The sequence below is a fragment of the Clostridium beijerinckii genome, assembly GCF_008705175.1.
Taxonomy (GTDB): Bacteria; Bacillota; Clostridia; order Clostridiales; family Clostridiaceae; genus Clostridium; species Clostridium beijerinckii.
Genome location: NZ_CP043998.1, coordinates 3,230,758 through 3,288,428, shown reverse-complemented (window position 1 = coordinate 3,288,428; position 57,671 = coordinate 3,230,758). Strand labels below are relative to the sequence as shown.

General features: G+C 30.9%; 42 protein-coding genes and 2 pseudogenes (2 of these 44 only partly in view). 34 read left to right on the top strand and 10 right to left on the bottom strand.

What is annotated here, in order from left to right:
- Positions 1-926 carry the 3' portion of a sugar ABC transporter substrate-binding protein gene (locus F3K33_RS14680; protein WP_023975410.1) on the top strand. The gene continues 328 nt to the left of window position 1, outside the view, so 926 of the gene's 1,254 nt are visible here — the last part of the coding sequence; the start codon falls outside the window, past its left edge; the stop codon is at positions 924-926.
- A 57-nt stretch (positions 927-983) separates the two neighbouring features.
- Here F3K33_RS14680 and F3K33_RS14675 read toward each other — a convergent pair whose 3' ends face one another.
- Complete coding sequence (locus F3K33_RS14675) at positions 984-1,184, bottom strand: hypothetical protein (protein ID WP_023975409.1); 201 nt, start codon at positions 1,182-1,184, stop codon at positions 984-986.
- 261 nt (positions 1,185-1,445) lie between these two features.
- On the opposite strand from F3K33_RS14675, the gene F3K33_RS14670 reads away from it, so the two are divergent.
- The 5 genes from F3K33_RS14670 (at position 1,446) to F3K33_RS14650 (ending at position 7,936) form a co-directional block, all read left to right on the top strand.
- Entirely contained in the window at positions 1,446-2,354 is a 909-nt protein-coding gene (locus F3K33_RS14670; protein ID WP_023975408.1) for a carbohydrate ABC transporter permease, read from the top strand.
- Positions 2,354-3,199, top strand: coding sequence for a carbohydrate ABC transporter permease (locus F3K33_RS14665; protein WP_039768783.1), 846 nt, complete (start codon positions 2,354-2,356; stop codon positions 3,197-3,199). Before F3K33_RS14670 ends, F3K33_RS14665 begins: the two co-directional genes overlap by 1 nt.
- Before the next feature lie 39 nt (positions 3,200-3,238).
- Positions 3,239-5,266: a glycoside hydrolase family 31 protein gene (locus F3K33_RS14660; RefSeq protein WP_039768781.1), complete on the top strand. Its 2,028-nt coding sequence runs from the start codon at positions 3,239-3,241 to the stop codon at positions 5,264-5,266.
- Positions 5,267-5,468: 202 nt separating this feature from the next.
- Entirely contained in the window at positions 5,469-6,173 is a 705-nt protein-coding gene (locus F3K33_RS14655) for a transporter substrate-binding domain-containing protein (protein ID WP_238893100.1), read from the top strand.
- 383 nt (positions 6,174-6,556) lie between these two features.
- Positions 6,557-7,936, top strand: a complete 1,380-nt coding sequence (locus tag F3K33_RS14650) for an amino acid permease (protein WP_039768779.1) — start codon at positions 6,557-6,559, stop codon at positions 7,934-7,936.
- A gap of 84 nt (positions 7,937-8,020) precedes the next feature.
- On the opposite strand, the pseudogene F3K33_RS14645 reads toward F3K33_RS14650, so the two are convergent.
- Positions 8,021-8,601, bottom strand: a pseudogene (locus F3K33_RS14645) (nitroreductase family protein).
- A gap of 418 nt (positions 8,602-9,019) precedes the next feature.
- On the opposite strand from F3K33_RS14645, the gene F3K33_RS14640 reads away from it, so the two are divergent.
- The 5 genes from F3K33_RS14640 to F3K33_RS14620 all read left to right on the top strand — a co-directional run bounded on the left by F3K33_RS14640 (position 9,020) and on the right by F3K33_RS14620 (position 15,457).
- Positions 9,020-9,805: an electron transfer flavoprotein subunit beta/FixA family protein gene (locus F3K33_RS14640; RefSeq protein WP_012059087.1), complete on the top strand. Its 786-nt coding sequence runs from the start codon at positions 9,020-9,022 to the stop codon at positions 9,803-9,805.
- A 19-nt stretch (positions 9,806-9,824) separates the two neighbouring features.
- Positions 9,825-10,763: an electron transfer flavoprotein subunit alpha/FixB family protein gene (locus tag F3K33_RS14635; RefSeq protein ID WP_039768777.1), complete on the top strand. Its 939-nt coding sequence runs from the start codon at positions 9,825-9,827 to the stop codon at positions 10,761-10,763.
- A gap of 300 nt (positions 10,764-11,063) precedes the next feature.
- The gene (locus tag F3K33_RS14630) at positions 11,064-12,599 is read left to right on the top strand and encodes an L-lactate permease (protein ID WP_038457654.1); all 1,536 of its coding nucleotides are present in this window, start codon (positions 11,064-11,066) and stop codon (positions 12,597-12,599) included.
- 204 nt (positions 12,600-12,803) lie between these two features.
- A complete protein-coding gene (locus tag F3K33_RS14625) occupies positions 12,804-14,231 on the top strand; it encodes a D-lactate dehydrogenase (RefSeq protein ID WP_012059084.1) in 1,428 nt (475 codons plus the stop codon).
- Positions 14,232-14,317: 86 nt separating this feature from the next.
- On the top strand, positions 14,318-15,457 hold the full coding sequence (locus F3K33_RS14620) for an acyl-CoA dehydrogenase (RefSeq protein ID WP_012059083.1): 1,140 nt from the start codon (positions 14,318-14,320) through the stop codon (positions 15,455-15,457).
- A gap of 748 nt (positions 15,458-16,205) precedes the next feature.
- On the opposite strand, the gene F3K33_RS14615 is transcribed toward F3K33_RS14620, so the two are convergent.
- The gene (locus tag F3K33_RS14615) at positions 16,206-16,853 is read right to left on the bottom strand and encodes a lactate utilization protein (protein WP_023975401.1); all 648 of its coding nucleotides are present in this window, start codon (positions 16,851-16,853) and stop codon (positions 16,206-16,208) included.
- A gap of 212 nt (positions 16,854-17,065) precedes the next feature.
- Here F3K33_RS14615 and F3K33_RS14610 point away from each other — a divergent pair, with 212 nt between their 5' ends.
- On the top strand, positions 17,066-17,278 hold the full coding sequence (locus tag F3K33_RS14610) for a hypothetical protein (RefSeq protein WP_017212936.1): 213 nt from the start codon (positions 17,066-17,068) through the stop codon (positions 17,276-17,278).
- A gap of 619 nt (positions 17,279-17,897) precedes the next feature.
- Positions 17,898-19,007 (top strand): aldo/keto reductase, encoded by a 1,110-nt coding sequence (locus F3K33_RS14605; RefSeq protein ID WP_039768772.1) that lies wholly within the window; start codon positions 17,898-17,900, stop codon positions 19,005-19,007.
- A 122-nt stretch (positions 19,008-19,129) separates the two neighbouring features.
- On the opposite strand, the gene F3K33_RS26790 is transcribed toward F3K33_RS14605, so the two are convergent.
- Positions 19,130-19,330 carry a Rossmann-fold NAD(P)-binding domain-containing protein gene (locus tag F3K33_RS26790; RefSeq protein WP_242986255.1) on the bottom strand — a complete coding sequence of 67 codons (201 nt, stop codon included), beginning with the start codon at positions 19,328-19,330 and terminating at the stop codon, positions 19,130-19,132.
- 300 nt (positions 19,331-19,630) lie between these two features.
- Here F3K33_RS26790 and F3K33_RS14595 point away from each other — a divergent pair, with 300 nt between their 5' ends.
- The 3 genes from F3K33_RS14595 (at position 19,631) to F3K33_RS14585 (ending at position 23,250) form a co-directional block, all read left to right on the top strand.
- Positions 19,631-20,272: a TetR/AcrR family transcriptional regulator gene (locus tag F3K33_RS14595; protein ID WP_039768770.1), complete on the top strand. Its 642-nt coding sequence runs from the start codon at positions 19,631-19,633 to the stop codon at positions 20,270-20,272.
- 1 nt (position 20,273) lies between these two features.
- Positions 20,274-21,482, top strand: a complete 1,209-nt coding sequence (locus tag F3K33_RS14590) for an alpha/beta hydrolase family protein (protein ID WP_039768767.1) — start codon at positions 20,274-20,276, stop codon at positions 21,480-21,482.
- 898 nt (positions 21,483-22,380) lie between these two features.
- Positions 22,381-23,250 (top strand): Tim44 domain-containing protein, encoded by an 870-nt coding sequence (locus F3K33_RS14585; protein WP_039768765.1) that lies wholly within the window; start codon positions 22,381-22,383, stop codon positions 23,248-23,250.
- 139 nt (positions 23,251-23,389) lie between these two features.
- On the opposite strand, the gene F3K33_RS14580 is transcribed toward F3K33_RS14585, so the two are convergent.
- Positions 23,390-23,953: a TetR/AcrR family transcriptional regulator gene (locus tag F3K33_RS14580; protein ID WP_039768763.1), complete on the bottom strand. Its 564-nt coding sequence runs from the start codon at positions 23,951-23,953 to the stop codon at positions 23,390-23,392.
- A gap of 161 nt (positions 23,954-24,114) precedes the next feature.
- On the opposite strand from F3K33_RS14580, the gene F3K33_RS14575 reads away from it, so the two are divergent.
- The 7 genes from F3K33_RS14575 (at position 24,115) to F3K33_RS14545 (ending at position 36,087) form a co-directional block, all read left to right on the top strand.
- On the top strand, positions 24,115-25,212 hold the full coding sequence (locus tag F3K33_RS14575) for an efflux RND transporter periplasmic adaptor subunit (protein ID WP_023975389.1): 1,098 nt from the start codon (positions 24,115-24,117) through the stop codon (positions 25,210-25,212).
- Positions 25,212-28,337: an efflux RND transporter permease subunit gene (locus F3K33_RS14570; RefSeq protein WP_039768761.1), complete on the top strand. Its 3,126-nt coding sequence runs from the start codon at positions 25,212-25,214 to the stop codon at positions 28,335-28,337. Before F3K33_RS14575 ends, F3K33_RS14570 begins: the two co-directional genes overlap by 1 nt.
- 505 nt (positions 28,338-28,842) lie before the next feature.
- A complete protein-coding gene (locus tag F3K33_RS14565; protein WP_039768759.1) occupies positions 28,843-30,180 on the top strand; it encodes a hypothetical protein in 1,338 nt (445 codons plus the stop codon).
- A 1,060-nt stretch (positions 30,181-31,240) separates the two neighbouring features.
- Positions 31,241-32,176: a polysaccharide deacetylase family protein gene (locus F3K33_RS14560; RefSeq protein WP_039768757.1), complete on the top strand. Its 936-nt coding sequence runs from the start codon at positions 31,241-31,243 to the stop codon at positions 32,174-32,176.
- A gap of 218 nt (positions 32,177-32,394) precedes the next feature.
- Positions 32,395-33,021, top strand: a complete 627-nt coding sequence (locus F3K33_RS14555; RefSeq protein WP_039768756.1) for a GntR family transcriptional regulator — start codon at positions 32,395-32,397, stop codon at positions 33,019-33,021.
- Positions 33,022-33,383: 362 nt separating this feature from the next.
- The gene (locus tag F3K33_RS14550) at positions 33,384-34,511 is read left to right on the top strand and encodes an ABC transporter ATP-binding protein (RefSeq protein ID WP_039768754.1); all 1,128 of its coding nucleotides are present in this window, start codon (positions 33,384-33,386) and stop codon (positions 34,509-34,511) included.
- Position 34,512: 1 nt separating this feature from the next.
- The gene (locus F3K33_RS14545; protein WP_039768752.1) at positions 34,513-36,087 is read left to right on the top strand and encodes an ABC transporter permease/substrate-binding protein; all 1,575 of its coding nucleotides are present in this window, start codon (positions 34,513-34,515) and stop codon (positions 36,085-36,087) included.
- 34 nt (positions 36,088-36,121) lie between these two features.
- Here F3K33_RS14545 and F3K33_RS14540 read toward each other — a convergent pair.
- Positions 36,122-36,325 (bottom strand): annotated as a pseudogene (locus tag F3K33_RS14540) (KipI antagonist); the annotation flags it as partial.
- A gap of 601 nt (positions 36,326-36,926) precedes the next feature.
- On the opposite strand from F3K33_RS14540, the gene F3K33_RS14535 reads away from it, so the two are divergent.
- On the top strand, positions 36,927-38,597 hold the full coding sequence (locus F3K33_RS14535; protein WP_039768750.1) for an acetolactate synthase large subunit: 1,671 nt from the start codon (positions 36,927-36,929) through the stop codon (positions 38,595-38,597).
- A gap of 392 nt (positions 38,598-38,989) precedes the next feature.
- Entirely contained in the window at positions 38,990-39,937 is a 948-nt protein-coding gene (locus F3K33_RS14530; protein ID WP_023975382.1) for a LysR family transcriptional regulator, read from the top strand.
- 337 nt (positions 39,938-40,274) lie between these two features.
- On the opposite strand, the gene F3K33_RS14525 is transcribed toward F3K33_RS14530, so the two are convergent.
- On the bottom strand, positions 40,275-40,856 hold the full coding sequence (locus F3K33_RS14525) for a TetR/AcrR family transcriptional regulator (RefSeq protein WP_012059068.1): 582 nt from the start codon (positions 40,854-40,856) through the stop codon (positions 40,275-40,277).
- Between the two features lie 189 nt (positions 40,857-41,045).
- On the opposite strand from F3K33_RS14525, the gene F3K33_RS14520 reads away from it, so the two are divergent.
- The 3 genes from F3K33_RS14520 to F3K33_RS14510 all read left to right on the top strand — a co-directional run bounded on the left by F3K33_RS14520 (position 41,046) and on the right by F3K33_RS14510 (position 46,795).
- Positions 41,046-42,395, top strand: a complete 1,350-nt coding sequence (locus F3K33_RS14520; RefSeq protein WP_039768747.1) for a TolC family protein — start codon at positions 41,046-41,048, stop codon at positions 42,393-42,395.
- A 91-nt stretch (positions 42,396-42,486) separates the two neighbouring features.
- Positions 42,487-43,695 carry an efflux RND transporter periplasmic adaptor subunit gene (locus tag F3K33_RS14515; protein WP_039768745.1) on the top strand — a complete coding sequence of 403 codons (1,209 nt, stop codon included), beginning with the start codon at positions 42,487-42,489 and terminating at the stop codon, positions 43,693-43,695.
- Between the two features lie 13 nt (positions 43,696-43,708).
- Positions 43,709-46,795, top strand: coding sequence for an efflux RND transporter permease subunit (locus tag F3K33_RS14510; RefSeq protein ID WP_039768743.1), 3,087 nt, complete (start codon positions 43,709-43,711; stop codon positions 46,793-46,795).
- Between the two features lie 448 nt (positions 46,796-47,243).
- Here the strand turns inward: F3K33_RS14510 and F3K33_RS14505 are convergent, their stop codons facing one another.
- A complete protein-coding gene (locus F3K33_RS14505) occupies positions 47,244-48,386 on the bottom strand; it encodes an epoxide hydrolase family protein (RefSeq protein WP_039768741.1) in 1,143 nt (380 codons plus the stop codon).
- Between the two features lie 304 nt (positions 48,387-48,690).
- Between F3K33_RS14505 and F3K33_RS14500 the strand changes: the two genes are divergently transcribed.
- Both F3K33_RS14500 and F3K33_RS14495 read left to right on the top strand, forming a co-directional pair.
- Positions 48,691-49,545 carry a helix-turn-helix domain-containing protein gene (locus F3K33_RS14500; RefSeq protein WP_039768739.1) on the top strand — a complete coding sequence of 285 codons (855 nt, stop codon included), beginning with the start codon at positions 48,691-48,693 and terminating at the stop codon, positions 49,543-49,545.
- A gap of 577 nt (positions 49,546-50,122) precedes the next feature.
- Complete coding sequence (locus F3K33_RS14495) at positions 50,123-52,453, top strand: EAL domain-containing protein (protein WP_243141302.1); 2,331 nt, start codon at positions 50,123-50,125, stop codon at positions 52,451-52,453.
- Positions 52,454-52,497: 44 nt separating this feature from the next.
- Here F3K33_RS14495 and F3K33_RS14490 read toward each other — a convergent pair whose 3' ends face one another.
- Complete coding sequence (locus F3K33_RS14490; RefSeq protein ID WP_039768734.1) at positions 52,498-53,043, bottom strand: DUF6512 family protein; 546 nt, start codon at positions 53,041-53,043, stop codon at positions 52,498-52,500.
- Between the two features lie 856 nt (positions 53,044-53,899).
- On the opposite strand from F3K33_RS14490, the gene F3K33_RS14485 reads away from it, so the two are divergent.
- From F3K33_RS14485 to F3K33_RS14475, 3 genes are all read left to right on the top strand, one after another.
- The gene (locus F3K33_RS14485) at positions 53,900-54,649 is read left to right on the top strand and encodes a class I SAM-dependent methyltransferase (RefSeq protein WP_039768732.1); all 750 of its coding nucleotides are present in this window, start codon (positions 53,900-53,902) and stop codon (positions 54,647-54,649) included.
- Positions 54,650-54,911: 262 nt separating this feature from the next.
- Complete coding sequence (locus tag F3K33_RS14480) at positions 54,912-55,520, top strand: uridine kinase family protein (protein ID WP_039768730.1); 609 nt, start codon at positions 54,912-54,914, stop codon at positions 55,518-55,520.
- Between the two features lie 84 nt (positions 55,521-55,604).
- Complete coding sequence (locus F3K33_RS14475; protein WP_039768728.1) at positions 55,605-55,913, top strand: nucleoside triphosphate pyrophosphohydrolase; 309 nt, start codon at positions 55,605-55,607, stop codon at positions 55,911-55,913.
- Positions 55,914-56,240: 327 nt separating this feature from the next.
- Here F3K33_RS14475 and F3K33_RS14470 read toward each other — a convergent pair whose 3' ends face one another.
- Positions 56,241-56,798 (bottom strand): TetR/AcrR family transcriptional regulator, encoded by a 558-nt coding sequence (locus tag F3K33_RS14470; RefSeq protein WP_023975371.1) that lies wholly within the window; start codon positions 56,796-56,798, stop codon positions 56,241-56,243.
- Between the two features lie 421 nt (positions 56,799-57,219).
- Between F3K33_RS14470 and F3K33_RS14465 the strand changes: the two genes are divergently transcribed.
- Positions 57,220-57,671 carry the start of a multidrug efflux MFS transporter gene (locus F3K33_RS14465; protein WP_039768725.1) on the top strand. 742 nt of this gene lie beyond the right edge of the window, so the window shows 452 of its 1,194 coding nt (coding positions 1-452); the start codon lies at positions 57,220-57,222; its stop codon lies off the right edge, out of view.

Below are 57,671 nucleotides of genomic sequence, written 5' to 3'. Positions count from 1 at the left end.
CTTCATTTTCGGCAATGGGATTATTTGCAGATATTACAGACAAGATGAATTCCTATGATGGTAAAGATCAATTTTACCAAGGTCCGATTTCATCATGTCAGTTAGATGGAAAGTATTATGGAATCCCACTTGGAAGCAATGATTTAGCTTTATTTTATAATAAGGACATGTTAAGTGCAGTAGGAGTTGAGCCACCTACAACTTTTGATGAATTAAAGACTGCAGCTAAGAAATTAACAAAAGGAGATACTTATGGTTTAGCTATAGCTGCACCAAAAAATGAAGAAGGAACATTTCAATATCTTCCATGGCTTATTTCAACAGGAGCTAAATTTAATGAAATTGGAAGTGAATCTGGAATAAGTTCGCTTCAATATCTCACTGATCTTATAAAAAATGGATCAATGAGTAAAGAAGTTATAAACTGGACACAAAATGATTTAGAAAAACAATTTGTAACTAATAAAGCAGCTATGATTACAGATGGTCCATGGATTATAGACACAGTTAAGAAGGATGCACCAAACCTAAATTGGGGAGTTGTAAAAATTCCTAAAGATAAAGTATTTGCATCAGATTTAGGTGGAGAAAACTGGGGCATCATTAAAGGTCATCATGAAGCTGAAGCTTGGGATTTTATTAAATATACTCAGCAAAAAGATAATATGACTGAATATTGTGCTGATTTTGGTTACATTCCATCTAGAAAAGATGTTGCTGAAAGTGATGATAAAATTACTAAAGACCAAGTTATGAGTGTATTCCTAGATGAATTGCAATATGCTATGCCAAGAGGACCACATCCAAAATGGCCTGAAATATCAGATGCAATGTCTACTGCAATGCAGGAAAGTTTTACAAATGCAAAGACACCAGAGCAAGCAGCAAAAGATGCACAGGTCAAGGTTGATGCAGTATTAAAATAAATTTATAGATACCCAACTAAGACCTAAACTTGTGCATATATCTCGCCGAAATGAGAATTATGCTGTTGTTCCAGTTTCTAAGGAAATTATGATGGATGATTCTAAGATTACAAGTTGCGCCCAAGATGCTAGCCTCAAAGGCGAGCTTTGAACTAGCATACTTGGAACAACTTTTAATCTAAGAATCAGAGCCATCAAATTCCTAATGAAACATTTCACAAAAGCATAATTCTTATTTCTAGTTGGGATATATTTCATAGTGTAAATCTCACTTATAGTTGGGGTATCTATATATAGATAAGCAATTTAAGAATTAGATTTGTTAGATGAATATATGTATAGAGTTGCTAAAACTTTAAGTTCATATCTTCACTAGAAATCATAAATATTTTTCTGGTATATCAATATATTCTAAGTGTAAGTCAAATTCTTTATATTGGAGATCTATAAAAAATCTAAAGGTGCCTAAAACTTAGTGAAGGAGACCTTTAAATTGAAGCAAGGTAGGTGAAAATAATTTTGAAAAATAAATATAGCAGTGAATTTATTAAGGAAGAAAGAAAAGGGTACATATTTGTGCTCCCAGCACTAATATTTATGCTGGCTTTTGTGGGATATCCGATTATATATAATTTTATTTTAAGTCTTCGTGATGTAAATGTAACGACTTTTAGTCAGCCTGTTAAACCATTTGTTGGTATTGAAAACTATATTGAAGTGTTTAAAGACCCAGCAATGCCAATAAGTATTTGGAATACTTTAGTTTTCACTATTGGAAGTATATCAATTCAATTTATTATAGGACTCGGACTAGCTTTGCTTTTCAATTTAAAATTTAAGCTTTCAGAACCTCTTAGAGGACTTATGGTAGTCAGTTATCTTGTACCGATGACAGTAACTGCATTATTGTTCAAATTTATGTATAGTACAAGCGGAGGTATAATAAACGAATTACTTATGAAATTTCATCTAATATCACAGCCAATAGGATGGATTATAGACAGTAAAACCTCAATGTTTTCAGTTATATTAACAAACTCATGGGTTGGAATTCCGTTTAATATGTTGTTATTAACAACTGGGTTAAGTAATATTCCGTATGATTTATATGAGGCAGCTAAAGTTGATGGGGCTAATGTAATTCAGAGATTCTTTAAAATAACTCTGCCATCATTAAGACCAGCGATTTTATCTGTATTAGTTCTTGGATTTATTTATACATTTAAAGTTTTTGATTTAGTATTTGTTATGACAAATGGAGGTCCAGTTAATAGTACCGAACTAATGTCAACTTTTGCATATAAACTTTCATTTACGCAATTTTCATTTAGTAAAGGTGCCACTGTTGCCAATGTATTATTTGCTATTTTATTCTGCGTAAGTTTAGGATACCTCAAATTGATAAAGGAAGATGAGGTGATTGGATAATGAAGAAGGTTATTCTTAAGGATAAACAAAAAAATATAATATTATGCTGTGTATCAATTTGCATAGCTTGTATTATGCTTTTTCCAATATATTGGATTATAGTAAGTTCATTTAAAACCAATGCTGAAATCTTTGCATCACCTCCAACTTTTATACCTAAAGATTTTACATTAAGTAGTTATACAGACCAATTTACAGGAAAGAACAGCATAATAGTAACACTAGGTAATAGCTGCAAGGTTGCATTCGCTTCAATGATCTTAGCATGTGTATTGGCTATTCCAGCTGCATATGGCTTGGCAAGATTTAGGATGAGAGGGAAAAAGGTATTTATATTGATCTTCTTAGTAACTCAGATGCTCCCAGTAGCACTATTACTTACACCAATGTTTTTAGTTTATAAAAATTTACATCTATTAGATACTCTTTGGGCTCCAATTTTATCAGATGCAACAATATCTGTTCCTTTTGTAGTTCTTATTCTTAGAACTTATTTTCTTGCTTTACCAAAAGAACTTGAAGATTCAGCAAAGATTGATGGATGCAATACATTTACGGCATTTACAAAAATAATGCTTCCAATATCTTATCCAGGGCTTATAATGACAGGAGCATTTTCCTTCTTATATGCTTGGGGAGATTTAGCTTATTCACTAACATTTTTAACCAGCCCTGAAAAGAGAACTATGACAGCTAGTATATATAATTTCATGGGCAAGTATGGAATACAGTGGAATTCCATAATGGCTTATGGAGTGCTTTTGGTTTTGCCTGTTGTTTTAATATTTATATTCCTTCAAAAATATATAATTGGAGGATTGACAAATGGTGCTGTTAAAGGCTAAGCATGAATTTAATTATTTAAAGATTGGAGAGTTCATATTATGGAATCTAATAAGGAAATTAATTTAGATGATAGTGTTTTTGAAGCTTACGGAAGTGTATTAATTCGCAAATATGACTGTGAAACGTTACGAATTGAGCCTTGGGGAAAAAATAGTTTACGTATACGTAGCACTAAGCAAGCAGAATTTATATATAATGATTGGGCCTTATTGCCACAAGAAAATTGTGAAATTAAGATTAAGATTGAAAATAATGAAGCATATATAGAGAATGGAAAAATTCGTGCAAGGATTGATAAGGAAGGAAAAATTACATTTTATAACGCTAAAGACGATGTTCTTTTAGAGGAGTATGTAAGAAATAGGAAAAATGTAAATAGATTTTGCAGTGCCTTAGAGATAGAAGCACGTGAATTTAAGCCTATTCTTGGTGGAGATTATACTTTAACTATGAGATTTGAATCAAATCTAAAGGAAAAGTTATTTGGAATGGGGCAATATCAGCAGCCAAATTTGGATTTAAAAAACTGCGTACTTGAACTTGCACATAGAAATTCTCAGGCTAGTGTTCCATTTGTATTATCCAGTTTAGGATATGGAATGCTCTGGAATAACCCAGCCATTGGAAAAGTTACTTTTGGAAAAAATATTACAGAGTGGGTAGCGAATTCTACTAAGCAATTAGATTATTTTATAACAGCAGGTGATACTCCAGCCGAAATAGAAGAAGCTTATGCAAAAGCAACTGGAACAGTGCCAATGATGCCGGATTATGCTATGGGTTTTTGGCAATGTAAATTGAGATACCAAACTCAAGAAGAGTTATTAAGAGTTGCTCGTGAATATAAGAAAAGGAACCTTCCAATTTCAGTTATAGTGGTTGACTTTTTTCATTGGCCAAAACAAGGAGAGTGGAAATTTGATTTAGATTATTGGCCTGATCCTGATGCTATGATTAAAGAACTTAAAGAAATGGGCATTGAATTAATGGTTTCTATCTGGCCAACCGTAGATAAGACAAGCGAAAATTATGATAAGATGCTTAAAAAAGGTTATTTAGTAAGAGTCGATAGGGGAATTAGAACAACTATGGACTTTTTAGGAGATACTGTTTTTTATGATCCAACAAATCCAGCGGCTCGTGACTTTGTATGGAAAACTGCTAAGAAAAACTACTATGATAAAGGCATAAAAATATTTTGGCTTGATGAAGCTGAACCAGAATACTCGATTTACGACTTCGAGAATTATAGGTATCACTTAGGTCCAAATGTACAAATAGGTAATATGTATCCTGCTATGTATGCAAAAACGTTTTTTGATGGCATGAAGAAAGAAGGCCAGGGAAATATAATTAATCTTCTTAGATGTGCATGGGCAGGAAGTCAACGTTATGGAGCACTTGTGTGGTCTGGAGACATTGATTCTAGTTTTGAATCTTTAAGAAATCAATTTGCAGCGGGTCTTAACATGGGAATTGCAGGTATACCATGGTGGACAACTGATATAGGAGGATTCCATGGTGGAAATCCAGATGATCCAGACTTTAGAGAATGCATAATTAGGTGGTTTGAATATGGAGCATTTTGTCCTGTATTTAGGTTACATGGCGATCGTGAACCACATTCAAAGCCACTTGGAACTAGCGGTGGAGGACTATGTGCAAGCGGTGCAGCTAATGAAGTATGGAGCTATGGTGACGAAGCATATGAAATATTTAAGAAATATATGTTTATCCGGGAAAGGATGAAACCTTATATTACTAAAATCATGAAGCAAGCACATGATAAGGGAACTCCAGTTATAAGGCCGTTATTTTATGACTTCTCAGAAGATGAGATTTGTTGGGATATTACAGATGAGTATATGTTTGGACCAAATGTTCTTGTTGCACCAGTACTCCATAAAGGAGATAGGTCAAGAAAAATATATTTACCAAAAGGTGCAAATTGGAAAGATGTAAATTCAGGGAAGATATTTAGCGGCGGACAAGTAATAGACTATAGTGCCCCATTAGAAATAATACCGTTATTCCTTAGGGATGAAACAGAAGTTTCAATTATTTAATGAGAAAGATAAGTAATAAGAGTTTATGCTAAGTAAACTCTTATTTTTGTTTAAAAAACGAATTCTATGTTTAAAATTTGCTATTTTATAACAAAATAGTAATAGTACATTAAACATAGAGGTTTCATTTTATTTGATACATCTTGTAGTATATGACTCAATAGTATTTTATAAATTTAAATGACATCTAAAGGAGGGCAACATGAAGAAATTATCGAAAAAAGTATTAATTTTGATTACTATTATAAATTTTTTTGGAATGATTTTTGAAGGCAGTGCTGGAAGATATGATAGTAGAGCTATAGTAACCAATGTATCAGAACAAAAGGATAGATTACAGTTGATAAAAGAAAAAGGAGAGATAACTGTTGCTTCACCACAAAATGATGTTTCATATTTTTATATAGATCCAAGTACAAAAAAGTTAGACAGAACTGAGGCTGATATAATAACCGAAATTGGAAGCAGACTTGGAATTAGTAAAATTGAAACCAGGAACTCACCATTTGTAAATTTATTAGATAAATTAAATACTGATGACAGTATAGATATCGCGTCAGGTGGAATATTTATAACTCCGGAACGGGAAAAGATAGTAGCCTTCACACAGCCAATATACAAAGCCACAGAAGCTGTTGTAGTTCCAACATTTTCAAATATAAATTTTAAAAGCGATCTAAAAAACGCAGTAGTTGGAGTTGAAAAGGGCACAGTATATGAGAGCATGGGTGAAAGATGGAAAAATGATAAAATAATAAAGGATATAACAATCTTTGAAAATTCAACTGAATTATTGGATGCTATATATAAAAGAAAGATAGATGCAGGGTTCGATAAATTAAATTTGGGGGACATATGTATTTTTTTTCGTAATAAATGGCTAAATGAAAGTATTATGACAAAATAATATTTATATTTATATAAATTTGCTATAAAAAGCAAGAAAACATTGCAACTTTGTCAAAAGTGTATTAGTATTTAACAGTGAAAATTAAATTTTTAGAGGAATATATTGGGGAAATAATAGCTACAAAAATTCGCATGATTATAAAATACTTAGAACAAAATCGCAGGCGACTGTGGAGCCGAAGATTTTTTCACGCATCTGCCTTTTCGAACGTATGTGAGAAAAATTTGGCAGGCGAATAAGATTTCTTTTTTATTCGTTTTAAAATATAAAAACTAATTAATCTACCTTTTTTAAGTTATCCACAGATTTTATTGGAATATAAATTTCTAAAGAATAAAAAAGCATTTATCTATGTGCTTTGATAAATATGGAGGAATAAAATGGATAAATCAACATCAGAAAATCAAAATTTATCGAGAGGGCTAAAAAATCGACATGTTCAATTACTTGCTATAGGAGGTGCAATTGGAACAGGACTATTCCTTGGTTCAGGAAGATCAATTCACTTAGCTGGTCCATCTATCTTATTTGCTTACATAATAACAGGAATAATATGCTTCTTTGTTATGCGTGCTCTCGGGGAATTATTACTATCGAATTTAAATTATCATTCATTTGTAGACTTTGTATATGATTATTTAGGGAACGGAGCAGCATTTATTACTGGATGGACATATTGGTTTTGCTGGATTTCAGTTGGAATGGCTGATTTGACTGCTGCGGGGTTATACATACAATACTGGCTTCCTAATATACCTCAATGGCTTCCAAGTCTTATTGTTCTTGTAATTTTACTAATTATGAATCTTACAGCAGTAAAATTATTTGGTGAAATGGAATTTTGGTTTGCTTTAATTAAAGTTGTTGCAATCTTAGCACTAATTGTAATTGGTATATTTATGATTATTACAGGATTTTCAACAGATGCTGGTGCATCTAGCTTTGCAAATCTTTGGAGCCACGGCGGGTTATTTCCAAATGGAATAAATGGTTTTATTCTTTCATTCCAAATGGTAGTGTTCGCTTTTGCTGGAATTGAATTGGTTGGCCTTACAGCTGGTGAAACCGAAAAACCAGAATATGTTATTCCAAAAGCTATTAACAATATTCCAATTAGAATTATTATTTTCTATATAGGCGCACTTATTGTTATTATGAGCATATATCCTTGGAACTCAATTAATCCAGATAAAAGTCCATTTGTTCAGGTGTTTGCAGCAGTAGGAATTGCAGCAGCAGCAAGTATTGTAAACTTCGTTGTATTAACATCAGCAGCATCTGCTTGTAATAGTGCTATCTTCAGTACAAGCCGTATGGTTTATTCGCTTGCTAAAGAAGAAAATGCACCTGAATCAATGAAAAAGCTGACTTCTAGTCAAGTACCTTCAAATGCTACAATGTTTTCAGCAATTGTCATTTTGATTTCAGTTATTTTAAATTTTGTTATGCCTGAAGGAGTATTTGTGCTTATAACAAGTATATCGACATTTTGTTTTATATATATTTGGGCAGTCATAGTTATTTGCCACATGAGATATCGCAAAACTAATCCTGAACTTGCTGCAAAGAGCAAATTCAAAATGCCACTTTATCCAATAATAAACTATATAATTCTAGCATTTTTTGCTTTCATTCTAGTTGTATTGGCACTTAATAATGAAACTCGTGTTGCTTTATTTGTAACACCTGTATGGTTTATAGTACTTGGTATTATTTACAATATACTTAAAGCAAAAAAGAAAAATGAAGAAAATACTTAGTAGCATTTATATATAGTTCTGAAATTTTAATAGAAAGAAAAAAGCTATCTTTTACAGGATAGCTTTTTTCAGTGTAATTATTAATTATTCTATAAAAGTAGCATCTAATGGATTTCTATCAACTAATCTATTATAACTATACTTTGAATATCCAACCATAACGGCACCTACGACTTTTTTATCTTTAGGAATATTGAATGATTTAAGCAGTGGTGAGTCTTCAATGGCTATGCAATGCTCGAAAATTCCAGCCCAGCATGATCCAAGTCCTAGGGAAGGGGCGAATAATTCAAGATAAGTTAACTTGACTATTACTTGCAGTAGGAGCCAATCTTGCAATATCAATTAATTTTGTCAATTTTTCTCTTGATACAGGTTCAGTTTTGTAATTTCTTATGGAACGGCGAGATCTTAAGAAATATTCTGCCTGCTTTTCGTTTAGTTTAGCAAAATCTTTTAAATCAATCTGATCTTCTAAAGGTGATTTTTTATTATCTATCGCACTATTAGGACATATAGCAGTGCAATGTCCACAGGGAAATACAATGATTGTTTTCAATTTCTTCTGGTCCATGTGAACCCATCTTTAGAAAAGCCACAGGACATTCTTTAATACATAATTCACATTTTATACATTTTGCTTCATTCACAGTAATAAGATTCATTTTATTCAAATTCAAAATCACCACATTTAAATAAATTATTTTGATTTTCCATTTCCATCACCAATATGCATATATCAAGAAATTTATTTATGCAAATTATCATTTAGTAATGATATGAATGCGCAGTAATCTTAGTTCTTGCAAGAAATATAGCTAATCAATCATGGTAATTTTATCATAATCCTAGGTTAATATAACCTAAAATATATTCATAAAAAAATTTTTATATTAGGGATTGAAATATCTGGTACCATGTGTTAGAATTTACTTGTGAATTGGTAAGACCAATTTACGATATCGTATACAAAAAATAAATTAGCGATAGTATTTATTTGATGGTGATTTTTACCACCAAGATACAGAATGGTTTTATCAAAAAACAATTTAGCAATTTAAAAGGATAAAGGAGAGGGAAAGTATGCAGATTCTGTTATGTGTAAAGCAGGTTCCAGATGATTCAATTGAAATCCATTTGGATAATGAAAAGAAAAAACCTAAATTAAATGGAGTCAGTTTGGTTGCAAATGCATTTGATACATATGCATTAGAACTAGCGGTTCGTTTTACTGAGGCTCATGGAGGAAAAGTTAGTGTATTAACAGTTGGAGCAGATGATTCTTTAAACACATTAAAAAATTGCCTTGCTGTAGGAGCTAAAGAAGCATTTTTTGTAAAAGATGACTTATATGCAGATTTAGATGCTATGGGAACAGCTGATGTTTTGGCAGATGCTATTCATAAGATTGAAGCAGATAAAGGTGAAAAATTTGATTTGATTCTTTGTGGAAAAGAATCTACAGATGAAATTACTGGTCAAGTTGGAGCTATGCTCGCAGAAAAATTAAAGACAGGCTATGTCAGCAGCGCTATTGAAATCGATTTAAAAGATAATTCTATGGAAATTCATCAAGAAACTGAAGAAGGATATAATTTAGTTTCACTAGAATGTCCAGCTGTAGTAACAGTAAGCAAGCCAGATTATGATCCACGTTATCCTACTATAAAAAGTAAGATGGCAAGCCGTAAGGCAGTAATCCCAACTTATTCAGCAGCAGAAATTGGAGAGGTAAAACAAGCAAAAGTACGTTGCATAGAATATGTTGCACCTCCTAAGAAAGAGGCTGGTATCAAGATTCAAGAGAAGGATGCTACTTTAGCAGTAAGTGCTGTTATGGAGCAAATGAAAAAAGATAAGGCAATCTAATTAAGGAGGAAACGAAAGTATGAAAGCATTATTATTCATTGAAACAGATGGAGAAAAGGCATTAGGTGGAAGTATTGAACTTATTAACGCAGCAAAAGCATTAGATGCAGAAGGAACAGCTCTTGTAGTAGGAAATAAAGCTATTGCAGATACAATAGCAGCATTTGGAATTCCAGTTATTTTTACTGATACAGCTACAGATTGTGATACTTTGACAGAATTATTATCAGAAACTGTTAAGGAAGAAAATCCAGATATTGTTTTATTAGCTAATACAACACTTGCTAAAGATGTTGCACCACGTATTGCAGGTCGTATGAATTTGGGATGCGTAAGTGACGTAATAGGAATGAGTAAAGCTGATGATAAAGTTATATATACTAGACCAGCTTATGGCGGTACAATCTTAGAACATATTGAAGTAGAGGGAACAGCTGTAGTAACAGTTAGAAATGGAAGTTTCCCTAAGCCAGAAGCCACTTCAAATGCAGACGTTACAGAAAAGAAAATAGAAATTCCAGCTGATGCTATTAAGGCAAAAATTATTAATACAGTAAAAGAAATTTCTGAATCTGTTAATTTGGAAGAAGCTGAAGTTATTGTTTCTGGTGGACGTGGAATGGGAAGTGCAGAAAACTTCAAACTAGTTGAAGAATTAGCACGTGTACTTGGAGGCGTAGTAGGCGCAACAAGACCAGCAATTGAAGACGGTTGGATTTCTCGTGCACACCAAGTTGGACAATCAGGAAAAATCGTAGCACCAAAACTTTATATTGCATGCGGTATTTCTGGAGCAACACAGCATACATCAGGAATGACAGGTTCCAATTATATTGTGGCAATTAATAAAGATGAAGAAGCTCCAATCTTTGAAGTTGCTAACGTAGCAATTGTTGGAAATGTAAATGAAATCCTTCCAATTATGATTGAAGAAATGAAAAAAGCAAAAGCAGAATAAATACTTTTTCCAGATAAGATAAATGGTTATCCCACCAAAAAGTTGGTGGGATAACCAAAAAAATAAATCTCAATTCACAAGAAAATGAAATTATGTATAAATTTCACACTTGTATACTTGGAGAATTATTAAAAAACATAATTGAATAAGAGACGCAGCATATAAAAAACAACTAAATCCGAATATATGTAAAAATAGTATTGAATCAACAAGTGGGAAGCTATGTAATTAAGACCAAAATAGTAATAACAATTTTTAAAAGGTTATACCATTTAAAAATTGTATGAGGAGGATAAAAGAATGTTGTTTTTTAAATTCTTAATGGCGATATTACCTATCATTTGGCTTATAGTTGCACTCAGTGGATTAAAAATGCCAGGTTATAAAGCTTGCTCTATTGCACTTGTTCTTACAATGTTTTTAGCTATTTTTTTCTGGAAATTAAATGTGGTTTATACTGTGACAGGAGTATTTGAAGGAGTACTCAACGCATTGTGGCCAATCTGTTTAGTTATCGTTGCAGCTTTGTTTACGTATAATTTAATTTTACGTACAGGTGCAATGGATTTCATAAAGGAAATGTTGGCCGGAGTTTCTATGGATAAAAGGGTTTTAACATTAATTATTGGATGGGGATTCGGTAATTTCATGGAAGGAATGGCTGGGTTTGGAACAGCAGTTGCTATTCCAGCATCTATGCTTGCTGGTGTTGGATTAAATCCATTTTCAGCAGTTCTAGCATGTTTGGTTGCTAACAGTACACCAACAGCATTTGGTTCAGTAGGAATACCACTCGTGACACTTTCAGCAGTAACCGGAGTTGGATCAAACACATTGGCAGTAAATACAGTAATAATTGAAGGAATTCTTTGTTTTATAAGTCCATTTATTATGGTATGCATCGTAGGTGGAGGAATAAAGGCATTGAAGGGGGCATTTCTTGTTACATTAGTCGCTGCATTATCATTTACAGTACCTGCTTATATTACAGCAACAGCAGTTGGAGCAGAACTTCCAGATATAGTAGGATCTATCTGTTGTATGGTATGTACGGTTGTAGCAGCAAAAATCTTTAATAAAAAGCCTCAAGACGAGTATTGCATTCAAATTAACAAGAAAAAAGAAGAAACAGCTTTATCATTTGGTAAAGCAGTACAAGCATGGTGTCCATTTATCTTAATATTCGTAATGTTAATGGCTACATCAACATTATGTGCACCAGTTCATGATGCAATTGCAGTATTTAAAACTAGTACAAGCGTATATGCTGGTAAAGGTGGAAATACTCTAACTTTCAGCTGGATTAATACACCAGGTGTTATCATTCTTGTTGCAGCAGTCATTGGCGGTCTCGTTCAAGGCGCAAAAATATCAACAATACTTGATGTACTGCGTAGCACATTAAAAGCAAACTGGAAAACAATCGTTACAATTTGTGCAGTTATGTCAACAGCAAAGGTAATGGGGTATAGTGGAATGATTTCAGATATTGCAAGTCTTTTAGTTGTAGTAACTGGAGGAGCATACCCATTAATTTCTCCATTAATTGGAGCAATTGGAGGATTTGTAACTGGATCAGGTACATCAACCAGTGTTTTATTTGGAGGATTACAAGTACAAACCGCACAAAACCTTGGACTTTCTGGTGCATGGATGGCAGCAGCAAATACTCTTGGAGCAGGTATAGGAAAGATGATTTGCCCTCAAAGTATTGCAATTGGTGCAAGTGCAATTAATCAATCAGGTTCGGAAAGTAAAATTTTAAAAAGCGTATTTAAATACTTTGTGTGTTATGTAGTTATAGCTGGAATAGTATGTTTTGTTGGAACACTTTAAGGCAGTTGATATATATTACAGGTGACCGTTTAAAGTTTACCAGGAAAATTCAGTAGTTTTTAGAAAATTAAAGAACTTTATTCAAAAGCCTACATTTTATACCCTTAGGGTATAAAATGTAAACTGAATTAGTTCGGCGTAGTAATTTGCTAAAGAAAGATAAAGTGAATTTTACATCTAATATCTTAGAAAGGAATGAATATTATGGCTGAGTATAATCAATTGACAGAGGAGATAATCTCAAAATTACAGGAGGCAGCACCAGGGCATATTTTAACAGGAGCTGATATAAACGATGACTATAGTCACGATGAAATGCCTATCTACGGAAAAGTAGCTCCACAAGTTGTGTTTATGGCACATTCTACAGAAGAAGTTGCTGCAGTGGTAAAAATATGTAATGAAAATAAAATACCAGTAACTCCAAGAGGAGCAGGAACAGGACTTACAGGTGGAGCAGTTCCACTACTTGGAGGAGTTTTAATCGATATTACAAAAATGAACAAAATAATTTCTTATGATTTAGAAAACTTTGTTGTTAATGTAGAAGCTGGAGTTCTATTAAATGACCTTGCAGAGGATTGTTTAAAACAAGGATTATTATATGCTCCAGATCCAGGTGAAAAATTTGCATGCCTCGGTGGAAATGTTGCAACAAATGCTGGTGGAATGAGAGCCGTTAAATACGGTGCGACACGTGATTATGTACGTGCAATGACAGTTGTTCTTCCAACAGGAGAAATTACTAAATTTGGTGCTACAGTATCAAAAACAAGCTCAGGTTATAGCCTTTTAAATCTAATGATTGGTTCAGAAGGTACACTTGGAATTATTACAGAACTAACATTGAAAGTAATGCCAGCGCCAAAGGTAGTAGCAAGTTTAATTATTCCTTTTGAAAATTTAGATGATTGTATTTCTACTGTTCCAAAATTTAGAATGGAACACATGAATCCACAAGCGATAGAATTCATGGAAAGAGAAATTGTTTTATCTAGTGAAAGATATATTGGAAAGAGTGTATTCCCACAAGTAATTGATGGAGTTACTGCAAATGCTTATTTACTCGTTACTATAGATGCAGGTAATGAAGATGAATTAAATAATCTTATTGAGCAAGCAAGTGAAATAGTATTAGAAGCAGGAGCAATTGATGTTCTTGTAGCTGATACACCTGCAAAAATAAAGGATGCATGGGCAGCGCGTTCAAGTTTCTTAGAAGCTATTATGGCAGAAACAAAATTATTAGATGAATGTGATGTTGTAGTTCCAGTAAATAAAATCGCTCCTTATCTTGCTTTTGTAAATAAAACCGGTGAAGAGTGTGGATTAACTATTAAGAGTTTTGGACATGCAGGAGATGGAAATCTTCACATATACCAATGTAGTAACGATTTAGAAGAAGAAGAATTCAAGACAAGAGTTGACAAATTCTTTAAGATTATTTACGAAGAAGCAATCAAATGCGGTGGACTTGTTTCAGGCGAACATGGAATTGGTAGTGGAAAGATGGCTTATTTAGCTGATAGCGTTGGAGAAATAAATATGGAATTAATGAAAGGTATTAAGGAAGTATTCGATCCAAATTCTATTATGAATCCAGGTAAGGTATGTTGTCCGATAGAAAATTAAGCTCATAATTAAAAAATTTATATATATATTAACATCCCATGAAATAAAAAAGGAAAAGATGAAAAAAAGAAAGGTAGGAAATTAAAATGGATTTTAAACAAGATGAAAATCACCAACAATTACTAGAAATGTATCGTGAATTTGCAGAAAATGAGGTAAAACCAATTGCAAAAGAAATCGATGAAAGTATGCGATTTCCAGAAGAAAATGTAGCAAAAATGGCTGAAATGGGCTTGCTTGGAATTCCATTTCCTGAAGAATACGGCGGAGCTGGAATGGACACATTAAGTTATATACAATGTGTAGAAGAATTATCTAAATGTTGTGGAACAACAGGTGTTATAGTTTCAGCACATACAAGCCTTTGTGCAACACCAATTTACACATTTGGTACAGATGCTCAAAAAGAAAAATATTTAAAACCACTTGCTTCAGGTGAAAAATTAGGTGCCTTTGGATTAACTGAACCAGTAGCTGGAACTGATGCTTCAATGCAAAAGACAACAGCAGTATTAGATGGAGACAATTATATATTAAATGGAAGCAAAATCTTCATTACTAATGCAGGATATGCAGACACATATATTGTATTTGCTATGACAGATAAGAGTAAAGGAACAAAAGGTATTTCAGCATTTATCGTTGAAAAAGACTTCCCAGGATTTTCAGTTGGAAGCCATGAATTAAAGATGGGAATTCGTGCATCTTCTACATGTGAATTATTCTTTGATAACTGTATAGTTCCAAAGGAAAATCTTTTAGGAGAAGAAGGAAAAGGATTTGGTATTGCAATGGCAACTCTTGATGGAGGCCGTATTGGTATCGCTGCACAAGCTCTTGGTATTGCAGAAGGTGCAATAGAAGAAACTGTAAAATATGTTAAAGAACGTGTTCAATTTGGAAAATCTATTGCTCAATTCCAAAATACACAATTTGAACTTGCTCAAATGCGTGCAAATACAGAAGCTGCAAAACTTTTAGTATATCAAGCTGCATGTGCAAAAGATGATCATCAAAAATTCACACATTTAGCTGCTATGGCAAAATTATTTGCTGCTAGAAATGCTACAGATGTAACAAATCGTTGTTTACAATTATTTGGTGGTTATGGATACACAAGTGATTATCCAATTGAAAGAATGATGCGTGATGCTAAGATAACAGAAATCTATGAAGGAACATCAGAAGTTCAAATGATGGTACTTTCAGGATGGATGCTTAGATAATATCATAAAAAACTAGTTAAAATGCCCTCACATTAGGCACATGAGAAAATAATAAATCAACCTGCATACTGATTTATTATTTTCAGATTGTGAATTAAACCTATTTAAATAAACTATATGAAAAAGACTAATTAAAATGCCCTCACATTAGGCACATGAGAAAATAATAAATCACCTGCATACTGATTTACTATTTTTGGATTGTGAATTAAACCTATTTAAATAAACTATATAAAGATAACAAGTTTTCTACAATTGTAGGGAACTTGTTATTTTTTATGCCTTTATATAGATAAGCTAACTGTAAACTTTCAACACTAATTTAAAATACAGACTAAAATATACATATAGTTCGAAGTACGACCACAGAATAATTGGAAAACATTATCGATTTCCGTATGCATAAAAAATTGTAACATAGTTAATAATTTCTTTAACAAAACAATTATCTATATCGTAACAAATAAATATTTTTGTAGCCACAATGGTCATAATATGGAGAATGGAATTTGAAAATGAGCTGCTAAAGATATTTAGCTTATGGTTGTTAAACTTTGACTTGTCACACCCAAGGCGGGAGCATGTTTAAGTGACCACAACCGTGAGTTCACTATCTTCAGCGATATTTTTATAGCCATTCCAAGCAAACATATTTATTGATCTCTAGAGAAATTTTAAAAGGAAACTCGACTTACATACGTTCGCTGAGTAAGCGATTCACACCGAATCACAGATTCGGGTTCTCTGCTTAAAAGCCAAGGTCTTCTCCAATTAGTATAACCTTTATCTTTTTTGCGGGCCTGCTAGTTCTTGTTGTTACCATTTGCGAACAAATACAATCTGGGCTTAGACAGTCTCCACAGCTGCCATTTATATAGCATGGAGTCTTCATATCTTGAAAATGCTGCATATTTGATGGTGCAGCAATTGTTCTAGCTCTTTGAATTGCATCATCAAGAGTTTTCACAACTTTATTCATTCCAGCTACAACTATGACGCTTTTAGGTCCAAAAATCATGGCTGCTACACGATTCCCATTTCCATCGATATTAAATAGCTGACCGTCTTCGCTTATAGCATTGCTGCTCATTAAAAATGTATCACATAAAAGTGCTTTTCTCATAAGTTCTGTTCGTTCTTCAGGACTCTTTCCAGTATCTCTATCTATAACTTGATAGCATTTTTCTTTTACAAGTTCTTTTATGCCAATTTCAGTTAAGGTTTCAGAGCCACCCCAAGACACAACATGGTTTTCTGGAATCAAATCCAAAATTTGCTGAACTGCTTCGTCCTTAGTCTTGCAATAAAAAGCATCAAAATGACGTTTTTTCAAAGCCTCAATTACCTTTGTGCTTAACTTATCATAACGTTTTATTAATAAAGATTGTCTTGTCATTTTAAAGGTCCCCCTTAATTCATATATTTTATTTTATTCCTTGCGGAGAAAGTTAAATTGATATTTCTATAATATATTTATAACATAATCAACCAGTTTATATAAGAGCGCACTTTTCTGTAACATAGTATAAAAAATGATACTAAAAGATAAGTGAATATAATAATTTATTAGGAATATAATTAAGTAATGAAATCAAAGGAGATATGGATTTGAAGCTTGATTTAGATAAAAAAGATTTAATTTCTTTAGTTAAAGGAACGGACCCAAATTTAAATGTAATGGAGCATCCTAAAATAAGTTGTTGTGGAAATTATAGAGTGCAAAATAGTAGATGGGATTGGAATCAACATGTTTTTGAAAAGTATACTGATGAAGAAATATATGAAATATATAAGATATGCAAAAATAGTTGGGGTGAATAGATATCCAAATTTAAAGCTAGATTTATGTGGTACTTACCGAAATCATAAATATTTTGTTCCGAAAAGCTATGAAAATATCACTTAAAATTCTAAGTTGTAGGTTTCACCACTTTAGCATGCTCCTACTTTCAGTATGACAAGCTAAAGTGGAACAACCAACAACTAAGAATATTAGCAGCTCATTTTCAAATGTTTTCTCCATATTATGACCCTTGTGGTTACAAATATATTTATGATTTCTAGTGAAGATATGAACTTAAAGTTTTGAAAACTTTATAAACATATTTATCTAATAAGTCAAATTCTTAAATTGGGTATCTATAAGCGTGGAGGAATACACCTCTAAATATAACGTTAAGTAAATAAGTAGGTTTTGATTCTTGGAAGTCTCTGAAAATGCGGCGTTAACTTCGCGTAAAATGAACTTAGTATTGCAATCAAGAAGTTACTTTTTCATTTTAGGGGTAGAGTGAAAAAATACTTGACTTAGAGTCCACTCAAAGTAGTAGAATTTAGTTTGTAATAAGAATTACTTAAATATTTAATTCAATTTATGAATGAGGGCATGAAAATTACAATTTAATTTACTATTTTAAAAGAGTTAAGGAGAAACGAAGAGATGGAAAAGAAAAAATTAGGATTTGGATTTATGCGTCTTCCGCTAAAAGATCAAGAAAATCAAGAAAGTATCGATTTTGAAATGTTAAATAAAATGGTAGATACTTTTTTGGAAAGGGGCTTTACTTATTTTGATACAGCGTATATGTATCATGCATTTAAGAGTGAAATTGCTTTGAGAGAATCTTTAGTAAAACGTCATAAGAGAGATAGTTTTACAGTAGCATCAAAACTACCAACTATGTTTTTGAAAAAAGAGGGAGATCAAGAAAGAATTTTTGACGAGCAATTAGAAAAATGCGGTGTGGATTATTTTGATTATTATCTCCTTCACAACTTAGGTGTATCAAATTATAAAAATGCTCAAAAGTTCGATAGCTTTGCATTTGTTCAAAAAAAGAAAGAAGAAGGAAGAGTAAAAAATATGGGCTTTTCTTTTCATGATAATGCAGATTTATTAGATGAAATCTTAACTGCTCATCCAGAAGTAGATTTTGTTCAATTACAAATTAATTATATTGATTGGGACAATGAAAGTATTCAATCTAGAAAATGCTATGAAGTTGCAAGAAAACATAATAAGCAAGTTGTTGTTATGGAACCAATTAAAGGCGGGACTCTTGCAAATGTACCAGAAGAAGCAGAGAAATTGTTTAAAGAATACCATAAAGATATGTCTGTGCCATCATGGGCAATAAGATTTGTAGCAAGTCATGAAGGAATAATGATGGTATTAAGTGGAATGTCAAATATGGAACAACTTCTTGATAATACAAGTTATATGCAGGATTTTGTGCCTTTAAATGATGAAGAAAAAGAAATTATTAAAAAAGCTACAGATATTATTAATAGTAGCATTGCAGTTCCATGTACTGCATGTCAGTATTGTGTAGATGGATGTCCAAAGAATATTCAAATACCAAAATATTTCTCTCTATATAATAACTATAAACAATTTGGACCTGGGATTTCACAGGTCTACTATAATAATTTAACTCAAGAGCATGGAAAGGCTTCTGATTGCATAGGATGTAAGCAATGTGAAGGACATTGTCCACAACATATAGAAATTACAAAATGCTTAAATGATGTAGCGGCTGTATTTGAATAAGAATTGGATTAAAATGAAATAAATTATTTAAGAGCCAAGCAAAAAACAATTTTAACTATTGTTTTTACTTGGCTCTTTATTTTATCTTTAATTGAGAGGATATTTAAAAAATATATAAAGAACTAAGCTCTATCAATGTCCTTAATTAGTCCTAAATGTTCTGGCTTCCATCCAAGTCTTTCTTGAGTTAAAGCATTGGATGCTGGAATATCTGCAGCAATAAGCTGCCCTAGAGCTCCAAAATGGTTAGTTGCCTCTTCTAGAGATATTGATTTGGTTGGTACACTAAGACGACGGCCGATAGCTTCTGCAATTTCGCGCATAGGTACACCTTCGTTAGCTACTGCATGAAATATTGATCCGGTTGATGCTTTTTCTAGTGCTAGTCTATAAAGTTTTGCAGCATCAAGTCTGTTAACAGCTGGCCAACGGCTAGAACCATCTCCTACATAAGCCGAGAAGCCTTTGCCATGGCTATCTGAATAAAGTGTACATTTAAGGATTCTTTTCTCTATTTAATTTTAATAGTTTCTTTATAAGGTAAATTTTGTATTGACTAATATTATTTGTAAGAATATAATAATATTAATGAATGACATCAGTCATTTGTAGGAGGATAAAAAATGGTTAGAGTAATTAAAGATCCAGAAGAGAGAAAAAATGATATATTAACAGCTGCAATGGAACTATTTAAAGAAAAAGGTTATGGGAAAACAGCTGTAAGTGACATTGTAAAAGCAGCTGGTATAGCTCAAGGAACTTTTTATATTTATTATAAAAATAAGGAAGATGTTTTTATATCAGTAATTGAAAATACAAGAGAAAAAATCATTCAACAGCTCATTGATGTACAAAAGAGAAATGATTTAAATGCAGTTGAGAAAATGAATTTAATCATAAAACATGAATTCGATATAAATCGTACAAAGGATGACTTGATTCTGCAGTTACACCTTGAAAAAAATTCAGGAATTCATTTGCAATTCATTATCAATACAATACACAAGCTTGTTCCAATTTATACTTCAGTTATTGAACAGGGAGTAAAAGAAGGATTATTTGATATCAAATATCCTAAAGAAGCTGCAGAATATATGTTAGTAGCTACTAAATTTTTGTTTGATCCAGGAATATTTAGCACCAATTTGGAAGAGTTACAGATAAAAGCTAAGGCAGTAGAAGATATAAGCGAAAGAATACTTGGATCTTCTAAAAATAGCTTAAAGTCGCCAAATATTATGCATTTATTGAAAGGAGAAATTTAATATGAAGGTAATTTTTAAAGACAATCAATTTTCATTTCAGATTTTGAGACTTCTTGGAGGTGCTACTTCTGGTAGCGCAGATATAGGTGAAGTTATTTCAACTGCTCAAAAAATCAAAGAAGGGGATTTTGAAAGCTGGTGTAAAGAGTGGACAGCACTTGCAAAAAGGATTGAAAATTTTGCTGAGGAATGTTATTCAAATGGGCATTTAACTAGTGCGAGACAGGCATATCTTAGAGCATCAAATTATTATAGAACCGCTGAATTTTATTTACATGAGAATCCAAATGACACAAGGATAAATGAACTATATAATAAAGGCATACATTGTTTTTCATATGTTATGAAGTTAAATAATCCTGTTATTGAGGCTGTTGAAATACCATATGAAAATACAAATCTTCCAGGTCACTTTTACCATACTGATAATAATCCAAGACCAACTTTAGTTCTAGTTAATGGGTATGATGGTACTAAAGAAGAATTTTATGGACTAGCGATGTCGGCACTTGAACGTGGGATGAACTTCTTTACTTTTGAAGGACCTGGACAGGGAGAAACAGTTCGTAAACAACATCTATTTTTTAGATATGACTATGAAAATGTCATATCTCCTGTTTTAGATTATCTTCTTTCAAGAAATGAAATAGATCCAAATGCAATAGTGTTGATGGGAGAAAGTTTTGGAGGATATTTGGCTCCTAGAGCAGCAGCTTTTGATAAACGTGTTGCTGCTTGTATTGCTAATGGAGGAGTATATGATTTTATGGGATTCAGGAGACCTTCTGATTTTTCAAGAGAAGAATTTTTTGCATACGTACGTAATAATCAAGAAGAAGTTAATGCTATTAATTATGAGGAAATGAAAAGGAATCCAGATATGAGATGGGCAATTTCACATGGAATGTACGTATCTGACGCAAAAACTCCTGCTGAATTCATTTTAAAAACTGAAAAATATTATCTTAAAGGAATAGCGGACAAAATTAAATGTCCTACACTTGTTATTGATACTGAAAATGAACACTTTTTTCCAGGACAAGCTAAAGCACTTTATCATGAACTAAAATGCAGAAAAGATTTTATGCTATTTACTAAAGATGAATGTGCTGAGGAACATTGTCAGGTTGGAGCTAAATTAATTGCAGGTGAACGCATTTTTAATTGGATTGAAGATACTATAAATAATCATATAAATGTCAGCTCATAATAAAGCGTGCTTATTTCAACTAAAAAACTATAAGGTATTAGCGCTTTATAGTTTTTTATACAATAAACAAACATTAAAAATTATATTTTCTGATACACTTAAAATATCAAGCATTGTTTTATAACCAGGAGCGGTACAAGCGTCGAAAATTCGATAAAGCAAGATCAAAGAGCGATTTAAGAATCATAAAATTTAACATAAGCTAGTGATATGTACTAATAATTGAATAGCTTTAAATAAACCACGTAGTTTAACTTGTATTACTTGCGAGTAAACTACGTGTTTTGTTTATGACATAGAACCTATAATGATATTCTTTATACAGCATAGAAGAACACCATCATATGAAATCTTATTTTCAAATAGCAAGAGATTTTTACAAAAGGAGGAAAAATTATTTGATTTTATTTAAAAAATAATGTTCAATTCCAATAAAACTTTTTAACAATGAAAAAAATTAAAAAGTTACAAATAAAGAAATTTAACAATATAATAATTTATATTAAACAAGAACCGCATTGCTTTATGAAATGTAGTATCTTTAGATTATAAGAAATAATAGATTTTAAATGAATATACCTATATTTGTTTATCTATATACATAATATTGGAATTAATATTATAATTATTATATGACAATAGTGTAATCGAGCATACGATAATGTGCTTACACAAATGTGAATTTGGAAGAAAAAAATGGATGAGCTTCGTCTAGTATTTATATTGGGTTTCCCCCAATAACAAAACTATATGAATTTATTATATTTTGAGAATAAAAAAACAGCTGAAGCAACATTTTTAGAAGCTAATAAAAAATGAATTTTATTCTAATAAGAAGTTCCTTAATGAAGACATCATTTTGAAATTCATAAACTTATATATATTCAGGGGGAATAATATGTGGGAAATATTTAAAGAGCCAAATAAGCGCAGTAAATATGTTAAGAAGATAGTTCAGATGTTAAATGACTCTGAGACTTTGTATTATTTAAATATGGCTACTGATAAGCGTAATAGATATGATAGAGAAGCTATGACGGATCTATTCTTTTTTAAGACTAAAATTCTTATTGTGATGATTACGTTAATAGCACTTTTAAATAAGTTAGGATTGCCTGATATTATTAAGTGGTATCATAATGGAGGAGAATTTCCAATAAAATCTGCTTTTTTAGTTGGTCTAAGTTTTGTAATAATTATTATTCATATTTTAAAGCTGGATGATTATTGCATTAATAATCTTATATACAATAACGAGATGAATAAGAAAAAGAAGAAAACAAATGAATTTATAAATACAATAAAGAAAGATCCTAAAAATATTTCTTATGCTTTTCTTAGAAGCACTGTAAAAGAAGCATTTTCTAAGGTAATTGAGTCATTGGAACGCATGAATTTTGAAATGTGCCAAAAATATATGAGTACCGAGTTTTATGATGGGCTGCGATCACAATGTAAAAGATACTCTTTTGAGAATATTGGAAGGATAATTGAAGAACTTGAATTTATAGAAGCAGAGCCAGTTGGACTTATTCATCATCATGATAGCTATAAAGATATAGTCTGGTTCGTCATTAAATATAATGCAAAGGATTATGTTGTAGATGAAACAGATGGAGAGATTCTCTTTGGAAATAATAAAGTTAAGGAGTTTGAACAATATTGGAAGTTTCAAAAAGCAGAGGAAAATACTTGGCTGCTAAGTGATGTGGTAGCAAAAGGAGAGCGTGATATAAAAAAATGCTTTAATATTGTTGAAGAGTTTTAATTTTGGCTACAATTTTAACACTCTATGTTTAAGAATAGGAATGATCAATGTAAAGTGAAAACTGTGCATAGTTTCTTTAGAAGTAGAAGAAATTATGCATAGTTTATTAAGTATAATGTTTTAGCTAAGTATGTCCGCGTTATATTAATTTTTTATATTCAAATAGTACACCTTTTGTAACCATTGTCCAAAGTATGTCGAACAATTCATCTATTTCAATTTCTTGATTGTCATACCAATGGATTATGGTTGATATTACAGCAGAAAAACAAAATTCACAAAGATATTCAGCGTGAATATTATCCTTAGGTAAGTTAAATGCATTAAAGGCAATTGGAATAATTATCTTTTTTAGTTTTCCTTTAAACTTAGGATCGCCATTTTCACTGAGCAAAATTTTCAAATGTTCACTTTTAGCAAAGAAATATAGATCAGAAGCTTTAGGTCTTAAACCTTTAATTAAGTGAGGAAACAATATTTTGCTCGCATTATCATGTATATAATGAAGTAAAATATTTTCTTCTTGTTCAAGTATATCACTTACACTTGTGAAATAAGCATAGAATGTACTTCGATTATAGCCGGCTACGTCGGCTATTTCTTTTACTGTTATCTTATCTAATCTTTTCTTTTTTAAAATCTTCCAAAACGCCTCTATAATATTTCTTTTTGTTTGTTCGGTAATTTCAGGTTGTTTATTCATATTATCTCCTTCTTTCCAACACTTGGGTATCTTTTGTTGATTGATGAAAGTTTCATATCAGTTATAATTTAATTATACAACACCGTGTTGTGTGATTAAAGATGTAATTTGATTGAAAAATTGAAGATGCAATCAAGAAAATTTAAAAGGGGTGCTTTACAATGAAAATTAAGATGATAAAAAAGTTTTTACTGGTTATTGGAATAGTGGCTATTTGTTTTTTTGTTTTTAAAGTAGTGAAAACAAATTCAAAGAAAGAGGAAACAGTTTTGCCACCTCCTGTGGTAAAAACTCTAACGATTTTAACATCCAATAAAGATTCAGAATATGTTTATTCAGGAGTAGTCCAACCTCATTATAAAAGTCAACTGGCATTCCAAGTAGGAGGAAAGATCATTAAAAAAAATGTGTCAGTTGGAGATAATGTAGAACAAGGTGCAGTTCTAATGGAACTTGATTCTAGAGATATTGAACAAGCAGTAAAAAATTCTGAAGCGGCAGTTTCACTAGCAGAAGCCAAATATAAACTGGCTGAAGATAATTTGAAACGATATGAGCCACTTTATCAATCTAAATTTATATCTCAGGCAGAATATAATAATTATGTAAATGCTGATGAAACAGCAAAGGATGCATTAGAACAGGCCAATGCATTGCATACTCAAAGTTTGAATCAACTGGATTATTGTAAATTATGTGCTGATAAATCTGGAGTAATCAGTGGTGTTGATGCTGAAGAAGGACAAGTTGTCACACCTGGGCAGAAGATTATAACACTAGTTCAGAATAATCAATTAGAAGTAGAAATTAATGTTCCTGAAAATAGAATTGATCAATTAAAAAGTGCTAAAGAAATCAATATAAGCTTTTCGGCTTTATCAGATGTTAAATTGAAAGGCTCTTTAGGAGAAATTTCTCCAGTAGCTAATGATGCATCACGTACTTACAGAGTTAGAATAAATCTTATAGATCCACCTCCTAGCATAAAAATAGGAATGTCTTCTAGTGTGTCTATTAATGAAAATAACTCATCAAGTCAAATATGGATACCGCTTGGAGCAGTATATCAGCCAGATTTATCTCCAGCCGTTTGGGTTGTTAAAGATAATGCAGTTACCCTAAAAAATATTACAGTAAAGGACTTCGGTAGTGATCAGGTTACAGTAAGTGATGGCTTAAGCGAAGGAGATGTAGTGGTGACAGCCGGCATTACCAAACTACGCGAAGGTCAGGAAGTAAGAGTAGGGGGTGATAATTAATGAAGGGTTTCAATCTGACAGAGTGGTGTCTTAATAGAAAACAACTGGTTTATTTTTTAGCTATTACAATAATTGTGTCTGGGATTTTTGTTTATCCTAAACTTGGAAGAAATGAAGATCCTGAATTTACTATTCGTGAGATGTACATAACTGTCGTTTGGCCAGGTTCAACTGCAAGTCAGGTTGAGGAGCAGGTTACAGATAAAATAGAGAGAAGACTTCAAGATATACCTAATAAGGACTATATAAAAAGTTACTCTTTTCCTGGTAGATCAGTTATTTTCATTGATTTAAAAGATGACGTGGCTTCAGATAAAATTAGAGACACTTGGGTTGAAGTTCGTAATGACATTAATGATATGAAAGGTAGTTTACCATCAAATATAGTTGGCCCTAATTTCAATGATAGATATGATGACGTGTATGGTTGTGTTTATGCATTAACATCTGATGGCTATACTTATGAAGAAATGAGAGAAAAAGCAGAGAATATTCGTAGGACTTTATTAAATGTAAAAGATGTTAAAAAAGTTGACTTAATAGGTGTTCAAACAGAAAAAATATCTATTCAGATAGAAAATACTAAAATGGCGCAGCTTGGTATTAGTCCGAATACAATCAGCAGTGCTCTACAGACACAGAATTCTGTTATACCATCTGGAATGATTCAGACATCGACAGATAATGTGTATCTTAGAGTAAGTGGAATGTTTGATAATGTTGACAATATCTCAAACCTACCAATTAAAGCAGGTAATCAAACATTTCGTTTAGGAGATATAGCAAGTATTACACGAGGTTATTCTGATCCGCCAGATCCTAAAATGTTTTTTAATGGAAAGGAATCAATAGGAATTGCAGTTTCCATGGAAAAGGGAGGAAATGTTTTAAACTTAGGTAAAAATTTAGATAAAACACTAGATGAGATTAAAAACGATTTACCTCTTGGCTTAAATATAGATCAGGTAGCTAATCAGCCTGAGGCTGTTACAGATTCTATTAATGATTTCTTAGAAACTTTTGTTTTAGCGCTTGTTATTGTAATGGTAGTAAGTTTTGTAAGCTTAGGTTTCAGGACAGGATTAGTAGTTGCAATATCAATTCCACTGGTTATTGCAGGAGTGTTTGTTGGAATGTACTTTTTAGGGATCCCGCTTCACAAAGTATCACTTGGAGCTTTAATAATTGCACTGGGACTATTGGTTGATGATGCAATTATAGCAATTGAAATGATGTCAGTTAAACTTGAGGAAGGATGGGATAGGTTTAGAGCAGGTTGTTTCGCATTTACATCAACAGCTTTTCCTATGCTTACAGGTACATTGATCACTTGTTCTGCTTTTACACCAATAGGCTTTTCAAAGGGAAGTGCATCTGAATATACTGGAAGCGTGTTTACCGTAGTTACTATATCATTGCTTTTTTCATGGGTTGTTTCAGTTTGCTTTGTTCCAGTATTGGGTTTTGATTTGATAAAGATTAAGAATAATGAAAATAGAAAATCTGATGTATATGACAGTAAATTTTATAATAAATTTCGTGGCGTTTTAAATTGGTGCTTAAATCATAGAAAATTAGTAATAACAACAACAATAATATTGTTTTGTACTTCTGGTTATGCACTTTCACATTATGTTCAAAAAGAGTTCTTCCCAGGGGCAACAAGGCCTGAACTTTTAGTAGATATGACTTTACCTCAGGGTTCATCAATTAGTGCAACTCAAGAAGCTGCAGATAATCTATCAGAAGCTTTAAAAGGAAATAAAGACATTGTTAATTATTCTTATTATGTTGGGAGAGGTGCTCCACGATTTGTTTTATCTTTAGAGCCTGCATCGCAGAATAGCAATGTTGCACAGTTTGTTATATTGACGAAAGATATTGCAGCAAGAGAAAGGGTAAATAAGAATGTTCAGCAATTGCTTGATAGTGGGTTTGAAAATGTTCAAAGTCACATAAAGGTTATTCAAAATGGTCCTCCTAGTAATTATCCTGTCATGTTTAGAGTTACAGGTTATGATAATGACAAAGTACGTGAAATTGCAGGAAAAGTACGAGATGCCATGGCCTCTAATCAGAAATTATACAATATTAATTTCGACTGGTTTGAAAAAACAAAAGCAATGTCTATTGAAGTGGACCAGGATAAAGCTAGGGCACTTGGTTTAGACAGTCAACAAATTTCACTATTCTTGCAAGGACAATTATCCGGCACTACAGTATCTCAATTTAGACAAGATGATAAGACGGTAGATATAGTAGTTAAAATGGATTCAGTTAACATTAATGACCTTGGTTATATAAAGAATATAAATATTCCAATACCAAGCGGCGGTTTTATACCAATGGATCAAATTGCTAAAATAAATTATGATGCTGAAGATGGCTATATAGTAAGAAGAGATTTGAAACCCACTATAACAGTTCAAGCAGAAGTATTACCAGGCATAACAGGAAATGATGCAGAAACAAATATATACAATCAGCTTGAAGATTTACGAAAGACCCTCCCTTCAGGATACAGCATAGATATGGGTGGAGCTCTTGAAAGAAGTAATAAAGGATTAGCTCAGGTTAGAGATGTTGTTCCTATTATGATAGTTTTAATGGTAATTCTTTTGATGCTTCAACTCCAAAACGTACCAAAGATGATAATGACCTTACTTACAGCACCACTTGGAATAATTGGGGTAACATTAGCTTTACTTATGCTTAACAGTCCAATGGGGTTTGTCGTAGTGTTAGGTATTTTAGCACTAATGGGTATAATCATAAGAAATTCTGTCATCTTGGTTGATCAAATTGCAAATCATATTAAGACTGGAGAATCTATCCGTGAAGCCATTATAGATTCAACTATCTTAAGATTTAGGCCAATTATCTTAACTGCTGTAGCTGCAATTTTAGGGATGTTACCATTAATTAAAAATACTTTTTGGGGTCCTATGGCAGTGGCAATGAGTGGAGGACTATTTGTTGCAACTATCTTAACCTTGTTTGTACTTCCAGTTATTTATGCTTCTTGGTACAAAGTAGACAAAAAGCCTGAAAATAAAATTGCTCTAGAGAATAAAGAAGTAGAAATACAGGAGGAGGAAATTATTAATGAAGGTGAGAATGAATAATTTGTATTAAATATATAGATAAATAAACTAAGACCTGAACTTATGTGTATACCTTACCGAAATCATAAATATTTTGATTCCGAAAAGCTATGAAAATATCGCTGAAGGTTCTAAGCAGCAGGTTGTATCCACTTTGGCATGCTCCCACTTTCAGTGTGACAAGCTAGAATGGAACAACCTACAGCTAAGACCCTTTAACAGCTCATTTCCAAATGTTTTCTTCACAAATATATTTATGATTTCTAGTGAAGATATAAACTTAAAGTTTTAGCAACTTTGTATATATGTTCATCTAGTAAGTCAAATTCTTAAGTTATTTATCTATAGTGTTATTCAATGAGAAGTAAACTTATGTGTATCAAATTTATCTGGTTTGGATATTTCTAATTTTAAATATTTAACTCATTAATGAGTGATTATGGGAAAGCTATGGACATTAAAAAATTGAGTACAAGAAATATAAAAGAGGAACAAATCAAATTATTAATTGAGTGGGTGAATAATAATGAATAAGAAGATAAATAAAGTAATTGCAGCTGGTATTACAGTTAGCATGATTAATGGAGCGATTATTCCTGCTTTTGCAGCTGAAAATGCGAAAACAGTGTCAGATAAAAATAATTCTATTGTATTAAATTCAAGTACATCAGGTGAAAACACTAATACTTTAAATGGACAAACTACTAAAACAAAGAAAGTTATCACTTTAGATGAGCTTATAAAATGTGCTGTTGATAATAGTGATAAGTTAGCTTTGAAAGAAAAAGAATTGAAACTGTATGATGATAAGTTGGATCTTCAGGATGAAAAAGATGATTTCTCCGATGATAACAATTTAAAGACCGGCAATGATAAAGTAGATGACTTTCCATCTGATAAGCTTAAACTTCAAAAGAAACAAACGGCTCAGTCTGAAGCTTTTTTGCATGATCAAATAACAAATGATGTTACAAAGAGGTATAATGCAATCATCTTAAAAAAGATTGATATAGACAAATTGAAAACAGGCTTAGAAATCAAAAATAATGATTTAGATGCTTTAAAAATGAAAGTTTCAGTAGGGCTTGCGATTCCTAATCAGTTGGATGACAAGCAGATTGAACTGAATAAGGCACAAGATGAGATAAAGGCTAAAGAAAACTCATTAAAAAATAATTTAGATTATTTAGGAGTATTAACAAATCTAAATTTATCAGATTATACATTGGATTCAAGTATTAGTTATGAAATATTAAAAATAGATGGCTCGCTAGATGAATATTTAGATGATAAAATAGATAGTTATTTAAAGTATAATTATGAAATTATTAAACTTACTGATGATTATATGCATGGGCTACGAGAAGAGGATATGAATAAACTTAGTTACTATGAAAATAAAGTAGTGAAGGTTAATAAAAATGATTATTATGAGATTGATGGTGATGGCAACAAAACTTTTAATACTCAGGAATATTGTTTAGCCATTGTTAGCTATGTGCAGCAATACTTAAATGCATTTAATAATTATCAGTCCTATTTAGAAGGTAGATACAGTTTAGCAGAAGCTAAGGTTAAATTAGATGATTCAAAGAAAAGTCTTAAAAATGTCTTAAAAGAGAATTATTCAACAGTGTGTGACTTAGAAAATCAAATAAAAAGATTAAATGAACAGATTATATCTAATAATACAAAGCTTAGGTCTTTAAAAGCAAAATTAGATTTAGGAATAATAACTGAAAATGACTTTAAAGCTGAACTTCTAAAGAGTAAGGATTTAGATAATTCACTAATGAATCTTATCAATACTTACAATATATTAAAAAATAGTATTGAAAAACCTTGGGTACTTAGCAGTAACTAATAGTAGTAGCGGTACTGTGAATTATATAGATAAACAATATATAGCTTAGACTTATGCAATAACCCGCCGAAAGTCGAAACATTGTTATTTCACAGGACTATGAAAATTTCGCTGAAATTGCTAAATTGCAGGTTGCACAACTAATGCTTGCTCCCAATTTAATTGTGACAAGCATTAGTTGAACAACCTACAATTAAGAGCTTTTAACAGCTCATTTTCAATGCCTGCTGCATAAAAATGTTTCTACTTTCTAGTATGGTATTTATTGCAAAGTATAAATCAAATTCTTAATTTGTTTATCTATATATGGAAATGTAACTAAATAACATAGGATTAGTTTAGAAAGTAGTTGGAATAACTTAAAAAATAATAGGTTATTTCAGCTACTTTTCTATTTTATGCAGTATATGGACATCTACCCCAAAAGACATACATATACTTTATTCTTTATGAATTATACTAGCAATTAGATACATGTTTGTAAAAGAGGCATTTGATATTGAGTTGTGATGGTTATTAGTTGAACACATTTCTGCTTGTCTTAAACTTGTTTTTGGAGCATGTAGAAATGGGGTTCAACCTTATACCTTAGAATCACCCATCAAAATTACATAGAAACTGGAACAAAAGCATATTATTCATTTCGGTAAGCTATACGCTATAAATTATAGCCAGTTTATATATGCTGAAATTCACAATTAAGGTTGAAATTCTTGCAATATATTACGGCAAATAACCAAGTTAATAAATTGTAATATTTTTGTTACAAATAATTAAGTATTTTAAATTAAAATATTGATATGGGTTATTGAGGTGTTGGTTTTTGCACGAAATAAAAAATATTTTGGCGATTATTGTTATATGATACAATTTTCTCATATAATGAGGTATAATTTTTAGTAGTTAAATGATAATCATGGAAAGATATTATATATGCCGTAATTCACAATGCATATTTTACAATTCACAATTGCAGCTAAAATGCTTGCAATATTTTAGAATTATTTATAAAGGATTATTTTTATAATATACATAATAAGAAATACGAGGGGATAAGGAAATGAGAAACAATTACAGATATAGCAGATATAACAGAAATGTTCGCATACGAAGAAAGAGAATATTAATTTTAACTATTATAATTGTGGCGTTGGGAGGTTTGGCTGCATCTATAATAGATGATAAATTTTTTTCAAAGGATAAAAATGTACAAGCACTTGCATCTAATGAGGCTGTTGTGTCAAAGCAAGATGATGAAGCTAATAAAACCAAAGAAGATGATACAAACGCTGAAGCACAAAGTGATTCTAATGTTGATGATGTTGCATCTGTAGAGAAATTTTTAACTCAACAAGCAAAAGGGCAGAAAATTGAAGATACTGATGGTAAAAAAGTCGTTTACTTATCTTTTGATGACGGACCATCTGAAACTAATACTCCATCAATATTAAAGACCCTTAAGGACGAAAATGTGAAAGCAACTTTTTTTGTTCTTGGAAAAGCAATAGATCAAAGTGAAGCTAATAAAAATTTGCTAAAGCAGGAAGTTGAAGAAGGACATACTATAGGAAATCATTCTTATTCACATAATTACAAGTACTTATATCCTAATGGAAGTGTCAACACAAATAACTTCATGTCGGAGATTAATAAAACTAACGAGTCTTTAAAGAAAGTGTTAGGAGAAGATTTTTCTACAAGGGCTATTAGATTTCCAGGGGGACATATGTCTTGGAAAAATACTGAAGAAGTAGACAAAATAATGAAGGAAAAAGATTATCATTATGTAGATTGGAATGCATTATCAAAAGATGCAGAAGGTCCTCATAAAAATGCAGATCAATTAACAGAAGAGGTTAAGAAGACTGTTGGAAACAAGACAAAAGTAGTACTATTAATGCATGACACATATGGTAAAGAAGAAACAGCTAAAGCATTACCAGGAATAATAGATTATTTAAAGAGCCAAGGGTATGAATTTAGGACTTTTAAATAAAACTTAATAATGTAGTTTTGAAAATTTTTTGTTATTTATTTAAGCTTTAATTTATAAGGTTTTGATTCTCAGTATTTTATAAATTATATGAAGTTAGGTTATGATAAATTAAGAAGAATAGCAGAAAATAAAAATATATGATAAAATACCTTTGAAAGTATTTCGTAATATTTTCAAAGGTATTTAAATCTAATTTTAATAAGAGGATAGAAGAAAAGATGGAAAAAAAAATAAGAATAGTTAGTCCTGTTTATCAGCAAATTGCCACAGATATTGCCTCGAAAATAGCAAGTGGACATTATCAAGTTGGTGAAAAAATATATGCGCGTTCTGTACTTGCAAGTCAATATGGAGTTTCAGCAGAAACGGCTAGAAGAGCTATAGCAATACTTGCAGATGTGGATATTGTAGATGCCAATAAGGGCAGTGGTGTAATAATAAAATCAACTGAAAATGCTATGAAATTTATCAAGCAGTATAATGATGTTAAGACGGTTAATGATTTAAGAAATGATATATTAGATAAATTAGAAGGGCAGAAAAAAGAAAATGATCTATTAAGAGAACAAATAATTGATTTGTTAGATAGAACTGATAGATTTAAGTCTATAAATCCATTCATACCATTTGAAATACGTATAACTAAGGAAACCCCATACATAGATAAAAATGTAGCTGAAATTAATTTTTGGCATAATACCTCTGCAACAATTGTATGTATCAAAAGAAATGGATGCCTAGAAATGTCGCCAGGACCATATGCTGTGTTACGTGATAATGATATTTTTTATTTTGTCGGTGATGAAAGCTGCTATGAGAGAGTAAATAAATTCTTATATCCATAATATATCTCTGAATTAATTTGTAACGGGTAATATATTAACCATTTAGATTATAAAAATGGTTAATATATTACCCGTTATAATTTTAGCGTGAAAAATCTTAATCCAAATCAAAATTAAATATATAACAGCTCACTTCCAATGCTTATTGAATGTTATGATTCAAGAGTTTATCGATATTTATCTAATTTCGCTCTTTGTAGTATCTCAGATTTTCAACGTGAAGCTCTATAACACAAAAAGCAAAAAAGTTCAAATTTGACAAAAGTAACAACCTTATATTACAATTAAGTTGTTACTAAAACTATAAAAAGTAACAACTTGTATATGGAAATGAAGTTGTTAACGGGAAGGGAGTGGAATTTTTGATAGAATTTAAAAATGTTCGCAAAGATTTTAAAAACAAAACAATACTCAAGGATATTACACTAAAGATAAATAGAGGAGAGCTTGTTGCTATTATAGGATCAAGTGGATGTGGAAAGACCACAACCTTAAAAATGATAAATAGGCTAATTAAGCCAACAGCAGGTAAGATTTTTATTAATGGAGAAGATATTGCATCAAAAGATGTGATAAAACTTAGACGAAATATTGGATATGTAATACAGCAGACAGGATTGTTTCCGCATCTTACAATTAGAGAAAATATTGAGATGATTCCTAAAGTTGAAAAGTTAAACAAAGCAAGTATAAAAAAAAGAACTCTTGAACTTATGGATATGGTTGGATTAAATAGTAATGACTTTTTAGATAGATATCCAACAGAACTTAGTGGTGGGCAGCAGCAGAGAGTAGGAGTTGCAAGAGCCTTTGCTACTAATCCAGAAATAATTTTAATGGACGAGCCTTTTAGTGCATTAGATCCAATTACTAGAGTTCAGCTTCAAGAAGAGTTAATTGATTTACAAAGTAAATTAAAAAGAACTATTGTGTTTGTAACTCATGATATGGATGAAGCAATAAAAATAGCAGATAAGATTTGTATAATGAATAAAGGTGAGATTGTGCAATATGATACGCCTGAAAATATACTTAAAAATCCTATAAACGATTTTGTAAGTGAATTTATAGGAAAGAATAGAATATGGTCTTCACCAGAATTTATAAGAGCTAAGGATATAATGATTGACCATCCTGTTGTTTGTTTTAAAAATGCATCACTTTTAAGATGTATTGAAAAAATGAGAAGTTCAAAAGTTGATAGTTTAATGGTTATAGATAGAGAAAGTTATCTTTTAGGAATTATTACAGCAAAGCAGATTCAAAATAAAACTGATAGAAATATTCCTGTAGAAGAGATAATGAATAAAAAATTTATAAGCGTACAACCTGATGATTCAATTATAGACATTCTTGAACTTGTAAAGGAACATAAAATAGGACAAGTACCTGTTCTTGATGACTTTGGAGTTTTAAAAGGTATAATTACCAAAAGTAGCTTGGTAACAACTCTAAGCAGTCAGTTTTTAGATATGGAAGAGGTGAATTAGTATGAACGAATTTTTAAATTATATATTTACATCAAAAGATCAGATAATTACATTGCTGCTTGAACACATTAAGCTTACAGCATTATCAGTTGGGATAGCTATAATAATTGGTATGCCATTAGGAATTCTTACAAGCTATGTGAAAAAGCTAAACAAGCCAATCTTAGGAATAGCTAGTGTTGTACAAGCAATTCCAAGCATGGCACTGCTAGGATTTGCAATACCGTTTTTAGGGATTGGTACACCGCCAGCGATTGTAATGGTAGTACTATACTCATTATTGCCAATTATAAAAAATACAACAACAGGGATTGATAGTATAAATTCAGACATGCTAGAGGCTTCAAAGGGAATCGGACTTACTAAATTTCAAGTTTTAGTTAAAGTTCAAATTCCATTAGCACTACCAGTAATAATGTCAGGAATAAGAATTTCAGCAGTTACAGCAGTAGGACTTATGACTATGGCAGCATTTATTGGTGGTGGTGGTCTAGGATATTTAGTCTTTTCTGGTATAAGAACTGTTAACAATTATCAAATTTTAGCAGGAGCAATACCTGCATGTATATTAGCCTTATTAGTAGATGGGTTATTTAGTATTGTAGAAAAACTTGTTACACCAATCAGTTTGCAAAAAGCTAATAATAAATCCAAAGTAGCAAAAATAAGAGCTAGAAAAATACAAAAGGGTATATTAGCAGCCACTGCATGTGTACTTATTGGAATTTTTGCAGTAAGTGGATTATCTAAAAAGATTTCTAATAAAAAAGTTATTACAATTGGCAGCAAGGACTTCACTGAACAAGAGGTTTTAGGAAATATATTATCGGAGCTTATCGAAAGAAAAACAGATATTTCAGTTAATCGTAAATTTGCATTAGGCGGTACTCAGGTTATATTTTCAGCCATGCAAAATGGAGATGTTGATATGTCTGTAGATTATACGGGTACAGCGTACGGAGATGAATTAAAGTATAAACCAATATCAGATGTAGAAGAAGTTTATAATACAGTAAAAAAAGATTTTAAAGATAAGTATAATATAGAAGTATTAAAACAGATGGGATTTAATAATACCTATACACTTGCTGTAACGAAAGAAACTGCTAAAAAATATAATCTCAAAACAATAAGTGATTTATCTAAAGTTTCAAATGACATTACTGCAACTACAACCTTAGAGTTCTTGAATAGGGAAGATGGATTAGTAGGTTTAGCTAAAAAATATAATTTGAATTTTAAGAATACTGTAGGCATAGATGGTAGTCCTAGGTATGCGGCATTAATGAATAAAGAAAGTGATGTTATAGATGCATTTTCAACAGATGGATTATTAAAAAAATATGATTTAAGTGTTTTAAAAGATGATAAAAACTTCTTCCCTCCATATTATGCGGTTCCAGTTGTACGAGCTGAGACATTAAAGAAATATCCTGAAATACAACCGCTTGTAGAGGGAGTAGGAGATTTACTTAATAATGATGTAATGAGCGAATTAAACTATGAAGTAGATGAATTAAAAAAAGATCCTAAAGATGTTGCTGTAGATTTTCTAGAAAAGAATGGATTAATCTAATTAAAGCAAAAAAAATTAAAGGTAGATTACGATGCTAATGCAAAGTAATCTGCCTTTTTCTATTTAAATATAGTTTTTCAGCTTCCTTTAATGTGCTTTTCTTAAATGTAATTTTATCGTTAGGTTTTAGCTGAACTATTTTTTGTATGTCTACAGATGCAACATGAGCAATCTTCGGATATGTCTGTCTATCAGCTAAGAGAATAATTGGATTGCCATCTGGAGGGATTAATAAGCTATTCCCTCTTAAAAATAATACTTATATTAAGTTTTTTATTAACATCTGTAAGTTAAAAAGAATAAATATAAAAAAATCGCAGGCGACTGTGGAGCCGTAGATTTTTTTTACGCATCTGCCTTTCCGAACGCATGTGAGGAAAATCTGGCAGGCGAATAAGATTTCTTTTTTATTCTTTTTCTATACAAAAACTAATTAAATAGCCTTCTTCATAAGTTATCCACAGATTCTATTACATTATAAATTCCTATAGAATAAAAAAAGAGCCATTTTAATAAATGACTTCATTGTCTTACTATTTAATTATAATTTTACATAAAAAATAAAATTTTTTCAAGAATTTATTTAAAATTAAATATATTTACCGAAATAATTTTATCATTATTTTAAACATCATTCAAACAAATTTTTTATTGTAGAATTACAACTAAACAGTTGTTAAATAAATTATTTGATTTTCCTCATTTAATCACAACCATTTTGTTGTAATTAAATATGAAAAAAGTTGTTGGAAAAACATTTTTAATTGAAGTATGATGTTTGAGAAAATATTAATGCATTAAGCATAATACTAAAATATATAGATTAGAGGATGTTTACTATGGGGACAGAAAAAAATGAAAAAGTTCAATTAAATACAGCACAGCTGTTAGTTAAATGCTTGGAAGCAGAAGGAGTAGAATATATTTTTGGAATTCCAGGAGAGGAAAACTTAGAAGTAATGAATGCTATTGAAGGGTCAAGTATTAAGTTTATTACGACTCGTCATGAACAAGGGGCTGCATTTATGGCTGATTTATATGGACGGTTAACAGGTAAAGCAGGAGTATGCTTATCAACACTTGGTCCAGGGGCAACTAATTTAGTAACAGGAGTAGCAGATGCACATAGCGATGGTGCCCCTGTAGTTGCAATTACTGGACAGGTTGGAACTGAAAGAATGCATATAACATCGCATCAATTTTTAGATCTTTGTAAAATGTTTGAACCAATTACTAAGAGAAGTAAGCAAATTGTTAGACCAGATACAGTAAATGAAATTGTAAGAATCGCTTTCAAATATGCTGAAAGCGAAAAACCTGGAGCCTGTCATATCGATTTACCTGTAAATATTTCAAAGATGCCTGTAAGTATTTGTGAAAAACCATTAGAAAAGAAAATTCCACCAAAAGAATATGCAGCCTTAGCATCAATAGAGGAAGCTGCAAGTGAGATATTTAAAGCAAGAAATCCAGTTATATTAGCTGGAAGTGGAGCTATTCGGAATAATGCTGCAAAAGCAGTTACAGAATTCGCAAGTAATTTAAAGATTCCAGTAATAAATACTATGATGGCAAAAGGAATAATTCCTTTTGATAATATATATTCAATGTGGACAATAGGAATTCCGCAGAAAGATTATGTAAATAAAGTTATTGAGGATGCTGATTTAGTAGTCACAATTGGTTATGATATCGTAGAATATGCACCAGCAAAATGGAATGTAAATGGAGATACTAAGATTGTTCATGTTGATACAAGACCATCACACATCAATAAGCTTTACCAGCCAATAGTTGAAGTAGTTGGTGATATTTCAGATGCTTTATATAATATAATGAGAAGAACATCTAGAAAAGAAGAGCCAGTTGATGCACTAAAAATCAAAGAAAAAATGGTTAATGAACATCAAATCTATGCAGAAGATGAAAGTTTTCCAATGAAACCTCAGAAAATCTTAAGTGATGTCAGAAAAGTAATGGGACCCCATGATATTGTGGTTTCAGATGTTGGTGCGCATAAGATGTGGATTGCAAGGCATTATAATTGCTATGAGCCAAACACCTGTATAATTTCTAATGGTTTTGCAACAATGGGAATAGGAGTTCCAGGTGCAATTGCAGCAAAATTAATAAATCCTAGTAAGAAAGTTTTAGCAATTGTTGGTGATGGCGGTTTTATGATGAATAATCAGGAAATAGAAACAGCACTTCGTATAGGTACTCCGATTGTCGTTTTAATTTTTAACGATAGAAATTACGGGTTAATAAAATGGAAACAAGAGGATCAGTACGGTAAGAGCTGCTATGTAGAATTCACAAATCCAGATTTTGTTAAAATGGCCGAAAGTATGTATGCAAAAGGATATAGAGTGGAAAAATCAGAAAACTTAATACCAATTTTAGAGGAAGCCTTTAAGCAAGATGTGCCAGTAATTATTGATTGTCAGGTTGATTATAGAGAAAATACAAAGTTAACAAAGCATTTAGCAGAAGTATATAAGAATCTTTAAGCAAAAAATATGATTAAGAGATGATATTTAAAACGAGGCGCTAGAGAACGAAAGGCTAATTGTTAAAACAGAAATTTGTTTATTTAAAATATATAAGGAACTTATTTATAAATTTAAATCTCTACCGGAGGATACTGAATTAAATAAATTTATAGGGAAAACTCTGGATTGCAAGGAAAAAGAAGTATATGATAAAATAGAAGAATAATTAAACGTGCTAATTCCTAGAAAAGCTTTAAGAGATAGAATATTCTAGAATATGAGCTAATATAGTTAAAGATAGTATAGTAGGAAAGTAAAGACGTTTGATGATAAGTAATTATGTAGAATTAGCAATAGAAACAGATATGAAATATATTTATATTAAATACAAGGTAGAGTAGTGTTACGTTATGATGAATTTTCTTAATTTAGAGTATTTTTTAACAGCAGCAGAAGAGCTGAATTTTACAAAAGCGGCAAAAAAATTGTTTATTTCTCAACAGTCATTAAGTTCTCATATTTCAAAATTGGAGAATGATTTGGGGGTTGAATTATTTAATCGTACAGTGCCATTAACATTGACACCAGCGGGGAAAAGTTTAGTGAAAAATGCCTTAAGAATTTTGGATTTAAAAGAGCAGTCAGTAAAGGAATTGGCAGATATTAAAGATTTCAAACGTGGAGATTTGTTTATTGGAGCTTCACATACAAGAGGACGAGCCTTTTTGCCAGAAATTCTTCCTTATTATAATGAAAAGTTTCCTAATATTAATTTACATTTACTTGAAGGAAACTCAAAGGAACTAGATGCAGCTTTATTAAAAGGTGACGTAGATTTAATAATAGGAATGTTACCTTTTAATGTTGAGAATGTAGAGATGGTTCCACTTTGTAATGAAGAAGTTCTTATGGTTGTTCCAGATAATATATTAGTTAAATATTTTCCTAATAATTATATGGAAGTAAAACAAAAACTTGAAAAAGATATGGATATTACATTACTAAAAGATTGCCCATTTCTAATGGTTAATGCTAAAAATAGAGTTAGAATTATTGCAGATGAAATGTTTAATGAAAAAGAAATAAAACCTAATATTATATTGGAGACAGAAAGCATTGAAACAGTGCTGGCACTTTCAGTTAAAGGAATGGGAATTACTTTTTATCCCAAAACCTTAATGAATAATAAAGATTTAATATTCGATAAGAATACAATTACTGGAGTTAATCTCTATCATCTGAAGTATAACAAAACTCATGGTACATTAGCTATTGGATACCAAAAAAATCGGTATGTATCTCAAGCTTTAAAAGAATTTATTGAGCTTGCAAAAGATAAGTACGGAAATATAGAATAATAGCATAAGTTATTAATTAGCGTTCTAGTTCTATAAGGTGTTAAACACTTTTAGTAAACTAGAACGCTTTTATTAATAAAGGGTAAAAGGAATAAGATAAAGGAGCTGCTTACTTTTTGCTTTGGAATTTAACTATTTAGTAATTTCAAACTTAAGTAAAATATATTCCATAACTAAAACTTCCTAGAAGTTAAAGTGATGTTCTTTTAATTGAAGAACCTAAATGGATAAACATATAGGTTTAAAGATTAAATTAACTTGAGCTTTTTTAGCCTTGCACAATAGATGAAGTTTCATTTAAGAAATAAGATCTTGTTTTAGCAGATAGAATTCCTGTCTATTTATCAGTTGTATCCAATTTGTCAATCAACATATCTCCATATCTAACCATTTCATCAATACTTAGAGGCATATTATTTTCAAGCCACCAAATGGCTAAACTAACCATTGAAGAAGAATAAAATTCTGAAAGAATTGGTGCAGGGATTAAAAATATTAGTCCATTAGCTTCGTCACTTTCCAATCTAGATTTTGTACGTCCAACTACTATTTTTTGAAGCACTTTTATTGTGGAACCATTATTTAATAGGCCGACTGAATACATTTTTATATTTTCTTGCATATGTTCTAATAGAAGTCTAAATAAATTTACATAGTATTGCCTTGGATTATCAACTGGAGTCTGTTCAGTGCTTTTTTCTTCGAAATTTTGGACTAATTGACTAATTAAAGAATCAAGCAAATGATATTTATCTTCAAAATGTTTATAAAATGTAGTTCGATGGACCATTGCCTTCTCACAGATATCAGTAATAGTGATATTATCGAAGCTTTTTTCAGAAAGTAAAAGTGTTAAAGCATCAAATAATAATTTATGTGTCCTTCTTATTCTTAAATCAAGAGTTTTATTATTAGTCATAAGTTCCTCCTAAGGAAATAATCTACACATATGTAATTGTGCAGATTAACTATATAGATTAAGGTTATTGTTTCTTGATAACCCTCATACAACAGTATATAGTATTTGTTGTACACCTGTAAAGTTTGTATACATGTGTAGATTATAAAACTATATTTAAATATTTAAATAATGGAGAGGTGGATATTAATGAGACGAAATATAAAAAATCTGATTGCTGTTGGAATTTTAGTAAGTATCATAAATAGTAGCACTGCACCAGTATTTGCAACAGAATCTACATCTACCGAAAGTGAAAATATCTCAAGACAAGCGCAAAATCATACTAATAGGGTGGAAAACGTAAGCGTTGGACAAGGTATACATGATGATGTAGATAAGAGAGTTCTAAAACTAACTGATGCAATAAATGCGGCAATAAGTAATAGTGATAAGTTTGCTTTAAAATCCAAACAAATAACCTATTATCGAAATAAGGAGGATCTTCAAGAAAAAAGCACTGATTTTAATAAATCATTAGAAACAGATATCCACTACTCTGATGATGTATATGATTATCCTTACGATAAACTTGAATTGCAGGAAAAGCAGACAAAACAATCAAGGGATTTCATGGAAGATCAAATATCGAGTGATATTACCAATAAATATAATGATATGGTTTTAAAGCAAATTGATATAGATAAATCAAAAAGAAACTTGGAATTAAAGAAAAATGATTTAACTTATTTAAAAGGAAAGCTGTCGCTCGGAATGGCGACAGAGAATCAAGTTACTGATGCTGAGGTTGAATTAAAATCATTACAAGATGATATAACAGCAAAGGAAAATGCCTTAAGTGATGCTAAAGATTATTTCAAAGTGTTAACTGATTTAGATTTAAAGAATACTTACATACTTGATTATAATATGGATTATGAAAAATTTAAAATAGATGGTTCAGTTGAGGAGTATATAGACGATAAGCTTAACAGCTATTTTGAATATGATGATAAAATATTAGATTTAACTAAGGACTATCTGAAAGATTTGAAGGACGAAGGAATAAAAGACATTATGAATAAGGATATACCAATAGCACCTAAAAAATCCGATTATGTTACAACTGATGCCAATGGTAATTCTACATTAGATTCTGGTGGGCTTGCTTTGTCGTTAATAGCATATGAACAAAAAGAATTAAAGTATTATGCAGATCTTAAGAATTATGAAGCTTACCTAGATGGTAAATACAGTTACGATGAATCAAAAGTTAAGTTAGATGATACAAAAAAGAATCTTAAAAATATATTAAAACAAAATTATTCAACGCTTCTTGATATTGAAAATAAAATAGATAACTTAAAGGAACAGGTTAATTCAACAAATACTAAACTTAAATTTGCAAAAGCTCAAGTAGATATGGGATTAATGCTACAAAATGATTATGATAAACAAGTTATAGCAAGTGAAGAATTGGATACTGCTTTAAGAAAACTTATTTATATTCATAATAACTTAAGAGATAGTATTCAAAAGCCATGGATATTAAGCAACTAATAAATTTTTTCAATGAATAAAAATTATTCAGGAAAATAAACTCAATAAATATCATGTTTCATGTACGATATGGTGAATACAAGGAGGATATATGAATAAGAAGATAATAGCTATTTGTTTAGTAATTTTAAATTTTACAACATTAAGTGGATGCAGTAAAAATGATAAAAAAGTAGATGCAAAAACCTATCCAGTAAAAACAGTAGAACTTCAAAATCAAAGCCATTCAAGTGATTTAGAATATGAGGGTATAACAGGAGGAAGTGAAGTAAGAAAGCTTTCCTTCAAAAGTCCAGCTAAAATTTCAAAAATATATGTTGTAAAAGGTCAACAGGTGAAAAAAGGAGATAACCTGGTTGATTTAGATAAAAGTGACTTAAATTTGGCAGAAAATGCTGCAAAAGCCCAAATGGATGCAGCACAAGCCCAATATGATAAAGCAGTAAATGGAGCACAAGCTGAGGATATAAATAAAGCTGAAATAGCAGTAAAAAACGCTCAGGACGAGTATAATTACTGCAAGGATTTATATGATAAAACTGTTAGTTTATTTCAAATAAAGGCTGCTACTGAGCAGCAGGTTAACGATCTTAAAATTAAATTAGATGGTAGTGAAAGCCAGTTAAATGCAGCAAAGGAAACATTGACACAGCTTCAAAATGGAATAAGGGAAGAGGATAAGCAAGCAGCATTGGCACAGGTAAATGCTGCAAAAGCTAATTATGATTCAAAGGTTAATTTAGTTCAAGATGCATCTCTTGTAGCAGATGAAGATGGTTATGTAGTAGATGTCCTTTGTAAAGAAGGAGAAATGCAACAAGCTGGGTATCCAGTAATTTTAGTTAGAAGTGACAATCAAGTGGTTACTGCAGGAATATCTGATGATGATGTAAAGAAAATACAGGTAGGAACAAAAGCAGAAGTTAAAATAGATGACACTACTACTGATGGAGAAATTATGAATATAGTTCAAGCACCTGATAAACAAAGTGGAACTTACAGTGCAGAAATCAAAATTTTAAATCCAATAGATAATGATAAATATTACGTAGGCCAATCTGTGAAAGTGTATATTGATAATGGAGAAAAGAGTGGCATATGGATTCCAATTACCAGCATTTTGAATGATGGACAAGATTATGTTTATACAGTGGAAGATGGACGTGCTGTTAGGAAAAATGTAACTTTAGGAGATACAAATGAAAATGAAGTATGCATAGAGGGATTAGAAGTTGGAGAAAACCTTATTACTGAAGGTATGAAAAATATAAAAGCTGGATATCAGGTTTCAGCAGAATAAAGGGGGATGAATTATGGGATTGATTAAAGCGGCTATAAAAAATAAAAAAATAGTAATATTCTTAATAACTATAGCTATTTTAAGTGGATGTTATTGCTATTATATTGTTCCTAAGCAGGAAATGCCAGATGTTTCATCTCCAGCAGCAATGATTACAACAATTTATCCAGGAGGTTCTCCTAGTGATATAGAAAGTTTAGTTTCAAAAAAAGTTGAAGAAAAAGTTGAAGAAATAGATGGTTATGATTATTGTGAGTCTTACTCTGTAAATAATGCTTCAATAGTTGTTGTTTTCTTAACTAATGATGCTGATAAAGAGAAAGCATGGCGTGATATGAGAGATAAGGTAAAAGATCTAAAATCAGATCTCCCAGATGGATGTCAAGATAGTGAGATAAATACGAAACTTACAGAGACTGCCGGTATGATTTTAAGTGTATCAGGAGATAATTATTCATATGAACAATTGGGAAATTATGCAGATGATATAAAGAAGCAGCTAAGCAATGTTAATGGTATTTCAAGATTTGATATAAAGGGTAAACAAGATAATCAGGTAAAAGTGGAGGTTGATTTAAATAAGATAAACAAATATTCAATTTCTTTTGAAGACATATGTGGAGTATTAAAAGCTCAAAATATAGATATTCCATCAGGGTCTTTAAATTTAAAAGAAGGAAAAATAAAAGTTGAGACACCTGGAAGTTTTACATCTCTTAAGGAGATAGAAGATACAGTGGTAAATGTTTCAACTGACACTGGACAAACTATTAGGATTAAAGATATAGCAAAGGTTTATATGGGGTATGATGATGATTCAAATTATAAATTTACTACTAATGGAGAAAATTCCGTATTAATTGTCGGTTACTTTCAAGATAATAAAAATATAGTTTTAATAGGTAAGGATACAACAAAAAAGTTAGATGAGATAAAAAAACAATTACCACCAGATTTGAAAATAGATCAAGTTACTTTTCAGCCTAAGGCTGTAGATGAATCGGTTTCTTTCTTTATGGAGAACCTTAGAGATGGTGTAATTCTGGTAGTTATAACTGTTTTAATAGGAATGGGATTTAGAAATGCAATGGTAGTATCAGCAGTAATTCCGATATCTATAGCTATGTCATTTATTGCTATGAATGCTCTTGGTATTAAAGTCCAGGAAATGTCTACCACAGCACTTATTATAGCTCTTGGAATATTAGTAGATGATGCCATTGTAATAGGCGATGTTGTGCAGGTAGGTGTTGATGAAGGCATGTCTGGAGATGAAGCTGCTTTTCATGGTATTAAAAAATTATTTGTGCCTGTATTCACATCTACATTGATTATTATTGGTGCTTTTGCACCACTTTTAAATATACCTGGTGGAGCAGGAGAATTCTTAAGAACTTTGCCTCAGGTAGTAATGATATGTATTGCGTGTTCTTACTTATCAGCACTGTTTGTAACTCCTGCTATGGCATCTATATTTTTTAGAAAAAGTAAAAAAGTTGAGAAGGAAAGTATAATAAAAAGGTTTTTCCATAAACTTTTAAATTATGGACTTAAGAATAAAATAAAGATTATTATAATATGTTTATGTTTATTTGCAGTATCAATAGGATTGCTGAATTCAATAGGAACGAAGTTCTTTCCTTATGCAGATAAAGACATTCTTTATATAGATGTTGCTAATGAAAAAGTGGATAATATTGACAGCACGAGTGATTTAGTAAAACAAGTTGAAGATATAGTAAAATCAGATGAAGATGTTACAAGTTATACGTCAGCTATAGGTGGTGCTGTGCCTAAATTTTATATTACTATACCTCCTCTTGCACCAGCAAAAGATAAAGCTCAAATTATGATGAACATAGACCTAAATAAGACCAAAAAGTTCAGTACAAGACAAGAATTAGCTGAATATTTACAAAGTCAAATAGATAGTAAAATATCCGGAGGTACTGCAACAGTAAAACTCTTGGAACAAGCAATGCCAACAGGTGCACCTATTCGTATAAGACTTACAGGAGATGATTTAGAGAAGCTTTATTCGGCTTCAGATCAAATACAAGAAAAATTAAATGGTATTCCAGGAACTACAAATGTAAGAGATGATGCAGCAAAAAAGACTTATCAATATGAAGTAGATATAGATAGTACTAAGGCAGTACAGCATGGTTTATTAAAATCTGATATAGAAAAGCAGATAAGCATTGCTATAAGAGGATATGCTGCTTCTGTATACAGAAAAAATGGAAGTGATTACGATATACTAGTTAAAAGTAATGCTATATCAGTTGAAGATTTAAAAAATTTACAAGTGAAATCCAGCCTTGCAAAAAACAAGGTATTGTTATCAGAAGTAGCAACTATAAAACTTGATTCACAGATAGACCAAATAAAACATTATAAGAAAGATAAAACTGTAACAGTATATAGCGATATAAAAACTGGTTATAATGCTGTTACCGTAGAAAATGCATTAAGTCCGGAAATAAATAAGATGGATATAGATGGTGTAAATGTTATTTATGATGGTGAGAAACATCAAATAGATTTGAATTTTACAAGTCTAGGTATAGCTGCAGCCATGTGTATACTAATAATTTATGTGATTTTATTTGTTCAATTTAAATCTTTTGTACAGCCACTTATAATAATGTGTGCACTTCCACTATCATTAATAGGAGTAACGGCAGGGCTTCTCACATTTAAGATGCAGCTATCTTTAACTGCTGTAATGGGAATAATAAGTTTAATTGGAGTAGTTATAAGAAATGGTATTCTGCTTGTGGAATATATAATTGAAGGAAGAAAAGAAGGTCTTTCTATAGATGAAGCATGCTTGAATGCTGTAAGTCAAAGATTCAGGCCGATAATACTAAGTTCTGTAGCAACTATTACAGGTCTTATACCACTTGCATTTTCAAAAAGTGCGTTATTTGGACCTATGTCTGTAACCATAATATTTGGACTTGCATCAGCTACTTTCCTTACATTCGTAGTTGTTCCAGTGGTTTATTCTTTAGTTAATACTAGGTTAGAGGAGATATCAATAAAGCCTGATAAGCCAAGTGTTAAATCACTGAAATTCTGGAAAAAGCAAGGATAAGTGAATAAAATAGCTACTATTTATGATGCTAATATCTAAAATAGTGGCTATTTACTGCATTTGTGATCATTGAATAAGAAGAGGTTTAGTGCTGTTTTAAAAATGTTATGTTTATGGGTATTGTTGCAGTTATGTGGAATAAAAGTACGTGAGTATATCATATACCTTCACTAGAAATTATAAATATATTTGTGAAGAAAACATTTGAAAATGAGCTGATGAGATTCTTAGTTGTAAATTGTTCCACTTTAGCTTGTGAAGTGAGAGTCCAAAATTTTATTTTGGGTTCCTCGAACTTCCTCAGCGAATGTAATGAGTCGAACTTCCCTAGGAAAGTGGGAGCATGCTAAAGTGGTGAAATCTGTAACTTAGAATTTCCAGCGATATTTTTATAGTTTTTCGGAACAAAATATTTATAATTTCGGTAAGCCATGACATAAGTTCAAGCTTATCTATAAGTTCTAAAGAATGTGCAAATTTCTTCAGCAAAATTTTCAGGATCTTCCATGGCTGTAAAATGTCCTCCTTTAGGCATTGTAGTCCAGCGAGTGATATTTAGATTGCGCATAGCCCATTCTTTTGGTGGAAGCAATACATCAGCTGGGAATAAAGCCATGCCTGTTGGTATATCTATGTGTCCCATTGGTGGCAATGAATGTGTATTTTCATAATATGCATTTGCTGATGAGCCTATGGTATTTGTGACCCAATAGATCATTGTATTAGTGAGAAGTTCATCTTTGCTAAAGTTTTTACTTAAATCACCATTGCAATCACTCCAACCTCGAAATTTTTCTATAATCCATGCAGCTAAGCCTACTGGTGAGTCAGAAAGTCCATAGGCAATGGTTTGAGGTTTTGTAGATTGAATAGACATATAACCTGCTTCGTTTGACATCCATTCTGAAGCAATTTTCTTATAATTCAATTCATCTTTTGAAAGCTCTGTATCATTTGACATCATAAGATCTCTGATAATTCCAATATCAGTTAGATGGATTCCTATTAGAAGTTCTGGATGGTTTAATGCTAAGTATCTTGTAACACCTGAACCCATATCTCCACCTGCAGCAGCAAACTTACTGTAACCAAGTTTTTCAGTCATTAGCTTTGCCCAAAGCTCAGAAACACGATAATTGTTCATGCCACTATGTTTTGAAGCACTAGAAAAGCCAAAGCCAGGTAGCGAAGGGATAATTATATCAAAAGAATCATTAGGATCACCACCATAACTTGCAGGGTCAGTAAGAAGTGGGATAATCTTTTGATAGCGTATGAAACTGTCAGGCCATCCATGAGTAAGTATAATTGGGGTAGGATTAGGTCCCTTTCCTTTTTCGTGTATGAAGTGAATATCTATCCCATCCACATTACAGCGAAAATGAGAAAAGCGGTTTAATTCTTTTTCTTGTGCACGCCAGTCAAACTCATCCTTCCAATACGAAACAAGTGATTTTAAATAACTTATATTAGTACCTCGTTCCCAACTTGAGTTTTCTAGCAGCTCAGGCCAGCGTATATGATCCAATCTGTATTTTAAATCATTAAGTACCTCATCAGATACTTGGATATTGAATTTTTTAATAGACATAATAATTCTCCTTTCATATAAGTTATAAACAGTAAGTTATTAATAGACTTATTTGCATAACTTTCTTTAATTCTTAATAATAGTCTACCATTTAGAAAATATGATACAATGTCATAAATGAAGCTTTTAACTATACTATTTGTAAAAGAACAAGAACAAAATCTCAAAGGCGACTGTGGAATTGTCGACTTTTGGTGTGGGGATTTTTTACGTATTTGTCTTAGAATTTGCTATTGATTAATAAAAATATAAATGGTAATTTAAATTTATTACTTATTTTAATGTACCCAATGGAGGAATGCTTATGCCACAAATGGATCGTCACAAGAATAGAACTGTATATATAGAATTTATTGCAAATGAAAACTTTGTAAATCTTCCTTATAAAGAGCGTTTAACTATAACCTTTATTACGAGTGGAAGCATGAATTTACAACTAAATGGTCGCCCTGTGAAAATTGTCGCTCCAAGTATTCTTTGTTTATCAATGGAAGATAAAATAGAAGTTATTGAAAAACAAAATGTATCTTCGCAATCATTTTGTTTCCATCCAGATTTTTTTAATACAGCTCATTTCTCAGAAAATACTGGATATCTGTCAACTAATCTAAAAATAAAAACTGGTCTTTTACTTTTTGGAAAAGATAAAATTCATACTAGGGTATATGCTGTAGATGAGAAAATATATTTGAAATTATATGAGTGGTTTTTTATTATGGGAACAGAAGTATATGCACAAAGTGACTCGCTTTGGGTGTGTAGAATAAAAAAATACTTAATACAAATACTTGGATTGATTGAAGAGCTAAACCACCATAGCGAAGAATCACCTGTTAATTTGGTTTTAGAATATATACATATAAACTATTCTGATAAAATAACATTGGAAGATTTAACAAGATGTGCTCATTTGAATCGTGTGTCACTAAATAAAAGTTTTCAGGATCTATGTGGCTGCACAGCAATGGCCTACTTACTAGCGTACCGCTTAAAGGTTTCTGAGAGTCTATTGACTCATACTGATATGAGCTTAAACGAAATTGCACGTGCCACTGGCTTTGAATATGATACATATTTTATAAAACAATTTTTGGCTAAAAAGGGTATGACTCCAACAGAGTTTAGGAAAAACTCACGAGAATTTTCAAGTCACCAATAAAAAATGTGAAATATATTTGAGAAGATAAATAATACCATTTAAGAAATGGAATTAGCAATAGTAGAGGATACTGAAGTTTATAAAAATCGGAATCCTCTATATTTATGGTATTTAATGTATTGTAATCTTATTTTAAGAATATACTATATTCTTAAAAGTCTAATTCATAAAAGCCTATCTTAACTGTGACATAATGTGAGTTTGATAATTTTATAAGGAATGAATATATCATTTAAAACTTATATATTCACTGCTAAAAAGTCTAATTCATTAGTAGGAGTTCATGTATGCAAATGAAGTTATTGGAAAAATATAAATATTTTTATTATGTATAGATTTACAGAACTTGAATATTTATGAAATTAAGAATAAAATGATATAATGACAGAAAATGTTGAAATATGAAATTATTTAATAGAAACGTATAAAATTTAAGTTATAGTTTCTCGATAATTATATAAAGTAGAAATTTATTAAAATATTTTATGCCGGAGGTGGTTTTATTTATATTAGTTTATTTATTTCGTTAATGTTATGTTGCGTTTTTTATTCATTCCTAGGGATATATGGATACAGGATGGACAAAAAATCAAAAGCTAATCAAATATTTTTAAATTTAAGCATGTGTTGTGCTGCTTGGGCACTTGGATATGCAATGATGCTGACTTGTGAAAATATAAATATAGCGTTTTTTTGGAGGGCAGTTTCAGTTTTTGGGTATTGTTTTTTTTCTGGTCACTGGCTGTATTTTGCACTTGTATTAAATAATGAGAAAGAAAGTAAATACAATCGGATTATAATAATTTTAGCCCACGTTCCTGCTGCATTATTATTTTTATGCAATATTATGGTTGAACCATCTTCAGCTATGATTAGAAGACCTTATGGATGGATTGATGTGGCTCCAAATTTATTTGGTCAAATTGCATACAGCATATGTTCTATAATTTTTTATGTATCAGGTCTTGTAATGCTATTTAATAGAGGGAGATATTCAAAAAAGAATAGGATAAGAAAGCAAAATAAAATTATTTTATGGACATGTTTTATAAGTATTACCATAGGGGTATTAACAGATATTATTTTACCTATGTTTGGAATTCTTGTCTTTCCTTCAGCAGTTTTGAGTGGAACTATAGCGTTGGGTGGTGTTTGCTATGCAATAAGTAAGCACAGGTTTATGTTAACTACTTCGAAGTATTTATCAGAATACATTTTTAATAGTGTTAAGAACCCAATATTTATTTTAGATGAGAATTTTGCAATCCAAAATTGTAATGAAGCGTCATCAAATATAACAGATTATAAATTTAAAGAATTAGAAGGAAAGATGTTCAGCGATTTAATATCTTATAAAAACATTGATTTTAATACTATAATAGAAAATAGTTATGTGAGAAATGTAGAGGTTAATTTACAACAAAAAGATGAAGGATACATTGTATGTGAATTATCAAGTACAGTTATATATGATGAGTATGACGATAAACTAGGTATTGTAATTTTGATACATGATATTTCAGAAAGAAAGAGAATAGCAGAAATAGAAAAGAAATATACTTTAAAACTGGAAAGAAAAAATTCGAAACTTGTAGATCAAATAAAAGATAAGATACTTGCAGAAGAAAAAATTCGTCATTATGTATATTATGATGCTCTCACAGAAATTCCTAATAGAAAAATGATGTTAGAAAATATTAATCAACTATTAAAAAATAAAGATAAAAAATTTGCAATTCTTTTTATAGATTTAGATGATTTTAAAAATATAAATGATAATTTTGGACATCAAGTTGGTGACAAAGTTCTTAAAAAAGTAGCATCTACATTGAAAGATTCTATAGGTCCACAGGATATAATTAGTAGAATTGGTGGAGATGAATTTATAATTATATTGAAAAATGTAGAGTCTGATATATACATTAAAGAAATTGCTCTAAGAATACAAAAGGAATTGAAAAAGCCAATTACTTATAATGAAGAATCTTTAATTCTTGGAGCAAGTATAGGAATAAGTATATTCCAAGAGCATGGAGAAGATTCAGATACTTTGATTAACAATGCAGATTTAGCTATGTATGAAGTTAAGAAAAATGGTGGTTATGACTTTGCTATATATTCACCTAAAATGGAACATAAAGCAATTGATAAATTAGAAATGAAGATGAAATTAAATAAAGCATTATCAAATAATGAATTTATGGTTTATTATCAACCTATTATGGATTTAAAGTCAAAGAAAGTGTTAAATTCAGAAGCGCTTATAAGATGGAGGCAAGGGGATAGAATTATTCCGCCTATAGAATTTATTCCTATAGCTAAAAGTGTAGGAGAAATAATACCAATCGATAATTGGATGTTAGAAAATGCTTGTATACAGTGCAAAAAGTGGAATGAAATTGGATCGCATGAATTTAGTGTATCAGTAAACACCTCTTATTCTCAACTAAAGCAACCTGAATTTGTATCACTCGTTCAAAATATATTGGAGGCATATTCTCTGCCGTCTGAATACCTGAACCTAGAAGTTACTGAAGATGAGGCCATGGAGGATTTTGAAACAATTATAAACATATTGGAACAATTTAAGAGTATGGGAATAAAAATATCATTAGATGATTTTGGAACAGGCTATTCATCTCTTAATTATGTAAATAAATTGCCTATTGATAAAATAAAAATTGATAAATCCCTTATAATGAATTTGGAAACAAACTATAAAAATCTAACGATTATTAAATCAATAATAAATATGGGACATAGCTTAGATATTAAAATTGTTGCAGAAGGAATTGAAACAAAAGAACAGCTTAGAATCTTAAACGAGCTTAAATGTGATTTCATTCAAGGGTATTTAATAGGAAAACCTATGGAAGCATCCGATTTTGAACATAAGTTTATTAATTAAATTTTCGTTTAAAATTAAGCTGATCCATATAAAGAGGACTTATTTTAATGAATTCCATACTGTTTAGTAATGGGGTCCATAAAAATCGGCAATTTAGGAGGAAGAAAAGTAAAAAGAGTAAAACAGATTATTATTAAAGAACCTATTATAATAGATAAATAAAAATGAAGCATAATTAATGTTGCATATTTATAAATATGCAAAGATAAACATTGGGCTATAGAAAGCCCTAAAAATAATGAAAATATGTCAAGAAATAATGATTGTATTCCGAGAGCACCTGTGTAGGTATAGAAAAAGCAAGTTATAACAATACAGCTAGTAATAACTGAAATGACAGAGCATATGGCCCAGATATACAAGTTAACTTTATCTCGAAATATTAAAATGCCTAGTATATACCAAATAAAAGTAGGATAGGTAGAAAGTTTTAAATGTTCCCAGATACTTTCGTTAACAGGAGTAAAGATACCTACTATAACTGATTTACCACTCCAATCATATGCAAAGTGAGCTAATGATCCAAGTAAAAAAGTAATTGGAATACCGATAATAAACCAAAATTCAGGACTTAAAAGCATGTTATTCATAATTTAGATACATCTCCAATTTAAATTATATAACTGCTTTAAATAAAGTTATAGATATCCAACTATAATCTGTACGTATGCGTATACCTCACCGAAATGAATAATATACTTTTGTTCCAGTTTCTAGGTAATTATGATGGGTGATTCTAAGGCTATAAAGTTGCACCCAAAGTGCTAGCCTCAAAGAACAAGCTTTGAACTAGCACATTTGGAACAACTTATAGCCAAGGATAACATCCATCAAAATTACCAATGAAACATTCCACAAAAGTATACCATTCATTTCTGGTTGGAAGATATTTCATGGGTTAAGTATAGTTCATTATTGGGTTATCTATATAAACTAACTATAAAGCAGTTTCATATAATAAATATATGTATCATAAATGAAAATTAAAACCTAAAAGCCTTATGTAAAATTTTGCTTAATACTTTCAGCGAAATTTTCATAGTCCTGCGAAATAACAATGTTTCTGCTTTCGGTGAGCTATATTGCTAAAGCTTTAAGTTCATATATTCACTAGAAATCATAAATATATTTGTGGAGAAAACATTTGAAAATGAGCTGTTAAAGGTTCTTAGTTGTAGGTTGTTCCATTTTAGCTTGTCAAACTGAAAGTTGGAGCATGCTAAAGTGGATACAAGCTGCTGCTTAGAACCTTCAGCGATATTTTCATAGCTTTTCGGAATCAAAATATTTATGATTTCGTAAATTAACACATAAATCTAGGTTTTAAAGTTGGATCTCTATATAAATCATAGTTATATAAAGTATAATTAATATGCATTTCAATTATGGTATCTGTTTTGATATACTATTTTTAATGTCAGGTATATTTAAAATGGAGGTGTTTTTATGAATATTAAGTGGAATGCTAAAGGGTATACAAAAGATTTTCAGTTTGTACATCAATATGGTGAAGATGTTTTAAATTTGTTAGATATTGAGAAAGGAATTAAAGTCTTAGATCTTGGATGTGGTAATGGAGCATTAACGAAAAAGATTTCGGACATGGGAGCAGATGTAATTGGTATGGATGCATCAGGAGAAATGCTGGAAATTGCAAGAAAAAATTATCCTGAACTAACATTTATACAGGATGATGCAGTGAAGTTTATTTTAAATGAACAAGTTGATGCGATATTTTCTAATGCAGTTTTTCATTGGATTGATAATCAAGATGGATTGCTAGAGAGTGTTTATAATGGATTAAAAATAAACGGAAGCTTAGTATGTGAATTTGGAGGATACGGATGCACAGAAACAATCCATTCATTTTTGCAAAAGGCTTTTGAAGCAAGGGGATTAGAATATAAGAGAACATTCTATTTTCCAACTATTGATGAATATACTCCTATTCTTAGAAAGCATGGACTACAAACAGTATATGCAGCATTATTTGATCGTAAAACCGCACTTATAGGTGAAGATGGAATGAAGAATTGGATTGAAATGTTTGTTATACAGCCTTTTAAAGGCTTAGATGACTCGTTAAAAAATGAAATTATTGATGAGGCGGTAAAAAGCTTAAAACCTATTCTATATCAGAATGGAGTATGGTATGCAGATTATGTGCGCATTAGATTGAAAGCTAGAAAAATATAAGATATATATGTTGGAAATATACTAGTTCTAAAAATATCGTAAGAATTTTAACCGTAATTGTGAATTATGAAATGTGCATTGTGAATTACAAAATATCTATAGAAAAGATACGAATTTAGAGGAATATCAATCATAAATGGTGAACAAATATATTATAGTAATAAAATAATATTAAAGCTGCAATAACATGTTTATTAATAAACAAAGCACTGTCTTTAGCAGGAGTTTATGTAAAGTAAGCCTTTAAATATTGGAGGAAATAATGAATAAAGAACGTAAACCACATATTTATAATGAATATAAATATGTAATTGATGAAATTAAGAACTTACTAAAAGATAATGAAAAATTAGTAATAGCCATTGATGGAAGATGTGGCGGAGGGAAGAGTTCCTTAGGAGCAATGCTTGCAGAAGAGTTTGATTGCAGCCTTTTTCACATGGATGATTTCTTCCTTCCTCCAAGAATGAAAACAAAAGAACGACTAGCACAGCCTGGTGGAAATGTTCACTACGAAAGATTTGAGGAGGAAATCTTAAAGTCATTAAAAAACGACGAGCCTGCTGTATATAGAAAATATTTATGCAATAAAGGGGAGCTAAGTCAGCCTATAAAAGTAGAACCTAAAAATTTAACTATAGTTGAAGGAAGTTATAGTCTGCATCCTACATTAAGGGATTATTATGATTATAAAATTTTTATAACTATTGATCCTAAAGTGCAGCATGAACGAATTCTAAAACGTAATGGTGAAGAAAAACTTCAGGATTTCATAAACAAATGGATTCCACTGGAAGAACATTACTTTACAGAACTAGACATTGAGAATAAATGTGACATAATATTTGATACTACAAACATAAAGAGATAGATGAAAAGTTCATTTAGATAATACGATTTTTAATAAAAATATTAAATACGGGAATGTGGATAATTGTGGAAAGAGTGAGAGTTAATGAAAGTATATAATAAATTAGTAAGAGATAAAATCCCAGAAATAATAAAAGCTGATGGAAGAGAATGTGATATAGACGTCGCAACTAAAGAAGAGAGGTATGAGCTTTTAGAAGCCAAACTAAAAGAAGAAGTTAATGAATTTCTGGAAGATAAGAACTTAGAAGAATTAGCTGATGTTATGGAAGTTTTGTTTGGACTTGCTGACAGCCTAGGCTTTAGTGAAGAAGAGCTTATTAAAGCTAGAGATAAGAAAAGAGAAGAACGTGGGGGATTTAAGGAAGGAATTGTCCTTAAAAGCACAAAATGATCTTGTTGTGAAAATATAACAGCAATAGAGGTAAATGACAGAATATGTTGGCTTTCTAGGTTATGTTCGCATGTTTAAAAAGATGGGCGTAAAAAATTCTAACTAAAAGCCGTATATGATTTTACTAAAGAGAGTTTACACAAAGTAAGCTCTCTTTTTATGTTAAGAAAAATATACAAATTTGGATCTTGAAAATCAAGTTATTTAAATAGTTAATGCATATTGGTCATACAAGAATCTTAAAATCCTATAACAAAGGGGGAGGTGGCTTAATCACTTTGTTTTGTTAAGTATACTCATATTATATTTTCTTACCTTTCACAAGGGTTATTTGTTAAGTGACGAGATAAAGTCATCTATCATAGATTTAAAGGTATCTTCTAAATCAACATCACCTTGAAAATATCCAAAGGAATATAATGAAATAAAACCATGTAAGAGACTTCTTAAAGTTCGGCTTTTATGAACCAAAAGAATTTCATCCTTAATGTAAGACTTTAGAATTTCATGAATAATATGAGTTATTTTTCTCATCAAATTAAATAATTCATTATTTTTAGTGCTAGGAATACTGATAAAAAGTTTATAAGCTGTCTTATTTTCAAAAGCGAATTCTTTATAAACACTAGCATATTCTCTTATGGCATCATAACCACTCTTGCCAATCAGCCTCTGCATCAATTTTTGATTCAGCTCATTTAACATATATACCGTCATTTCAATTTTAAGTTCATCCATATTATTAAAGTGATTATACAAAGAAGGATATTTTACATCCAATTTTTCAGCGATTTTTTGAAAATTAAGTTGATTAATACAAATTTCATCTGCTAGACAAAAAGAAACTTGAATAATCTTTTCTCTGGTTAGATTTCTTTTGTGCATACACTTTTCACTCCTATAACCTTATAAAAATAGTTTAATGTTTAAAAAAATATATATGTTGCTATAGTAAATTTACATTTAAAACTCTAATAAAGCAAATGTTAATCAAGAGCATGATGTTGAAACTTAATTGCAATATATAATTATAAAAACATTTTGGATTATATAATATAATTATAAACTATATTTTATAATTTACAAACTATAAAATATAGTTTATAATCAAATTGAAGATAATGAACAGAAAAATTAAGGGGGAAGTAATAGAAACTTTATCAAGATATTAGCAATTACTAATATTTTTTGTTCTTTAGCAAATTGTAATGTGGTGAAATTTGAGGAAAATTTATATAAAAGGCTATTCAGATGAGGTTACATGTAATTTTGTTCTTAATTTATACAAATAGAAAGGAGTATGCTTATGGAAATATGGAGAAAAAATTTAATAGTGTGTTGGTTTGGGATATTTGTTGCCGCCATAGGGATGAGTCAAATCGCTCCAGTATTGCCAATCTACATACAGCATCTTGGAGTTCAAGATACAGCATCAATTACAAAAATTTCAGGAATTGCATTTGGTATTACTTATGTAGTTTCAGCTATTTTTTCACCAATTTGGGGCAGTGCTGCTGATAAATATGGGCGAAAACCAATGATTCTTAGAGCAAGTCTTGGTATGGCCATAACTATAGGGTGTATGGGATTTGCACCGAATGTATATGTTCTAATAGGGTTAAGATTACTTCAAGGGGTAATCACAGGGTATAGCACAGCATGTACAGCACTTATTGCAACTCAGACAGATAAAGAAAATGCAGGATATGCTTTAGGTACACTTTCAACAGCAAATATTGCAGGTTCGTTAATTGGTCC

What these genes read in the sequence shown, in the direction of transcription:
- F3K33_RS14675 (WP_023975409.1), bottom strand. Translation starts at nt 1,184, where the DNA reads ATGAAATATATCCCAACTAGAAATAAGAATTATGCTTTTGTGAAATGT.
- F3K33_RS14665 (WP_039768783.1), top strand. Translation starts at nt 2,354, where the DNA reads ATGAAGAAGGTTATTCTTAAGGATAAACAAAAAAATATAATATTATGC.
- F3K33_RS14660 (WP_039768781.1), top strand. Translation starts at nt 3,239, where the DNA reads ATGGAATCTAATAAGGAAATTAATTTAGATGATAGTGTTTTTGAAGCT.
- F3K33_RS14655 (WP_238893100.1), top strand. Translation starts at nt 5,469, where the DNA reads ATGAAGAAATTATCGAAAAAAGTATTAATTTTGATTACTATTATAAAT.
- F3K33_RS14650 (WP_039768779.1), top strand. Translation starts at nt 6,557, where the DNA reads ATGGATAAATCAACATCAGAAAATCAAAATTTATCGAGAGGGCTAAAA.
- F3K33_RS14640 (WP_012059087.1), top strand. Translation starts at nt 9,020, where the DNA reads ATGCAGATTCTGTTATGTGTAAAGCAGGTTCCAGATGATTCAATTGAA.
- F3K33_RS14635 (WP_039768777.1), top strand. Translation starts at nt 9,825, where the DNA reads ATGAAAGCATTATTATTCATTGAAACAGATGGAGAAAAGGCATTAGGT.
- F3K33_RS14630 (WP_038457654.1), top strand. Translation starts at nt 11,064, where the DNA reads ATGTTGTTTTTTAAATTCTTAATGGCGATATTACCTATCATTTGGCTT.
- F3K33_RS14625 (WP_012059084.1), top strand. Translation starts at nt 12,804, where the DNA reads ATGGCTGAGTATAATCAATTGACAGAGGAGATAATCTCAAAATTACAG.
- F3K33_RS14620 (WP_012059083.1), top strand. Translation starts at nt 14,318, where the DNA reads ATGGATTTTAAACAAGATGAAAATCACCAACAATTACTAGAAATGTAT.
- F3K33_RS14615 (WP_023975401.1), bottom strand. Translation starts at nt 16,853, where the DNA reads ATGACAAGACAATCTTTATTAATAAAACGTTATGATAAGTTAAGCACA.
- F3K33_RS14605 (WP_039768772.1), top strand. Translation starts at nt 17,898, where the DNA reads ATGGAAAAGAAAAAATTAGGATTTGGATTTATGCGTCTTCCGCTAAAA.
- F3K33_RS26790 (WP_242986255.1), bottom strand. Translation starts at nt 19,330, where the DNA reads ATGCGCGAAATTGCAGAAGCTATCGGCCGTCGTCTTAGTGTACCAACC.
- F3K33_RS14595 (WP_039768770.1), top strand. Translation starts at nt 19,631, where the DNA reads ATGGTTAGAGTAATTAAAGATCCAGAAGAGAGAAAAAATGATATATTA.
- F3K33_RS14590 (WP_039768767.1), top strand. Translation starts at nt 20,274, where the DNA reads ATGAAGGTAATTTTTAAAGACAATCAATTTTCATTTCAGATTTTGAGA.
- F3K33_RS14585 (WP_039768765.1), top strand. Translation starts at nt 22,381, where the DNA reads ATGTGGGAAATATTTAAAGAGCCAAATAAGCGCAGTAAATATGTTAAG.
- F3K33_RS14580 (WP_039768763.1), bottom strand. Translation starts at nt 23,953, where the DNA reads ATGAATAAACAACCTGAAATTACCGAACAAACAAAAAGAAATATTATA.
- F3K33_RS14575 (WP_023975389.1), top strand. Translation starts at nt 24,115, where the DNA reads ATGAAAATTAAGATGATAAAAAAGTTTTTACTGGTTATTGGAATAGTG.
- F3K33_RS14570 (WP_039768761.1), top strand. Translation starts at nt 25,212, where the DNA reads ATGAAGGGTTTCAATCTGACAGAGTGGTGTCTTAATAGAAAACAACTG.
- F3K33_RS14565 (WP_039768759.1), top strand. Translation starts at nt 28,843, where the DNA reads ATGAATAAGAAGATAAATAAAGTAATTGCAGCTGGTATTACAGTTAGC.
- F3K33_RS14560 (WP_039768757.1), top strand. Translation starts at nt 31,241, where the DNA reads ATGAGAAACAATTACAGATATAGCAGATATAACAGAAATGTTCGCATA.
- F3K33_RS14555 (WP_039768756.1), top strand. Translation starts at nt 32,395, where the DNA reads ATGGAAAAAAAAATAAGAATAGTTAGTCCTGTTTATCAGCAAATTGCC.
- F3K33_RS14545 (WP_039768752.1), top strand. Translation starts at nt 34,513, where the DNA reads ATGAACGAATTTTTAAATTATATATTTACATCAAAAGATCAGATAATT.
- F3K33_RS14535 (WP_039768750.1), top strand. Translation starts at nt 36,927, where the DNA reads ATGGGGACAGAAAAAAATGAAAAAGTTCAATTAAATACAGCACAGCTG.
- F3K33_RS14530 (WP_023975382.1), top strand. Translation starts at nt 38,990, where the DNA reads ATGATGAATTTTCTTAATTTAGAGTATTTTTTAACAGCAGCAGAAGAG.
- F3K33_RS14525 (WP_012059068.1), bottom strand. Translation starts at nt 40,856, where the DNA reads ATGACTAATAATAAAACTCTTGATTTAAGAATAAGAAGGACACATAAA.
- F3K33_RS14520 (WP_039768747.1), top strand. Translation starts at nt 41,046, where the DNA reads ATGAGACGAAATATAAAAAATCTGATTGCTGTTGGAATTTTAGTAAGT.
- F3K33_RS14515 (WP_039768745.1), top strand. Translation starts at nt 42,487, where the DNA reads ATGAATAAGAAGATAATAGCTATTTGTTTAGTAATTTTAAATTTTACA.
- F3K33_RS14510 (WP_039768743.1), top strand. Translation starts at nt 43,709, where the DNA reads ATGGGATTGATTAAAGCGGCTATAAAAAATAAAAAAATAGTAATATTC.
- F3K33_RS14505 (WP_039768741.1), bottom strand. Translation starts at nt 48,386, where the DNA reads ATGTCTATTAAAAAATTCAATATCCAAGTATCTGATGAGGTACTTAAT.
- F3K33_RS14500 (WP_039768739.1), top strand. Translation starts at nt 48,691, where the DNA reads ATGCCACAAATGGATCGTCACAAGAATAGAACTGTATATATAGAATTT.
- F3K33_RS14495 (WP_243141302.1), top strand. Translation starts at nt 50,123, where the DNA reads ATGGACAAAAAATCAAAAGCTAATCAAATATTTTTAAATTTAAGCATG.
- F3K33_RS14490 (WP_039768734.1), bottom strand. Translation starts at nt 53,043, where the DNA reads ATGAATAACATGCTTTTAAGTCCTGAATTTTGGTTTATTATCGGTATT.
- F3K33_RS14485 (WP_039768732.1), top strand. Translation starts at nt 53,900, where the DNA reads ATGAATATTAAGTGGAATGCTAAAGGGTATACAAAAGATTTTCAGTTT.
- F3K33_RS14480 (WP_039768730.1), top strand. Translation starts at nt 54,912, where the DNA reads ATGAATAAAGAACGTAAACCACATATTTATAATGAATATAAATATGTA.
- F3K33_RS14475 (WP_039768728.1), top strand. Translation starts at nt 55,605, where the DNA reads ATGAAAGTATATAATAAATTAGTAAGAGATAAAATCCCAGAAATAATA.
- F3K33_RS14470 (WP_023975371.1), bottom strand. Translation starts at nt 56,798, where the DNA reads ATGCACAAAAGAAATCTAACCAGAGAAAAGATTATTCAAGTTTCTTTT.